40 protein-coding genes are annotated in these 49408 nt (G+C 62.3%); 23 read left to right on the plus strand and 17 right to left on the minus strand.

Features of this window, described 5'->3' with window-relative positions:
- The first annotated feature begins 130 nt into the window (after window positions 1-130).
- The 11 genes from CYD26_RS19980 to CYD26_RS20030 all read left to right on the plus strand — a co-directional run bounded on the left by CYD26_RS19980 (window position 131) and on the right by CYD26_RS20030 (window position 14427).
- Entirely contained in the window at window positions 131-1438 is a 1308-nt protein-coding gene (locus CYD26_RS19980; RefSeq protein ID WP_102053420.1) for a nucleotide sugar dehydrogenase, read from the plus strand.
- Window positions 1439-1615: 177 nt separating this feature from the next.
- Window positions 1616-3109 (plus strand): glycosyltransferase, encoded by a 1494-nt coding sequence (locus CYD26_RS19985; RefSeq protein WP_102053444.1) that lies wholly within the window; start codon window positions 1616-1618, stop codon window positions 3107-3109.
- A 15-nt stretch (window positions 3110-3124) separates the two neighbouring features.
- A complete protein-coding gene (locus CYD26_RS19990) occupies window positions 3125-4273 on the plus strand; it encodes a PilZ domain-containing protein (RefSeq protein ID WP_065760790.1) in 1149 nt (382 codons plus the stop codon).
- Window positions 4274-4283: 10 nt separating this feature from the next.
- Window positions 4284-5729: a tetratricopeptide repeat protein gene (locus CYD26_RS19995; protein ID WP_065760789.1), complete on the plus strand. Its 1446-nt coding sequence runs from the start codon at window positions 4284-4286 to the stop codon at window positions 5727-5729.
- Window positions 5726-7183: an alginate export family protein gene (locus CYD26_RS20000; RefSeq protein ID WP_102053421.1), complete on the plus strand. Its 1458-nt coding sequence runs from the start codon at window positions 5726-5728 to the stop codon at window positions 7181-7183. Before CYD26_RS19995 ends, CYD26_RS20000 begins: the two co-directional genes overlap by 4 nt.
- 14 nt (window positions 7184-7197) lie before the next feature.
- Window positions 7198-8625, plus strand: coding sequence for an MBOAT family protein (locus tag CYD26_RS20005; RefSeq protein ID WP_102053422.1), 1428 nt, complete (start codon window positions 7198-7200; stop codon window positions 8623-8625).
- A gap of 9 nt (window positions 8626-8634) precedes the next feature.
- Entirely contained in the window at window positions 8635-9729 is a 1095-nt protein-coding gene (locus tag CYD26_RS20010; protein WP_102053423.1) for an alginate O-acetyltransferase, read from the plus strand.
- 12 nt (window positions 9730-9741) lie between these two features.
- Window positions 9742-10395 (plus strand): alginate O-acetyltransferase AlgF, encoded by a 654-nt coding sequence (locus tag CYD26_RS20015; RefSeq protein ID WP_102053424.1) that lies wholly within the window; start codon window positions 9742-9744, stop codon window positions 10393-10395.
- A 41-nt stretch (window positions 10396-10436) separates the two neighbouring features.
- On the plus strand, window positions 10437-11840 hold the full coding sequence (locus tag CYD26_RS20020) for an alginate biosynthesis protein AlgX (RefSeq protein ID WP_065760784.1): 1404 nt from the start codon (window positions 10437-10439) through the stop codon (window positions 11838-11840).
- Window positions 11831-12946: a polysaccharide lyase gene (locus tag CYD26_RS20025; RefSeq protein ID WP_102053425.1), complete on the plus strand. Its 1116-nt coding sequence runs from the start codon at window positions 11831-11833 to the stop codon at window positions 12944-12946. The genes CYD26_RS20020 and CYD26_RS20025 overlap by 10 nt, the downstream gene beginning before the upstream one ends.
- 17 nt (window positions 12947-12963) lie before the next feature.
- Window positions 12964-14427 carry a right-handed parallel beta-helix repeat-containing protein gene (locus CYD26_RS20030; protein ID WP_102053426.1) on the plus strand — a complete coding sequence of 488 codons (1464 nt, stop codon included), beginning with the start codon at window positions 12964-12966 and terminating at the stop codon, window positions 14425-14427.
- Here the strand turns inward: CYD26_RS20030 and CYD26_RS20035 are convergent.
- Entirely contained in the window at window positions 14402-14848 is a 447-nt protein-coding gene (locus CYD26_RS20035; protein ID WP_102053427.1) for an N-acetyltransferase, read from the minus strand. The two genes, CYD26_RS20030 and CYD26_RS20035, sit on opposite strands and share 26 nt — an antisense overlap.
- A gap of 213 nt (window positions 14849-15061) precedes the next feature.
- Between CYD26_RS20035 and CYD26_RS20040 the strand changes: the two genes are divergently transcribed.
- The 9 genes from CYD26_RS20040 to CYD26_RS20080 all read left to right on the plus strand — a co-directional run bounded on the left by CYD26_RS20040 (window position 15062) and on the right by CYD26_RS20080 (window position 25845).
- Window positions 15062-16660, plus strand: coding sequence for an inorganic phosphate transporter (locus tag CYD26_RS20040; protein WP_102053428.1), 1599 nt, complete (start codon window positions 15062-15064; stop codon window positions 16658-16660).
- Between the two features lie 48 nt (window positions 16661-16708).
- Window positions 16709-17053: a hypothetical protein gene (locus CYD26_RS20045; RefSeq protein WP_099774250.1), complete on the plus strand. Its 345-nt coding sequence runs from the start codon at window positions 16709-16711 to the stop codon at window positions 17051-17053.
- Window positions 17054-17216: 163 nt separating this feature from the next.
- Complete coding sequence (locus CYD26_RS20050) at window positions 17217-17636, plus strand: hypothetical protein (RefSeq protein ID WP_102053429.1); 420 nt, start codon at window positions 17217-17219, stop codon at window positions 17634-17636.
- 29 nt (window positions 17637-17665) lie between these two features.
- Window positions 17666-18055, plus strand: a complete 390-nt coding sequence (locus tag CYD26_RS20055; protein WP_102053430.1) for a tautomerase family protein — start codon at window positions 17666-17668, stop codon at window positions 18053-18055.
- Window positions 18056-18146: 91 nt separating this feature from the next.
- Window positions 18147-20252, plus strand: coding sequence for an elongation factor G (gene fusA / locus CYD26_RS20060; protein ID WP_065760776.1), 2106 nt, complete (start codon window positions 18147-18149; stop codon window positions 20250-20252).
- 143 nt (window positions 20253-20395) lie between these two features.
- Window positions 20396-21847, plus strand: a complete 1452-nt coding sequence (locus CYD26_RS20065) for a SulP family inorganic anion transporter (RefSeq protein WP_065760775.1) — start codon at window positions 20396-20398, stop codon at window positions 21845-21847.
- A 102-nt stretch (window positions 21848-21949) separates the two neighbouring features.
- Entirely contained in the window at window positions 21950-23230 is a 1281-nt protein-coding gene (locus CYD26_RS20070; RefSeq protein ID WP_102053431.1) for a bifunctional O-acetylhomoserine aminocarboxypropyltransferase/cysteine synthase, read from the plus strand.
- A gap of 221 nt (window positions 23231-23451) precedes the next feature.
- Window positions 23452-25407: a DNA topoisomerase III gene (locus CYD26_RS20075; protein WP_102053432.1), complete on the plus strand. Its 1956-nt coding sequence runs from the start codon at window positions 23452-23454 to the stop codon at window positions 25405-25407.
- Window positions 25408-25455: 48 nt separating this feature from the next.
- A complete protein-coding gene (locus tag CYD26_RS20080; RefSeq protein ID WP_099774243.1) occupies window positions 25456-25845 on the plus strand; it encodes a VOC family protein in 390 nt (129 codons plus the stop codon).
- A 79-nt stretch (window positions 25846-25924) separates the two neighbouring features.
- Here the strand turns inward: CYD26_RS20080 and CYD26_RS20085 are convergent, their stop codons facing one another.
- The 10 genes from CYD26_RS20085 to CYD26_RS20130 form a co-directional block, all read right to left on the minus strand.
- Window positions 25925-27307, minus strand: a complete 1383-nt coding sequence (locus tag CYD26_RS20085; RefSeq protein ID WP_256588052.1) for a DUF1329 domain-containing protein — start codon at window positions 27305-27307, stop codon at window positions 25925-25927.
- Window positions 27308-27388: 81 nt separating this feature from the next.
- Complete coding sequence (locus CYD26_RS20090) at window positions 27389-29083, minus strand: class I adenylate-forming enzyme family protein (RefSeq protein WP_102053434.1); 1695 nt, start codon at window positions 29081-29083, stop codon at window positions 27389-27391.
- 35 nt (window positions 29084-29118) lie between these two features.
- Window positions 29119-30273 (minus strand): acyl-CoA dehydrogenase family protein, encoded by a 1155-nt coding sequence (locus CYD26_RS20095; protein ID WP_102053435.1) that lies wholly within the window; start codon window positions 30271-30273, stop codon window positions 29119-29121.
- Window positions 30270-31475, minus strand: coding sequence for an acyl-CoA dehydrogenase family protein (locus tag CYD26_RS20100; protein WP_102053436.1), 1206 nt, complete (start codon window positions 31473-31475; stop codon window positions 30270-30272). The genes CYD26_RS20095 and CYD26_RS20100 overlap by 4 nt, the downstream gene beginning before the upstream one ends.
- A gap of 83 nt (window positions 31476-31558) precedes the next feature.
- Window positions 31559-32728 carry an acyl-CoA dehydrogenase family protein gene (locus tag CYD26_RS20105; protein WP_102053437.1) on the minus strand — a complete coding sequence of 390 codons (1170 nt, stop codon included), beginning with the start codon at window positions 32726-32728 and terminating at the stop codon, window positions 31559-31561.
- An 11-nt stretch (window positions 32729-32739) separates the two neighbouring features.
- Window positions 32740-33918, minus strand: a complete 1179-nt coding sequence (locus tag CYD26_RS20110) for a lipid-transfer protein (RefSeq protein WP_065760544.1) — start codon at window positions 33916-33918, stop codon at window positions 32740-32742.
- Window positions 33919-33935: 17 nt separating this feature from the next.
- Window positions 33936-34355: a MaoC family dehydratase gene (locus CYD26_RS20115; RefSeq protein ID WP_065760545.1), complete on the minus strand. Its 420-nt coding sequence runs from the start codon at window positions 34353-34355 to the stop codon at window positions 33936-33938.
- Entirely contained in the window at window positions 34327-35460 is a 1134-nt protein-coding gene (locus CYD26_RS20120; RefSeq protein ID WP_102053438.1) for an acyl-CoA dehydrogenase family protein, read from the minus strand. The genes CYD26_RS20115 and CYD26_RS20120 overlap by 29 nt, the downstream gene beginning before the upstream one ends.
- 11 nt (window positions 35461-35471) lie before the next feature.
- A complete protein-coding gene (locus tag CYD26_RS20125) occupies window positions 35472-36449 on the minus strand; it encodes a bifunctional MaoC family dehydratase N-terminal/OB-fold nucleic acid binding domain-containing protein (RefSeq protein ID WP_102053439.1) in 978 nt (325 codons plus the stop codon).
- 56 nt (window positions 36450-36505) lie between these two features.
- Window positions 36506-37291 carry an SDR family oxidoreductase gene (locus CYD26_RS20130; RefSeq protein ID WP_065760547.1) on the minus strand — a complete coding sequence of 262 codons (786 nt, stop codon included), beginning with the start codon at window positions 37289-37291 and terminating at the stop codon, window positions 36506-36508.
- A gap of 142 nt (window positions 37292-37433) precedes the next feature.
- On the opposite strand from CYD26_RS20130, the gene CYD26_RS20135 reads away from it, so the two are divergent.
- Window positions 37434-38219 carry an enoyl-CoA hydratase gene (locus CYD26_RS20135; RefSeq protein WP_065760548.1) on the plus strand — a complete coding sequence of 262 codons (786 nt, stop codon included), beginning with the start codon at window positions 37434-37436 and terminating at the stop codon, window positions 38217-38219.
- A gap of 102 nt (window positions 38220-38321) precedes the next feature.
- Here CYD26_RS20135 and CYD26_RS20140 read toward each other — a convergent pair whose 3' ends face one another.
- The 5 genes from CYD26_RS20140 to CYD26_RS20160 form a co-directional block, all read right to left on the minus strand.
- Window positions 38322-39080, minus strand: a complete 759-nt coding sequence (locus tag CYD26_RS20140; RefSeq protein ID WP_102053445.1) for an SDR family oxidoreductase — start codon at window positions 39078-39080, stop codon at window positions 38322-38324.
- A 20-nt stretch (window positions 39081-39100) separates the two neighbouring features.
- Window positions 39101-40798 carry an FAD-binding protein gene (locus CYD26_RS20145; protein WP_102053440.1) on the minus strand — a complete coding sequence of 566 codons (1698 nt, stop codon included), beginning with the start codon at window positions 40796-40798 and terminating at the stop codon, window positions 39101-39103.
- Between the two features lie 8 nt (window positions 40799-40806).
- Window positions 40807-42516 carry an FAD-binding protein gene (locus CYD26_RS20150; protein WP_065760550.1) on the minus strand — a complete coding sequence of 570 codons (1710 nt, stop codon included), beginning with the start codon at window positions 42514-42516 and terminating at the stop codon, window positions 40807-40809.
- Between the two features lie 123 nt (window positions 42517-42639).
- Window positions 42640-44331: a methyl-accepting chemotaxis protein gene (locus CYD26_RS20155; protein WP_256588053.1), complete on the minus strand. Its 1692-nt coding sequence runs from the start codon at window positions 44329-44331 to the stop codon at window positions 42640-42642.
- Between the two features lie 23 nt (window positions 44332-44354).
- A complete protein-coding gene (locus CYD26_RS20160) occupies window positions 44355-45791 on the minus strand; it encodes a coniferyl aldehyde dehydrogenase (RefSeq protein ID WP_102053442.1) in 1437 nt (478 codons plus the stop codon).
- A gap of 199 nt (window positions 45792-45990) precedes the next feature.
- On the opposite strand from CYD26_RS20160, the gene CYD26_RS20165 reads away from it, so the two are divergent.
- Together CYD26_RS20165 and CYD26_RS20170 are read left to right on the plus strand one after the other, a co-directional pair.
- On the plus strand, window positions 45991-46974 hold the full coding sequence (locus CYD26_RS20165; RefSeq protein WP_102053443.1) for a flavin reductase family protein: 984 nt from the start codon (window positions 45991-45993) through the stop codon (window positions 46972-46974).
- A gap of 17 nt (window positions 46975-46991) precedes the next feature.
- Window positions 46992-48302, plus strand: a complete 1311-nt coding sequence (locus tag CYD26_RS20170) for an MFS transporter (protein WP_102053446.1) — start codon at window positions 46992-46994, stop codon at window positions 48300-48302.
- A 64-nt stretch (window positions 48303-48366) separates the two neighbouring features.
- Here CYD26_RS20170 and CYD26_RS20175 read toward each other — a convergent pair whose 3' ends face one another.
- Entirely contained in the window at window positions 48367-49131 is a 765-nt protein-coding gene (locus CYD26_RS20175; protein WP_099774231.1) for an enoyl-CoA hydratase, read from the minus strand.
- Between the last annotated feature and the right edge of the window lie 277 nt (window positions 49132-49408).

A 49408-nucleotide genomic window follows, 5' to 3' on the forward strand; every position in this document is an offset into this window, starting at 1 on the left:
CAGGCCGGATATAAGACTGCTCCTACCTACGCGCCAGCATGGCTACCTATTGAGCTCCGGGAGGCGTCCATATAAGAATTTCCCTAACTAACGATCCCGGATCAGTCGATGAACCGGGAGAGAGGGAACTATGCATATCAGTATTTTTGGATTGGGTTATGTTGGGGCTGTCTGTGCCGGTTGCCTTTCGGCACGCGGACATCAGGTGATCGGTGTCGATATCTCCGAGGCCAAGATCGAGATGATCAACCAAGGCCAGTCACCCATCGTTGAGCCTGGCCTTGAGGCATTGCTGCAAGAGGGCCTGCGCAAAGGGCTGCTGCGTGGCACGACCGATGTTCAGGCCGCAGTTCTGGAAACCGACCTGTCACTGCTCTGCGTTGGTACCCCGAGCAAGAAGAACGGCGACCTGGACCTGGTCTACATGGAGGCCGTGTGTCGCCAGATCGGTGAAGCGCTGCGTGACAAGCCCTCGCGGCACACCGTCGTGGTACGCAGCACCGTGCTGCCCGGAACAGTGAAGAATGTGGTGATCCCGCTGCTTGAAGCCACGTCAGGCAAACGTGCCGGTGTCGACTTCGGCGTCGCGGTGAACCCGGAGTTCCTCCGCGAAAGTACGGCGATCAACGACTACGACTTCCCGGCGATGACCGTCATCGGAGAGCTCGACAGCCAGTCTGGCGAGCTGCTGCAATCGCTCTACGAGGGCCTGGACGCACCGGTGATTCGCAAGTCGATCGAAGTCGCCGAAATGATCAAGTACACCTGCAACGTCTGGCATGCGACCAAGGTCAGCTTCGCCAATGAGATCGGTAACATTGCCAAGGCCTCGGGCGTCGACGGCCGTGAAGTGATGGATGTGGTCTGCCAGGACCACAAACTCAATCTGTCACGCTATTACCTGCGCCCCGGCTTTGCCTTCGGTGGCTCGTGCCTGCCCAAGGATGTTCGCGCCCTCACCTACCGCGCCGGCCAGTTGGACGTCGAACACCCACTGCTTGCCTCGATCATGGCCAGTAACCGCAGCCAGGTGCAGAACGCATTCGACCTGGTGACCGGTTTCGACAAACGTCGTATCGGTCTGCTCGGCTTGAGCTTCAAGGCTGGCAGTGACGACCTGCGCGAGAGCCCGCTGGTAGAGCTGGCCGAAATGCTGATCGGCAAAGGTTATGACCTGCGCATCTACGACGCCAACGTGGAGTACGCGCGGGTATTCGGCGCCAACCGCGATTACATCGAAGGGAAAATCCCGCACGTCTCCTCACTGCTCTGCAACGACTTGCAACAGGTCATCGACGACTCGGATGTGATCGTGCTCGGTAACAACGACAACCGTTTCGCCCTGGCGCTGGAGCGCAACGACAACAAGCAGATCGTCGATCTGGTCGGCTTCATGCCGCATACCAGTGACGCTTCCCGTGAAGGGATCTGCTGGTAAGCCTGAACGCTCCGCCAAGAGAGCAGCCGGCACCCGCCATCAACTGACACGACCTGCCATCGTCCGCCCGCCTCGCGGGACGGCGACGTGCAGCCGTGTCGCCGGCAGGCGCCGCCACCATCAAGGAGAGACGAACACATGGAACGACAGTCAGGCCAACCTGCGGGTCACTCAGGCATGCTCAGGGCAAGCGCACGCTTCTGCGCCTGGGCCTGCCTGTTCGGCTTGGTCGCGCTGGTCTCGGAAATGGTTGCACCGCAATACCTGGACCCCAATCACCACCTGTTCATTTTCATCATCGGCACTCTGGGCATGTGGCGCTATGGCAACGCCATTGTCCATTACCTGCGCGGCATGTACTTCCTGCACTGGAAGTTTCCACGTATTCGCAAGGCCGTCGAGCGCATGGGCGATGCAGCACTGCCAGCCCACATGTTCATGGTGGTCACCAGTTTCCGTATCCCGACCCATACCACCTTCAAGGTCTACCAGTCGGTATTCCAGGAAGTGCAGCGGCTCAAGGTACCGTGCACGGTCATCGCCTCGATCGTCGAGAAAGGCGACGAGCACTTCATCAAGGACATCATGCGTAACGAGGTCAAGGGCCGCGACGACATCAAGCTGGTTATCGTCCGCGCCCGCGGCACCGGAAAGCGTGATGGCCTGGCGCATGCCTTTCGCGCACTGTCGCGGCAGATGCCCATGGAAGACTCGGTGGTCGGCGTGGTCGATGGCGACACCATGATGCTGCCCGGCTGTGTCGAACGTGCGGTCAAGCTGTTTGCCTACCTGCCCAATGTCGGCGGCCTGACCACCAACGAGTTCTGCGAGGTCGAAGGCAGCCGCCTGATGCGCGAATGGCACTCGATGCGTTTTGTTCAACGGCACATCAACATGTGCTCGATGGCCCTGTCGCACCGCGTGCTGACCCTGACCGGGCGGCTGTCGTTCTTCCGTGCCAGTGTGATGACCGACCCCGAGTTCATCAGGGATGTCGAAGCCGACTTCCTCGAACACTGGCGCCTGGGCCGCTTCCAGTTCCTCACCGGTGACGACAAGTCATCCTGGTTGAGCCTGATGCGTGCGGGTTGGGACACCTTCTATGTGCCCGACAGCAACACCCTGACCGTGGAGCATCCGCCAGACAACAGCTTCTGGCGTGCAACCCGGCAGTTGATGTTCCGCTGGTACGGCAACTCGCTGCGGCAGAACTTCCGCGCCACCCACCTGCTCGGGCGAGCGCGACTGGGGCTGTTCACCCTGTATGTGCTGCTGGATCAGCGGGTATCGATGTGGACATGCCTGATGGGCCTGACTGCATCGGTGGTGGCCGGCCTGGTGTTCGGCATCCAGTACCTGCTGGTGTACCTGTTCTGGGTGCTGCTGTCGCGCACCCTGGTCACGGTGATGTTCCTGTTTGCCGGGCACCCGGTCAGCCCGGTGTACCCGTTCGTTCTTTATTACAACCAGATCGTCGGCTCGGTGATGAAGGTTTACGCAATGTTCCACATGGACCAACAGCGCTGGACCCGACAAAAAACCACATTAAGCAACGGCAGCGTCAACTTCGATGCAGCCCTGAACCGCTGGTCCTCCAAAGCGATGCTGTGTTCCTCCATCGCGATCTTCTTCGGGGTCATCTCGGTTCTTCTCGAACTCACGCAACGTTAAGGAAAGGCGCCTGTCATGAGTAGCTCCAGCACCCCAACAGTACCGGCCAATGTGGTCCATGAAGCGATCGACGAACGTCAGTACGTGCGCACCAAACTCAATGCCCGGGTCCTGCTCAGCGCAACGGGCCAACCCTCATTCGAGAGCACGCTGCAGGACATTTCCCTGGGCGGTATCGGCCTGGTTCATGCAGACCCGCTGAAGATCGGCAGCCTGTACAACGCCTCGATCAAGCTGCGACTGAATCAGATCGACCTGAATATCGACAGCAAGGTCAAGATCGTGTCCCAGCGCGGCCAGGAGGTCGGCGCACAGTTCGTCGACCTCGATACCCAGAAGCGCGACATCCTGCGCTACATCATCACCGCCTACATGTCCGGCGAAATCGCCGACATCAATGGCCTGTTCAACGTGATGCAACGCGAGAACTACATCAAGGAACGCAAGCACACCTATGCCAGCGCGCGTTCGGCCGGCGACCGCCTCAAGGCCATGACCGGCACCCTGCTTTACACCGCCGCCGGGATCGCCGCGCTGAGCTTTGTTGCCTACAAGAGCTACCTGCTGCTGTTTCGCATCCCGGCGCTGCAAGCCCAGGTGTCGGCCAATGCCCAGGTCATCAGCATGCCCGACAACGGCTATGTGAAGTTCCTGCTGCAACCGGGGCAGACCGAGGTCAAGGCCGGCGAGCCGGTGGCGAGCATTTCAACGCAACTGGCGACCAGCTTTACCAGCCCGGCCGACATGAAGGCAGTCGCCGACCTGTCGCCCGGCGACCTGCAAACCCTGCTCGGTCGCGCCACCATCGAAACCGTGATCAACAGCCCGTGCGACTGCCAGGTGTACTTCCCAAGCAAGCCATTGGACGGCTTCGGCTACAAGCAGGCGCCACTCATGCACCTGCTGCCGAAAAACGAAGACCTGTTCGTCACCGCCAACGTGCCGTTCGACAAGCTCGCCGACATCTCCCGGGTGACCTCGGTCGACCTGCAGGTGTTCGGCCTCGACGAGCGCTTCACCGGCACGGTGGTGGACTCGCGGGTGGATGAGCTGAACAAGAACCTGGCCCTGACGATCCGTCCGGACACGCGCTTGCCAGCCCAGGCCTATCTGAAACCGGTGTCAGTAGACCTGTTCCTCGGTCTGCCGTCGCTGTCGCGCTAAGGGCCGAGCGATGAAACCGATGACGCCCACCTGGTTGCTGCTCGGCGCCCTGGCCTGCACTGCCCCGGCGTTGGCCGGGCAGAGCCTGGAGCAAATCCGCTATGCGCTGTACAAAGACCCCAGCGCCGAGGTCACGGCTGATCTGCGCGTGCTGGCCGAGCGTGGTGACCTGGCGTCCAAGCTGTTGCTGGGCGACCTGTTGTCGAGCAGTGAAGGTGCCAGCCGCCAGGAAGTGATTCGTCTGTACCGCGAAGCCTTTGCCGACGGGCGCGGGCTGGTCCCGGCGCTGGCTTCACTGGCGCGCCTGCTCGACCGCAGCCCGAGCCTGCGCCAGGGCCAGCGCGCCTGGGTTGAACAGGCGCTGACGCGCTACCCGAGCAACCTCGACCCGCGTAACGCCAGCACAACCCTGGAAGTGTTCCTGGTGTACCCGGAACTGGTGCCAACCCATGAAGCGGCGCAGGTGCTTGGCCTGTATGAGCAGTCGTGCCTGCTCAACTGCCGCCCGGCGTTGTACCGCGCTGTTCTGGCCGAGCGCCAGGGCGATCGTGCCGCGGCCGAGCGAGGCTATCAACAGGCGGTGCGGACCGACATACGGGCCATCGACCGCTATTACCGCTTCCTTGGCGAGGATCAGGACACGGCCTTCCCGGCCTTCGCCCGAACCCTGGAGGCCGAGCGGCCGCAACTGCCGGTGGACATCGTTCACCGTATCGGTTCGCTGCTCGACAGCATCACCAGCGTGCGCCGCGCCGAACAGGACGCCGACCGCTACGAGCGCCAGGCCAACGGCATGGGCCCGGACAAAGCCCAACCGAGCCCACAGCAACTGGCCCAGGAAAAGGCCGAGGCCGAAGCCCTTGATCTTGCCACCGCGGAAGCTCACCGCTGGCGTGACAACGCGGTGGAGCGCGGTTTCGTCCCGGCAATGGTGTCCAAGGCCAACTACATGATTTCCAACCCGACCGAGCACAACGCCGAGGAAACCCAAAGCCTGATCGACCAGGTAAAGACCCGGGAGCCAACCCGGGCCAAGGCACTGCAAGCCTCGTTCTACATGGTCAACAACTGGCTCACCCTCGACCCGGACAAAGCCCGTGCACTGATCGATGAACTGATCGCCAGCCACTACCCCGATGCCCAACTGCTGCTTGGCGAGTACTACAGCAAGGGCGTCGAGGACGAGCCCGACCAGGAAAAAGCCCTGGCGATTTTCCAGCAACAGGCACAAGACGGCTCCACCGCGGCCTGGTACCGCATGGCGACCCTGCATGCGTATGGCCGGGCGATCTGTCATGACCCGGTCAAGGCCTACACCTATGCACGGGTCGCTCTGGACCTGGGCGAAAACGGCGCCCGCAGCCTGCTCAAACGCCTGGAAAAAACCCTGAAAAAGGATGACATCGAACGCGCCCTGGTGGCCCGTAACGATCTGTTGAAGGAGGCTACCCTGTGAAAGCGCACCATTCCCTGTTCGGCGCCCTGCTCGCCCTGACCCCTGTTTACGCAGCCTTGGCCGCCGAAGAAATCACCGGCCCGGAAGCCGACAGCAGTGAACCGGTACGGGTTGCCGCCAGCGATGGCAGCGAGCCGGTGATTACCTCCGAGTTCTTCAACAAGCTCACCGTGCAAACCGGCTACGGCCCGGAAAACTCCCAGGTCGGCCGCAGTCGCGAGATGTTCTACAGCCTGCGCTACGAGCCCTCGTTCGCCTGGTACTCACCGGAAAAGCGCTGGGCCAAGTGGCAGGTCTACGGCCGCCTGTGGCTGGACTATGACTCCAGCCAGGCAATCAGCGTGCAGAATGAAAACGCCAACAGCTTCGGCCGCGAGCAGCCCGAAGGCTGGTACGCCGAGCTGCGCGAGCTCTACGTCAAACGCAACCTGCTGGGTGACGACCCGCGTTTTTCACTGTCGGCAGGCCGCCAGCGCTACTTTGACGACTACGGGATCTGGTGGGATGACAGCCTTGAGTCGTTGCGTTTCAACTACAACGACACCTTTTCCCATGGCTTCCTCGCCGTGGCGCAGAAGTTCTACAACTACAACAGTGACGTCAACACCCTGGCCGACAGCGAAGAGCGCACCACCTACCTGATGGGTGAGTATGCCTACCGCTGGAGCGAGCGTAACTGGGCGGGCGTGCGCCTGATGCATGAGGACGACCACAGCGGCCACGACCCTGAAGACCGCTACGACTTCAAGGGCATGCGCTACGGGCTATTCTTCAAGGCCGATGACTTGCAGGTCAGCCCGCTGTTCAGCGACTACCACCTGGAGCTGGCCGGGCTTGATGGCAAGATCGACAACACCGACGGCAATGGTATTACCAGCACCGGCAACAGTACCCGTGGCTGGGCGGCGCTGGGCGAGATTGGCAAGCGCTTCCACGACCTGCCCTGGACCCCGCGCCTGGCATTGCGCGGTGGCCTGACCGACAAGCCCTGCGATGATAACGACGGCTTTCGCCTGAACACCATCCAGTCTGACCGTATCACCCGCCAAGGCTCCTATAGCACCCGTCTGACCAGTTCGTTCGTCAGCCTGGACCTGCGCAACCTCAGTTACTACGGCTTTGCCCTGGAAACCCAGCCAACCCCACGCAGCGCCCTGGACCTGAGGCTCACCGAGCTCAAGCTGCGCGACGCCGAAGGCACCCTGCCGATCCGCATCGACGGTGATCAGCGCAGTGCGCGTAATCAGGCCATCACCCAAGGCACCCATACCGGTGGCAAGACCGTCGGGCAGATGCTCGACCTGAACTACTACTGGAAAATGTTTCCCGTGGCCATCGACGGCAAACACCTGGACGTCAACACCCTGGTCAGCGCCAGCTACCTGAATGCAGGTAACGCGCTGGACACCGGCGATGACTATCAGCTGACGCTCGGCGTCGTGATCAGCTACTAAGGACGGGCCCCGAGATGATCTTCGCCTCCAACGTCTTTCTGTTCCTTTACCTGCCGCTGTTCCTGGCCGTGTACTTCCTTGCCCGGCCGCAGTGGCGTTCAACGGTGATCGTGGCCGCCAGCTACATCTTCTACGCCTGGTGGCGCCCGGACTTTCTGCTGTTGTTCGTCGCCATTACCTACTGGAACTACTGGTTCGGCCTGCGCATCAAGGCGCGCCTGGATGCCGGCGACAAACGCTGGGCGTTTCGTCTGTTGTGGATCGGCATCATCGGCAACCTGTCGACCCTGGGCTACTTCAAGTACGCCAACTTCGGCGCCGAAGTGCTGGCCGCCCTGCTCGCACCGCTGGGCATCAATACCTTTACCCTGGAGACGATTTTCCTGCCGCTGGGCATCTCCTTCTATGTGTTCCATGCCCTGAGCTACATCGTCGACATTTACCGCAAGGACGCCACGCCGACCAACAACTTCATCGACTTTGCTGCGTTCGTTGCACTGTTCCCTCACCTGGTTGCCGGGCCGATCCTGCGCTACAGCCAATTGGCCCCACAACTGCGCCAGCGGACCCATTCGCTGGAGCTGTTCTCGCTGGGCGTGTGCCGGTTCATGCTCGGTTTCATCATGAAAGTACTGATCGCCGACCAACTGGCGCCGATCAACGTGCTGTTCGTCAGCGAAGGCACCCTGCAATTGAGCGATGCCTGGTTCGGCCTGGTGATCTCGACCCTGCAGCTGTACTTCGACTTCGCTGGCTACAGCCATATGGCCCTGGGCCTGGCCCTGATGATGGGCTTTCGTTTTCCGGAGAACTTCAACCAGCCCTACGTCTCGCAGAGCATCACCGAGTTCTGGGCCCGCTGGCACATGACCCTGGCGCACTTCCTGCGTGACTACGTGTACATGCCGCTGGTACGCAAACGCATTGCCGGAGCCCTGCCCGCACTGGTCTACACCATGCTGCTGTCGGGCCTTTGGCACGGTGCCAGCTTCGCGTTCATCTGCTGGGGGCTGTTCTTCGGTTTCGGCATGGTGATCGAGCGCAAATTCGACCTGGCGACCAAGATCACCACGCCCTACCACCTGGGCCGCAACCTGCGCACGGCGTTGTTGATCATCCTCAGCATGCCGCTGTTTTTCACCAACGACCTGCGCCATAGCCTGGCCATCTACCAGGCACTGTTCGGCTTCAACGGCCTCGGCTCACTGGAGCTGTACGTCCTCGGCGCGTCGAAGATGGCCATGTCCTTCGCCGCCGTGGCGCTGTGCTGGCTGATCCTGGCCGGGAGCAACAACGTGCGCTACTACGCCGGCAACAAGGAGCACTACTTCATGCGCCACGTCGGCGGCCTCAAGGCCGTGCTGCTGTGGTGCGGGTTCGGCCTGGCGCTGAGCAGCCTGGCGGCGCATTCCTTCTCGCCCTTCCTGTACTTCCAGTTCTAGGAGACTGCCATGTACCCGGTGTTCAACTCGGCAAGCAAGGTCAACGGCATTCTGTTCTGCCTGGTGTTGGCGGGCATGTTCATCTACTCGCTACCGCCCGTTTTCAGTTTCGCAAAAAACCAGAGCGACGCCTGGACGCTGTTCGTCGACGGCAAGTTGCTGCGCAAGTTCGAGCAGGCCTACGACAAGCGTTTCTTCCTGCGCGAACCCTCGGTAGCACTGTGGGCCAACGCCCAGTACCAACTGTTTGGCGAAGGCACCAAAGGTGTGGTGCTGGGCAAGGATGGCTGGCTCTACACCAACCAGGAGTACCGCGTACCCAACGACCTGGACGCCAACATTGAGGGGCAACTGGCACAGATTGCCGCGGTCGAGCAGCAACTCAAACAGCACAACAAGCAGCTGATCGTACTGCCGTTGCCCATGAAGCTGGACATCTATGCGGCCCACACCCAACACCCCTTCGACCCTCGGGTAGTGAGCCTGTATGACCGTTTCGTCGGCCAGCTCCAGGCACGACAAATCGCCGTCACCCCGGTGCGTTCAAGCTTTCTGCAGCACCTGGAAGGGCCAGAACTGTTCCTCAAGTCCGACACCCACTGGAGCCCGGAAGGCGCCCGCCTGGCCGCTTATGAACTGGCCCGCCAACGGCCTGAGTTGCTCGGTGACGAACGTTACGTGTCGAACAAGGTGGCGGAAAAAATCGTCAAGGGCGATTTGATGAACTACATCCAGTTCGGGCAAAGCCCCCTGGCTCCGCAGTTCGGTGCCAATTCGATCGCTGTCTACGAAACCCTCAAGGCCAGTCAGAACGCCGATGAGCTGTTCGCCGAGGAGCACCAGAGCCTGCTGCTGGTCGGCACCAGCTACAGCAAGATCGATGACTGGAACTTCGTCGGTTTCCTCAAGGAAGCACTGAACCGCGACCTGCTCAGTGTCGCCGTCGAGGCCCGCGGGCCATTCGAGGCCATGAGCCAATTCCTGCAGAGCGACCAACTGGCCAATCCCCAGATCGACACCGTGGTCTGGGAGTTCCCGCTGCGCACCCTGCTTGCCCACCGGATCGGTTCACTGAGCCGCCCCGCCCAGCCCCAACACTTTTAAAGGAAGATCCCCATGACCCGTACCTTGCAGCAGTTCCTGGCCGCCAGCGCTCTGGCCCTTGGCGTACTCAACGCGCCGATTGTTATCGCCGCCGAAGGCAACGCCGACCTGTATGACGCCGTGGCCCCGGCCGACTCGGCCTTTGTTCGGGTATTGAACCTGAGCAACAGCAACATCGAGGTGACCCTGAGCGGCAAGGTAACCCCGCAAAAGGTCGCCCCCGGGCAACTCAGCGGCTACCGTTTCACCCCTGCCGGTACACACAAGATCGCGGTCGGCAGCAAGTCGATCGAACCGCAATTGATCAAGAACGCCGCCAGTACCGTGGTCTATGACGGCAAAAGCCTCACCCTGATTGCCGACAAATACGTCAACGAACCGAAGAAGGCCCAGGTCGCCTTCTACAACCTGACGCCGGCCAAGGCGGCGTTGAAAACCGTCGACGGCAAGCACGTGATCATCGACCCGCTGGGCAAGGACCAGACCGGCAGCCGCATGGTCAACGAAATCAAGATCGGCTTCGCCGCCTATGTCGAGGAACAGAACGTGGCCAGGTTCGAGGAACTGTTCCTGAAGAAAGGTCGCTCCTACAGCTACGTGCTGCTGCCTCAAGGCAGCGGCTACCGCAGCCTGAGCCTGGCCAACAGCATTGACCCCAGCGAGTGAATGACCACTGCCCTTGTTCAACAGGATGATGAATCGCGCACATGAAGACTTTACTCCCCCTGGGCCTTGTCGCCGCCCTTGCCTGCTTCAGCCTGCCCGCCACGGCAACTGAAACCGGCAAACGTGCTGCCTGCGAGAGCCTTGAGTGCATGACCTGCCCCGCCCTGAGCGACCCGCAGAAGTACGCCGAAGGGCGCATGAAGCTGATGCGTGAAATTGTCCCGGGCAAAAACCGCTGGCTGTTCCGCTCGATGGTCGACCTGACCAACGATTTCGGTATCCCGGCGCCGATGCGTCCAGAGTTTGCCCGGCTGATGGCTGCGTTCCGCCAACAAGGTATCCATGTCGCCATGGCGATCCAGCCCACCCGTGGGCTGATGCACCGCGACAAGCTCTATCCCGACCAACTGCATGGCTTCGACTTCGCCCGGGCCAGCGGCAACCTGAGCAGCTACCTGCAACAGTTGCGCAGTGCCGGCGCAGTGGTACCCGACATGATGCAACTGGTGCACACCCCGCCCAAGGGCGAGTACTTCTTTCGTCGTGACCACCACTGGACCCCCAGTGGTGCCGAGGCAACTGCACGCTTGCTGGCCGACGAGGTGCGCCGGCAACCGTTCTATGCCGAACTGAGCAAAAAGCAGTACCGCACTGAACCTGGCGTCATGGTGCCCAAGGACGGCACCCTGAACCTGGCGATGAGCTATATCTGCGGCAACAACTATGGCTTCCAGTACGTGCGTGGCTACCAGACCATCCCCATGGCCGACGACGCCAACGCACTGTTCGACGAAGCACCGGACCCAGAGGTGATTCTGGTCGGTGACAGTAACTCGGCCGCCCGTGAGGACGAGAGCAAGCAGTTCAACTTCGACGGCTACCTCAAGCAGTACCTGGAAGTGGACATCCTCAACTACGCCCTGCCAGGCGTTGGCCAGGATGGCTCGCTGCTGGAATACCTGCTCTCGGACAACTACAAGCCCAAGGCGCCGCCCAAGCTGATCATCTGGGAGTTGCCCGCCAACTATCAGCTAGAATCCGAACCCATGTATCGGCAACTGATTCCGGCGATCAAAGGCGGTTGCTCGACCTCTACCGCAGTGCTCGGCAACCACGTGCAGCGCCCGGCCTTGAAGGTCAGTGACCGCATCGAGTTGCTCAGCAATGCCGGTGAGGCACGCAAGAACCTCAGCAGTGGCCAGGGCTTTCTGGACATCAAGATCAGCGACAAGAACGTCAAGGATTTCTACGTCATCGTCTATTACGACAACGGCGCCCGCGACAAGGTCTGGTTCCGCCGCGAAGCAGCCGTCACCGGCGGGCAGTACTACCTGGAACTGAGCAAGGCCAAGGAATTCGCCGGCGCCAACCTGCTCTCGGTGTTTCTTGAACCCACCAAACCCGGCACTGCTGCCACTGAAGTGGAAACCCGACTATGCCTGTAAAACGCTGGAGCGTCGCCGGGCTTGGCCTGTGCGCCGCGCTGCACCTGGGCAGTAGCCTGGCCGCCAGCTCGATCTGGCCGGCTCAGGCCACCGCGCAGTCGGCGATGATTGCCGACTACCGCAGCCTGGCCTGCAGTAAAGAGCCGCCACCGCCCTACACCGGCAACCTGCAACTGCAGAGCAAGTACGACCAGAGCGACGCCAGCAAATCGACCTTGCGCAGCGACCCGGACGCTGGCACGGAAAAGGTCGGCAAGCAGGTCAAAGCGTTCATCGGTGGGCTGATTTACGCCAACAAACGCTTCCTGCGGGCCAAAACCCCACAAGAAGCCAACATGGCCCTGGCCTGCCAGGACCAGTGGCTGGAGCGCTGGGCCCAGGCGGGCGCGCTGCTCAACCCCGACGCCAGCAGCACCGGCATGGCCGCACGTAAATGGGCGGTCGCCGCCATGGCCTCGAACCTGCTGCTGACCCAGGCGGCGAGCAATGGCAAGGTTAAGCTCTCGCCCGCCCAAAACGCCTGGTTCGAGCGCCTTGGCGAGCTGGTCATCCGTGAGTACCAGCCGCGCCAGACGCCGGACTTCACCTGGTTCAACAACCATGACCATTGGGCCGCCTGGGCAGTCGCCGCGACCGGCATGCTGGTGCAGCGCGACGACTTCATCCACTGGGCCGACGGCAACCTGCGCCGAGGCCTGCAGCAGGCCGTGCGTAGCAGCGACGGCAGCTATGCCTACCTGCCGCTGGAAGTAGCGCGCAGCAAACTGGCCGCGACCTACAGCCAGTATGCCCTGGTGCCGTTGGTGCTGCTGGCCGAGTCGGCGCGGGCCAACCACCTGCCCTGGAGCAGCGAGGATCAGCAAACCCTGGAACTGCTGGCCAACTTTGCCGCGCGCAGCATCCTTGACCCCGACAACCTGCCGGAACTCAAGGGCCAGTCACAGACCGATGTCGCGCCGTACAAGCTGGCCTGGTTGATCCCGTTCCTGCAACGCGCCCCGGACAACCGCCTGGCGCGTCAGCTGTATGACAGCGAAGACGGCGACGTCGACAACTACAGCCAGCTCGGCGGCCCGCTCAAGCCGTTATACCCCAAACTGCCGTAACCCAAGGACGAACCGCCATGGCCTTGTTTGCCCGTCACCTCTACCTTCCCTGCCTGGCGCTGTTGCTGGCTGGCAGCGCTCACGCCGCCAGCCAGAGCCTGCCGCTGCAGCAGTCACTCAGCACCGTTGCCACTGCAGAGCACCAAGCACACCTGCAACAGCTGCAGGCCCAGGCCCGTGAGGCTGTGCAGATGCACATGCCTGAACGCCCGCGCCCTGCCGGACGCGGCAGTGTCAGCCTGCAACCAATGTTCTCTTCCCAGGGCGGTAGCTGGCCGTTCGAGCCGTTCGTCAACAACGGCCTGTTCCGTGCCATTGCCGGCTATCAGGCGCACCACCCCAACGCAGTCCTGATTCGCAGTGGCAGCGTTACCCTTGCGCAACTGCATGACGCCCTCAAGGACGAGCGCATCCTCAAGCGCTACAAGGACGGCTACCTGCTCAGCTACCCACTGATGATCGCCAGCGACGGTGGCCTGGTGCTCGAAGGCACCAGCCTGTACCTGTACAGCTACTCCGGTACTGCGCTGATCAACCAGGGCTGGCTGGGCCTGAACCAGTCTCGCCTGGAGAGCGTCGCGGGCGACAAACCAGGCAGCACTGACCGGGCCTGGCGGCCATTTGTGGTGGCCTGGGCTGGCAGCCACACCCAGGTGCTGAACTCGACCCTCAACCGCCTGGGCTACAACGCCAACCTGTCGCGTGGCCTGAGTACCGCCCTGAGCGTGCAGCAACCCGCCAACAGCCGACCGGCGACGCTGCTGGTGCGTAACAGCCAGTTCAACGAACTCAGTGCAGTAGAGCTGCAACATACCCTGGCTCAGTTCGACAGCAATCGCTTTGAACAATCACAGCAATACGCCCTGGACATCCGCGACAGTCAGGCGCTGATCAGCCAGAACCAGATCCGCGGCGTCGACAACAACAGCGCCATCCGCCTGCGTGGCAACACCCGGGCGCTGGTCGAGGGCAACCTGATCCTTGGCGCCAACAAGGCTGCCATCGAGGTCAGCGAACAACACGGTGCGCTCGTACTGAGCCGCAACCGCATCGGCGCCAGCCGGGGCAACGGTATCCTGCTGCGCAGCCTGCAACCCACGGGCACTGCACCGTTGCTGATTGACGACAACCTGATCGGCAGCAGCCAGGGTAGCGCGATAGATGCCAGTGAAGTCGCCGCGGCAACGCTGATCAACAACCGTATTGGCAACACCCCGGAATATGCCGTCAGCCTGCGCAATGCCAGCGCCCTGCCCGGCCCGTTGATCCTTAGCGGCAACACCCTGGGCCAGGTCGGCAAGGCGGTGGTGCGGGTCGAAGGCTTGAACCAGGTGGACCTGGGGCCTAACCGCTTCAACGGTACACCCCTGCTACAGAACCTGTTGATCGGCGATTTGCTGCCCGTACAGAGCCTGCTGCTCGACGCCACCCTGCGTCAGCACCAGGTGATTCGCGTCAGCCAGGTGGCTGCCGTGCAATAACGCGCTGCATGCGCACAAAGCAATCGTCCTCACCCACCGCTTCAAAGCCCCGGCGCCGGTACAACCCCTGCGCCGGGTTGCTCTTGAATACGGTCAGGCGCAACAACGGCAGGCGCCGCGCTGCCGCCCAGACCGCCAACTGCTCCAACGCCCAGGAGCCGACGCCCTGCCCCCGGGCGCTTGCAATCACCTGCAGCTCGCGAATGAACAGCGCCCGGGCATCCTGGCTCAGGCTGCAAAAACCCAGTATCTGCTCGCCCTCGACGATCAGCCATTGCTCACGCCAGGTCCAGGCTTGATCAAAGGCTTCATCCATCCACAGGAGGTCGTACTCCCGGTAATACGGCAGCATGTTGTCGCACGTCAGCGCGCGAGCAAAAGGCAAGTGCTGGTCAGTAGCGCGAATCAGTTGCAGGGTCATTAAACGATCAACCAAAAATGCCGGCCTTGCCGACGAAGGGATCAACAGCGTATCAGCGCCTGTACGGACGCTGTGGACGATACAACGCTTGTCAGTAAAACGTACGCACTTACAGGTTTACTTGATCAAGATCAGATCGCCATCACTGTTTGTTTCTATGCTGGTCACGCACGGCTCGTTACTTCATGGCAAACGCTACCTGGACCCCTTCTCATGACCACCCCGACACTGGCGACACGCTCTGCACTTTCAAGCGTTAGCCAAACTCCCAGCCGCGCCACGCTGACCCTGTTTTTCTCCTTGTTGCTGGCCGGGTTGGTGTACACCGCCTGGAGCCTGTTTCGCGATGTCAGTGCCAGTGGCACGGTGATTACCACCTGGACACCCTTTGTCCTGCTGGGCGTAGCCCTGGTAATCGCTCTGGGGTTCGAATTCGTCAACGGTTTCCACGATACCGCCAACGCGGTGGCCACGGTCATCTATACCCATTCGCTCCCGGCCTCGTTCGCCGTGATCTGGTCGGGCTGCTGGAATTTTCTCGGCGTACTGTTCTCAAGTGGCGCAGTAGCCTTCGGTATCGTCGCGTTGCTGCCGGTGGAACTGATCCTGCAAGTCGGCTCGTCGGCCGGCTTCTCGATGGTCTTCGCCCTGCTACTGTCGGCGATTGTCTGGAACCTGGGAACCTGGTGGCTGGGGCTGCCGGCTTCATCGTCACACACCTTGATCGGCTCAATCATCGGCGTTGGCGTGACCAATGCCCTGATGCACGGTCGCAACGGCACCAGCGGCATAGACTGGACCCAGGCCAGCAAGGTCGGCTACTCGTTGCTGTTGTCACCGGTGGTCGGTTTTGTCTGCGCCGCCTTGTTGCTGCTGACCTTGCGCCTGTTGGTCAAGCGCAAGGCGCTGTACCAGGCGCCCGTCGGCAACGCACCACCGCCCTGGTGGATTCGCGGGATGCTGATCCTGACCTGTACCGGTGTGTCCTTCGCCCATGGCTCCAACGACGGGCAAAAAGGCATGGGGCTGATCATGCTGATTCTGGTCGGAACCCTGCCGATGGCCTATGCACTGAACCGCACCATGCCCGCTGAACAATCCGTGCAATTCGCCTTCGTGGCCGAGGCCACCCAACAGGCGCTGGTGCGCACGGCACCACAGCCGGCACCCGACGATCCGCGACAGACCCTGACCACCTTCATTCGCAGCCAGCAGGCAAATGCCGATCTGCTACCCGCCCTGGCCGCGCTCGCCGGCCTGATTGGCCAAGAGGTCAAGGGATATGGCTCCTTTGCCGGCGTACCGGCCGAGGCCATGGCCAATGTGCGCAACGACATGTACCTGACCAGCGAAGCCATTCGCCTGATGGACAAGCAGAAGCTGATCCACTTTGATCCGGCGACCCAGGCCACCCTGCAAGACTTCAAACGGCAGATCGACGATGCCACGCACTACATTCCCCTCTGGGTGAAGGTTGCCGTGGCCATCGCCCTCGGGCTGGGCACCATGGTCGGTTGGCGGCGGATCGTGGTGACCGTCGGCGAGAAAATCGGCAAGACCCACCTGACCTACGCCCAGGGCGCCAGCGCCGAACTGGTCGCGATGTTCACCATTGGTGCGGCAGACCTGTACGGCTTGCCCGTTTCGACCACCCATGTGCTGTCCTCTGGCGTGGCCGGCACCATGACCGCCAATGGCTCGGGCCTGCAGCTACGGACCATCGCCAACCTGCTGATGGCCTGGGTGCTGACCCTGCCGGCGGCGATTGTGTTGTCGGGTAGCCTGTACTGGTTACTGCGCCAGGTGTTCTGAAACAGCAGCCATACTCAAGGCACCCTCGCCACCTCGCGGAGCCTTGCCATGGCTGAACTGCTGCGCCACATCTGCCGTCTGCTGGACAATGGGCTGAACAAGGACGTCTTCGACAACCTGCGCAACTTTCTCATGTGCTCGCTGCTGCTGGCGGCTGGCAGCAGCACGCTCACCGGTGATGGCCAAGTGTATTTCGGCCTGTTCGCAGCGCACATGGCCGGCGTCGGGCTGATAGCGCTGGCCGTTTTTCTGATGCTGCTGAACATGGCCGACGGCCTGCGCAAGCTGTCCAAGGCCCGCCATCCGCTGCTCCTGCAGGTCATTCTGTGCCTGGTCTACATGCTGTTGGCGGTGCGTGTGGTAGAGATTGTCTGGGAGTTTCGTGCCACCTGAACCCGCAGCTCGCGGACCCGCGTCCAGGCATCCGCCTGCAAGCACTGCGCCTGCCCACCCCTACTCGTCATAGTGATACATGGGGCCTTGGCTGCGAGCAGGCAGCGTTGTGGTGTAGGCTAACTGCCCTGGAAGAATAATGATTCAAAAAAGGATGAGCCCCATGACGTACGATGACGCCTCCTTGCGAGCCCTTGCCACACTGCCCCACACCGCCCTGTTCGTCGCCTGGGCCGTGCAACGGTCCCTGACCAGCCGTAACTTTCAGGCAGACTTCGACTACGAGATCAATTCGCTGGTTGAACGTACCCTCACGCCCGGCCTGTTCTTTCGCCAGTGCTGCGACAGCAGGCTCAACGCTGAAGACCTCAACCGCCAGGGCAATGCCTTCGTCGCCCACTACCTGGCCATCGAGAACGGCCAGTTTGCCGCCGACTGCCAGGACCTGCTGGCGACAAAGGGTGATCGCCCCAGCAGTGTGGCCGACACCTGGGACAACTTCGACAGGCTGAAACCACGCCTGGATGAACGCTTTGCGCAGTGGCAAAAGGACCTTTACCTCGCAACCAGCACCACAATCTGACCCTGCACATTTCCAAGGATGGACTACCCATGGCACAAATAAAGGTCTATGGCCTGCGCTCGACACTGGAGCGCCACCGCACAGGACTGTCGGAGGCGATTCATGCCGCAGTGATGGCTGCACTGGCGTATCCGGTCGAGAAACGTTTCCAACGTTTCATTGCGCTGGACCCGGCGGATTTCCTCTACCCCGACGACCGCTCACACCAGTACACCATCATTGAGATCAGCCTGTTCGAGGGCCGTTCGGTACAGGCGAAGAAAGCACTCATTCGCCTGTTGTTCCTGTACATCGGCGAACGCACCGGTATCAGCGCCCAGGATGTGGAAATTACCCTGTCTGAAACCCCGCGGGAGAACTGGGGTATTCGCGGCCTACCGGGAGATGAGCTGGGGTTGAACTACAAGGTTGAGGTCTGACAGGCGCCGTATGTCCGGGTGGCGCCCGCCGAGTGTCGATTGTTCTGCTACTTTGGGAATACCCAGCACGCACACGTACAGGTGACCCATCATGGCGCGCACCACTCCCATCGAGCTCTACCGCAACATTGGCATCGTTGCGCACGTAGACGCCGGCAAGACCACAACCACCGAACGCATCCTGTTCTACACCGGGGTCAACTATAAAATGGGCGAGGTGCATGACGGCGCCGCGACCATGGACTGGATGGCCCAGGAGCAGGAGCGCGGCATCACCATCACCTCGGCAGCCACCACGGCTTTCTGGCAAGGCTCGACCAAGCAGTTCCCGAACAAGTACCGCTTCAACATCATCGACACCCCCGGCCACGTTGACTTCACCATTGAAGTCGAACGCTCGCTGCGCGTGCTCGACGGTGCGGTGGTGGTCTTCAGCGGCGCCGACGGCGTCGAGCCGCAGTCTGAAACCGTCTGGCGCCAGGCCAACAAATACAAGGTGCCTCGCCTGGCCTACATCAACAAGATGGACCGCCAGGGCGCCGACTTTCTGCGGGTGGTGAGACAGATCGACAAGCGCCTGGGGCACCACCCGGTGCCGATTCAACTGGCCATCGGCGCCGAGGAGCACTTTGTCGGGCAGATCGACCTGGTGAAGATGAAAGCGATCTACTGGAACGACGATGACCAGGGCACCAGCTACCGCGAGGAGGAAATCCCCGACGCGCTGCGGCCACTGGCAGAAGAATGGCGTGCCCACATGATCGAAGCCGCCGCCGAAGCCAACGACGAGTTGATGAGCCTGTACCTGGACGGTGTCGAACTGAGTACGGCGCAAATCAAGGCAGGATTGCGTCAGCGTACCCTGGACAACCAGATCGTGCCGACGATCCTCGGTTCGTCGTTCAAGAACAAGGGGGTGCCGCTGATGCTCGACGCGGTGATCGACTACCTGCCGGCCCCTTCGGAAATCCCGGCCATCAACGGCACCGACCCGCAACACGAAGACAAACACCTGGAGCGTCACGCCGACGACAACGAGCCCTTCTCGGCCCTGGCCTTCAAGATCGCCACCGACCCGTTCGTGGGTACCTTGACCTTTGTCCGGGTCTACTCCGGGGTATTGTCCTCAGGTGATGCGGTACTCAACTCGGTCAAGGGCAAGAAGGAACGGGTCGGGCGTATGGTGCAGATGCACGCCAACCAGCGTGCCGAGATCAAGGCCGTGTGCGCAGGCGACATCGCCGCACTGATCGGCATGAAGGATGTCACCACCGGCGATACCCTGTGCGACATCAACAAGCCCATTATCCTTGAGCGCATGGACTTCCCCGACCCGGTGATCTCGGTGGCCGTGGAGCCCAAGACCAAAGCCGATCAGGAAAAAATGGGCATCGCCTTGAGCAAACTCGCCCAGGAAGACCCGTCGTTCCGGGTCAAGACCGACGAGGAAACCGCACAGACCATCATTTCCGGCATGGGTGAGTTGCACCTGGACATCATCGTCGACCGAATGAAACGCGAGTTCGGCGTCGATGCCAACATCGGCAAACCCCAGGTGGCCTACCGCGAGAAAATCCGCAATACCTGCGAGATCGAAGGCAAGTTTGTCCGCCAGTCGGGCGGTCGCGGCCAGTTCGGTCATTGCTGGATTCGCTTTTCGCCAAGCGATGAAGGCAAGGAAGGCCTGGAATTCACCAGTGAAGTGGTCGGTGGAGTCATCCCCCGTGAGTACATCCCGGCCATCCAGAAAGGCATCGAAGAACAGATGCAGAACGGCGTACTGGCCGGCTACCCGCTGATTGGCCTGAAAGCGGCGGTGTTCGACGGCTCGTACCACGACGTCGACTCCAACGAGATGGCCTTCAAGATCGCCGCGTCGATGGCCACCAAGCAACTTTCGCAAAAAGGCGGTGCAGTGCTGCTGGAGCCGGTGATGAAAGTCGAAGTGGTCACGCCGGAAGAATACATGGGTGATGTGATGGGCGACCTCAACCGTCGGCGTGGCGTGATCCAGGGCATGGACGACAGCCCGGCGGGCAAGGTGGTGCGTGCCGAAGTGCCACTGGGAGAAATGTTCGGCTACTCCACCGACATGCGCTCAATGTCCCAGGGCCGGGCCAGTTACTCGATGGAGTTCATTCGCTATTCAGAAGCGCCAGCCAGCATAACCGACGTGATTATCAAGAAACAGGGCTAGCCGCCACGGTACGCGGCACTCAAGACAACACGGCCAACCAGCGGGCTGGCCGTGACATTTCCAATTGCGTAAGATCCGCTCCCCTTTTTGCCAACACCGTTGACCGCGACCGCTTTCGCCGGTCGGTTTTTTTCAGGTACCCCATGAAACCCATTCGCCTACGCGCCGAGGCCCTGGCCGGCCTTACCACGTCCTTCGCCCTGCTGCCCGAATGCATCGCCTTCGCGCTGGTCGCGCACCTCAACCCGCTGATGGGGTTGTACGGTGCGTTCATTATCTGCACCTTGACCGCCCTGTTCGGTGGGCGACCAGGCATGATTTCCGGCGCTGCCGGATCGATGGCGGTGGTGATCGTGGCGCTGGTGGTGCAACACGGCGTGCAGTACCTGCTCGCCACGGTACTGCTGGGTGGGCTGATCATGGTCGCCTTCGGCCTGCTGCGGCTGGGCAAACTGGTGCGCATGGTGCCGCACTCGGTAATGCTGGGGTTCGTCAATGGCCTGGCCATCATCATTGCCCTTGCCCAACTGGAGCATTTCAAAAGCGCAGAGGCCTGGCTCAGTGGTGCCCCGCTCTACCTGATGATCGGGCTGGTTACGCTGACGATGGCCATCGTCTACCTGCTGCCGCGCCTCACCCGCGCAGTGCCACCGGCGCTGGTTGCAATTCTGGGTGTCGGCCTTGCGGTGTACCTGCTTGACCTGCCGACCCGCACCTTGGGCGACATGGCCCATATTGCCGGCGGCCTGCCAGTATTTGCGCTGCCCCAGCTACCCTGGAACCTTGAAACCCTCGGCATCGTCGCCCCTTATGCGATTTTGATGGCCTTGATCGGCCTGCTGGAAACCCTGCTGACACTGAACCTCACCGATGAAATCACCGAAACCCGTGGCTACCCGGATCGCGAGTGCGTCGCACTGGGTGCAGCCAACATGGTTTCAGGGCTGTTCGGCGGCATGGGTGGATGCGCGATGATCGGCCAAACGGTGATCAACCTAAGCTCCGGTGGCCGTGGTCGCCTCTCGGGCGTGATCGCTGGGGTGATGATCCTGCTGTTCGTGCTGTTTCTCTCGCCGCTGATCGAGCGCATCCCGCTGGCCGCGCTGGTCGGGGTGATGTTCGTGGTCTCGCAACAGACCTTCGCCTGGGCCTCGCTGCGGGTGTTCAACAAAGTGCCCTTGAACGACGTACTGGTGATCATCTCGGTGACCGTCATCACGGTGTTCACCGACCTGGCCACCGCCGTGCTGTGCGGGATCATCATTGCCGCCCTGAACTTTGCCTGGCAGCAAGCCCGCGAGCTTTACGCAGACGGCCATCTGGAAGCCGATGGCAGCAAGCGCTATCAATTGCATGGCACGCTGTTCTTCGCCTCGACCACCCAGTTCCTGAACCAGTTCGACCCGGCCAACGACCCGGCCCAGGTGACGCTCGATTGCCGCCACCTGAGCTTTGTCGACTACTCGGCAATCGCCGCGCTGAAAACACTGCGCGAACGCTATGCCAATGCCGGCAAGCACCTGCGCGTGCTGCACTTGTCTGAGCGCTGCAGGCAACTGCTCAGACGCGCGGGCATGCACACACCAGGCGAGTGAGTCGCAGGAGGAGCGTTTCAGCAGGCCTGGCGGCTCTTGACCGACGCAGACACTGCGGCCCATGCTCACGTTCCTCCAACCGAACGCTCAGGGAACGACTGTATGAAGCTGGAAACCTTAGCCATTCACGCGGGCTTCAGCCCCGATCCAACCACGAAGGCTGTTGCCGTACCGATCTACCAGACCACCTCCTTCGCCTTTGACGACACCCAGCACGGTGCCGACCTGTTCGACCTGAAGGTGGCTGGCAATATCTACTCGCGGATCATGAACCCCACCAACGACGTCCTGGAAAAACGCATGGCCGCGCTTGAAGGTGGCGTCGGCGCACTGGCCGTGGCTTCGGGCATGGCTGCCATCACCTACGCCATCCAGACCGTGGCCGAGGCCGGCGACAACATCGTCTCGGTGGCCAAACTGTACGGCGGCACCTACAACCTGCTGGCCCACACCCTGCCGCGCTTCGGCATCCAGACCCGCTTCGCCGCCCATGACGACATTGCCGCGCTCGAGGCACTGATCGACGACAAGACCAAGGCGGTGTTCTGCGAGTCCATCGGCAACCCGGCGGGCAACATCGTCGACCTCCAGGCACTGGCCGACGCCGCGCACCGCCATGGCGTACCGCTGATCGTCGACAACACCGTCGCCACCCCGATCCTGTGCCGCCCGTTCGAGCACGGTGCCGACATCGTCGTGCACTCGCTGACCAAGTACATCGGTGGCCACGGCACCAGCATCGGCGGCATCGTGATCGACTCTGGCAACTTCCCCTGGGCTGAACACAAGCAGCGTTTTGCCCTGCTCAACACACCTGACCCGTCCTACCACGGCGTCACCTACACCGAAGCCTTCGGCCCGGCAGCCTTTATCGGCCGCTGCCGCGTGGTACCCCTGCGCAACACCGGCGCGGCATTGTCGCCGTTCAACGCCTTCCTGATCCTGCAAGGCCTGGAAACACTGGCCCTGCGCATGGAGCGCCATACCGAGAACGCCCTGAAAGTGGCGAACTACCTGCGTGAGCATGAACAGGTCGCTTGGGTGAAATACGCCGGCCTGCCGGACCATCCCGAGCATGAGCTGGCCGTGCGCTACACCGGTGGCAAGCCGGCGTCGATCCTCTCGTTCGGCATCAAGGGCGGCCAGGAAGCCGGGGCGCGCTTCATCGATGCGCTGAAACTGGTGGTACGCCTGGTGAACATTGGCGACGCCAAATCGCTGGCCTGCCACCCGGCCTCCACGACCCACCGCCAGTTGAACGACGAAGAACTGGAGAAGGCCGGAGTGCCACGTGACATGGTGCGCCTGTCCATTGGCATCGAGCACAGCGACGACATCCTGGCCGACCTGGCGCAGGCGCTGAAGGCCTCTGCACAAGGCTGAGTCGGTTTTTTTAGCGTTAGCAGGGTTGCTACTGGTGGGCAAGGCTCACTCCCACAACCTGCGAGGATCAGGCAGCTGGCAAGACCGCACCCGCGGATTGCCCAGCCCCTGGCAAACCCGCAGACACAATTGACTGTACATCCATACAGATAATGCTTGCCTCTCGCCGCCACCCTGCGCATGCTATGCAACTTCTATAGCCGCCAGACTCATCATCGGCCATGCGCCTCTTTCTCTGCGAAAAACCCTCCCAGGCCAAGGACATCGCCAAAGTCCTCGGCGCCAACCGGCGCGGTGATGGCTGCTGGGTCGGCAACGACCTCTGCGTAACCTGGTGCATCGGTCACCTGCTGGAAACCGCACCACCTGACGCCTACGATGCCCGCTATAAACGCTGGGTACTGGAAGACCTGCCCATCGTGCCGCAGCAGTGGAAGATGCTGGTCAAACCGAAAACCGCCAGCCAGTTCAAGGCGGTGAAACGCCTGCTGGGCGAAGCCCGTGAACTGGTCATCGCTACCGACGCCGACCGCGAAGGTGAAATGATCGCCCGTGAACTGGTCGAGCACTGCCGCTACCGTGGGCCGATTCAGCGCCTGTGGTTATCGGCACTCGACGATGCCTCGATCCGCAAGGCGCTGGCAGCGCTCAAGCCCGGTGCCGCTACGTTCAGCCTCTACCACTCGGCCCTGGGTCGCTCACGGGCCGACTGGCTGATCGGCATGAACATGAGTCGCCTGTTCACCCTGCTCGGCCGCCGTTCCGGGTACCAGGGGGTGTTGCCGGTTGGCCGGGTGCAAACCCCTACCCTGCGCCTTGTGGTCGACCGCGACCGCAGCATCGCCGACTTCGTGCCGGTACCGTTCTGGGCCATCGAGGTGACGCTAAGCAGCGCCAATGCGAGCTTTACCGCGCAGTGGCGCGCCCCGGAAGACGCCTGTGACGATCAGGGCCGCTGCCTCAATCCGGTACTGGCACAGCAAGCCGCCGAGGCCATTGGCGGCGCTGCCAGCGCTGAGGTGGTGAACGTGAGCACGGAGCGGGTACGCGAGGCTGCCCCGTTGCCCTTCGACCTCGGCACCCTGCAGGAGCTCTGCTCGAAAAAGCTGGGCCTGGGCGCCCAGGAAACCCTCGACATCGCCCAGGCGCTGTATGAAACCTACAAGGTCATCACCTACCCACGCAGTGACTGTGGCTACCTGCCGCTGAGCCAGCACAGCGAGGCCCCGGCCATTCTCGCCGCACTGGGCCGGGCCGACGCCAGCCTGGCCGCACTGCAACCCTATCTGGAGCCGCAACGCCGCTCACGCGCCTGGAACGATGCCAAGGTCAGCGCCCACCACGGCATCATCCCTACCGCTGCGGCCATCGACCTGGGGCGCCTGCCGAGCAAGCACAAGGCGGTGTTCAGCCTGATCCGCGCACGCTACCTGGCGCAGTTTCTGCCCAATCACGAATACGACCGCACCGAGGCCGACTTCGACTGTGCCGGTCAGGCACTGCGCGCCGTTGGCAAGCGTATCGTCGAACCCGGCTGGCGCCGCGCCCTACCCGAAGCCCTGACCCCAGGCAAAGGTCGCGAAGCGCCGGCAGCGCAGGTGTTGCCGGCACTGAGCAAAGGCCAGCACTGCGCCGTGGCCGGGGTCAATCTCAAGGACCTCTGGACCCAGCCGCCCAAACCGTTCACCGAGGGCGACCTGATCAAGGCCATGAAGAACGTCGCCAAACTGGTCGACGATCCACGGCTCAAGCAAAAGCTCAAGGACACCACTGGTATTGGTACCGAGGCAACCCGTGCCGGAATCATCCAGGGCTTGCTCGACCGAGGCTACCTGGTAAAGAACGGCAAGGCGTTGTCGGCCACCCCGGCTGCCTGCAGCCTGATCGACGCCGTACCTCGGGCCATTGCCGACCCAGGCACTACGGCTATCTGGGAGCAGGCACTGGACATGGTGCAAACCGGCGAGATGAGCCTGGAGGCGTTCGTTGCCAAGCAATCGGCATGGATGAGCAAGCAGGTCGAGCGATGTGCCGGGCTCAGCCTGAACATCAGCGGCCCGGCAGTTCCAGCCGGGGGTAGCAGCGCCCCCTGGAAAAAGAAACGCAAGGCCGCAGCGCGTAAACCATCGAGCAGCGCCAAACGTCCGAAGAAAACCGCGGCGCCAAAGGCCCGCTGAAAACGTGTACACACATCAACTGGATCAACTCAAGGTCAGGGACTGCCCATGAAATTTGCCTACACCATTCTTTACGTACCCGATGTCGCCTCATCGCTGGCGTTCTTTGAACAGGCCTTTGGCATTAACCGGCGCTTTTTGCATGAGTCTGGCGACTATGGCGAACTGGACACCGGTGCCACCACCCTGGCTTTCGCTTCACGGGCGCTGGGCCAGGCCAACCTGCCAGAGGGGCTGGTAGTGGCAGCTGAATCAGCCCGGCCGCTGGGCATGGAAATCGCACTCGCCACCGATACTGTCGAGGTCGCCCACGCCCAGGCACTGGCCTGCGGAGCAACCGAGCTCAAGGCCCCCGAGCAAAAGCCCTGGGGGCAAACCGTGTCGTACCTGCGCTGTCCCGATGGCTTGCTTGTGGAGTTGTGTACGCCGATGGCGTAACGCTGGCGTCTGCGCCGACAGAAAAAAGCCCTGCCGGAGACCGGCAGGGCTTCAAGGTGCAGCCACTACAGTGTAACGATCAGCGACCGATAGCCCGCGCCGCGTCGGACGTGTACATGTCCGGCGTGAACTTGCTCTCGTTGAGGATCGGCCCCTTCTTCGCCTCGTTGGTCATCCCGTAGCCGGTGTACTGGCCCGAGTTCAAGTCCATGAAAAACTGTGAACCTGCCTGCCAGCCGCTCATGTCCGGATGGTAGTAGTAGTTGATCATTGCATGCTTCCACAGCTGCCCACGGGCATCGTAGTTATCGGCCATGACCGCGTTCCAGGTGTCTTCGTCAATGAACAGCACCCGCTTGCCATAGACGTGGCGATAGCCTTCCTTCAGGTCAGCCTCCACCACCCAGACACGCCGCAGCTCATAACGCATGAACTCAGGATTGGGGTGGTTGGGCGTGAGCATGTCAGCGTACTTGATGTTCCCCGCATTCGGTTTGAACGCGTTGGCCGGGCTGTAGATTTCACGCTTGCCAATCAGTTTCCAGGTGTAGCGTTCCGGCGCGCCGTTGAACAAGCGGTCCTCATCGACCGTCATGGTCCCGTTGGTGCCGATCATCGGTTGGTCATAGCCGTAGCCCGGCATTTGCCGGACGCGTCGGGTCGACGGGCTATAGCTCCAGGCCTGGCGGGATTCAGTGGCGAAGTTGTAGGGTTCATGGGCAATGCTGATCACGCCGTTATCACGGGCCGGTTTCAGCGTAGTGTTGTAACTCATCGCCTGAACTTTGTTTTCGGTCTTGGGTTCGACCGTTGGCGAGTTGGCCTGCGACAGGTTGCGCGCATGGGCACGGCCCCAACCGATACTGCCGTTGGGCAATACGGACGCCAGGTCGCTGATCTTTTCCTCGGTGTAGGCGCGCGCCGGCAACTGATGGTTCCAAAGCACTTCCATGCCATTTTTCGGAATCGGGAACGGTATCTGGCCGAGCCCTTCAATGCCAAGGCCGTCATTGACCAGCTTGGCAGTCAGCGCATTCTGCATCGCCCGCCGGCACACATAATCGGGGTAACGGAAATCCCGATGCCCAGGGTAGACGTTCATCTTGTAGGTGGTCGGGTACTTCTTCAGCAGGGCTTTCTGGCCTTCGGTCAGGTGCGCCTCGTACTGGCTCATGTTCTGTGCGGTGATCACCAGGATCGGCTTCTCCGACGCGTAAGGGTCCACAGGTTGGTCACCCGAGAACTTCACGTGATTCCAGCCGGGGACCTCACCCAGGTATTTGCCGGTGTACGGGGGAATGGTTCCTGCAGCATTACCGGCCTGCTCGGCACCGACGCAGGTCAGTTCCTTGCCCAGCTTGGCGGCTTCCTGAGGCGACACCTCGGCGTATGCGCTACCGATAGTCCCGGCATTGGCGGTTAATGCGGCTGCGAGCATGACACCTGTTCTTGTTATTTTCATGTATTGCCTCCTTCGCTGATAAGGCTTGCGGGTATGGGCCTATTGTTCGTGTTCTGACGGCGCCAACATCGTCCGGAAAGACTAAAAATCAAGGTGCTTCCACCTTTCTTTCAGCGCGCTCTTGAGCACTTTGCCGGTGGCGTTGCGTGGCAGTGGCTCAGCCTGCGAGTACACCCGCGCCGGGACCTTGTAGCCCGCCAGCCGCTGGGCAATGAATGCACAGACGTGCTCTTGGTCGGGCATCTGCCCGGTATTGCCGTGAATGACCAACGCCACGGCTTCACCCAGTACCGGATCGGGGATGGCAAATGCCGCCGCCTCGTCAACACCGGGCATTTCACTGACACAGGCTTCAATTTCGGCCGCCGAGATTTTCTCGCCACCGCGGTTGATCAGGTCCTTGAGCCGCCCGGTAATGCAAAGAAACCCCTCCTCGTCCAGGTAGCCGATATCCCCCGTGTCGAGCCACCCGTCGCGCAAGGCCTCAGTGCTGGCCTGCGGCAGGTTCCAATAGCCGCTCATCAGGGTTGGCGAACGCAGCCAGATCAAACCACTGGAACCGTTGGGCAACGGCTGCTGCGGGTCGTCGCCAATGCGCACATCGACAATCGGCAATGGCCAACCGGCCGTTGCCGGTTTGTAGACGAACTGATCGCCCCCAATAGCCGCGCCGATGCCGTTGCTTTCCGTCAGGCCGTAACCGCTGCCACAAATGGCCTCGGGCTTGCGTGCGATCATCTCGGCCAGTAAACCACTGGAGGACGCACCACCCCCAAGGCCCAGCCCGAACAGGCTGGCGGTCTGCTCGGAGCCAAAGCGTGGCGATGCGAGCAATTGCTGCATCATGACCGGTGCGCCGCTGAACTGGGTACAGTGCTCCTCACTGATCAGATCGAGGGCGCGTTCGACGTCCCACTTGTACATCAGCAGCAAGCGCCGGCCACTGCGCATTGCCGAAAGGAACTGCGCATGCAACCCGCTGACATGGAACAATGGAACCGCCATCAGGGTGGTGGGTGGGTAGCCGCTCTGGATCACCCCACTGATGAGCTCAGGTGAGCTCAGCGCGCAGAATGCGCTCTGGAACTCCAGTGCGGCCAGGGCCTGGCAGATCGCTCGGTGGCTGGACACCACGCCCTTGGCCCGGCTGGTAGTACCGGAGGTGTAGAGGATCAGTGCCGGTGCATCAGGGTCAATATTCACCACTGGAACAGGCAAGCGCGCGTCGGCCAACAGGTCTTCATAGCGAAGACAGTACTCGGGCAGCTGTACCTGACGTTCCGTTCCCACAACGATCGTTGGCAACTGGTCGCCGGCCAGGTCGTCTTGCAGCACGCTCAGCCGCGGTTCATCGCACAGCAGCACGCGGGCACCGCTGTCTTGCATGCCATGCAGCAACTCGTCACGCAGCCCCCAGCTATTGAGCGGTACACACACCGCGCCGCATCGCTGGATCGCGGCGAATGCCACCAGCCAGGCCGGCTGATTGCGCATGGCAATGGCAACCCGCTCGCCGGGGCGCAGGTCAAAACAGGCGACCATTTGCCCCGCCAGCCGGTCAACCTGATCGAAGTACTCGGCAAAGGTCAGCCGCTGTGCTTGCCACACCAGGAACTCGCGCTCACCGTGCACACGACCGGCATCAATTGCTTCCACCAGGTTGTGTGCGGTGTGCCGAAAAAAACGTGCACCACCCTCCGCCGGGCTTACCACTTCAAAAGGCGAGCCCGGTGCAATCAATTGCTGCCAGGCGGTTTGCCATCGTTCAATGCTCATGTGTCGTTCTCCAGGGCAACCGAGACGTCGCGCCTTCAGGCGCAGGCCTCGTCGAGGGCCGAATAGCGTTCGCAATGAAAATCCCGGTCGCCCAAACAGGCCTGGGCAACGCGCACACGCTTGAGGTAAAGGCCGACATCCAGTTCATCGGTGACCCCGATGCCACCGTGCATCTGTACGGCTTCATTGCTGACCTTGATTGCCGTATCACCGGCCTTCCACTTCGCCAGGCTGACCAGTCGGCCACGTTCGGCGACACTGAGGCTGGCGTCGTCCAGGGCCGCCAGCCCGGCCATGACTGCGCTGCGGGCCAGGGCCAGATCGACGTACAATTGGGCGGCACGGTGTTGCAGGGCCTGGAACGAGCCAATCGGCGTGTCGAATTGCACGCGGGTCTTGAGGTAGTCGAGGGTGGTCTGGAACAGTTGCTCGGCCATGCCCAACAGTTCTGCGGCCAGGCACGCACGACCGCGGTCCAGCGCGGTGTCCAGCGCGGCCCAGCCATCACCGAGCGTGCCCAACAGTGCGTCACTGCCCAGTTGCACACCGTCCAGCCGTAACCGCGCACAGTTACGCGAGTCGATCAACGGCAAGGCGCTGCAATTCAGGCCAGGGGTATCGGCAGGTACCAGGAACAGGCTGATCCCCTGTGCCTCCCCCGCATGCCCCGAGGTACGCGCAGCCAGCAGGTACGCATCGGCGCCAACCCCGTCGACCACCCAGTACTTGTCACCCCGCAAACGGAAACCGTCACCCTCGACCACCGCCTCAAGGGCCGTACCCAACGGGTTATGACGTGACTGTTCATCCAGCGCCAGGGCCAGGCGTTTCTCGCCGCTGATCAGGGCATTCAGCCAGCGGTCCTGCTGTTGCGGGTTGCCCGCCAGGTGCAATAGCGAACCACCCAGCACCACGCTCGACAGCAAGGGCGTGGCCGCCAGGTTGTGACCGATAGACTCGAACACCGGCCCAAGCCCCATGCAGCCAAAGTCCAGGCCCCCGTAATTTTCCGGAAATGGAATCGCACTCCAGCCCAGGTCCACGGCGGCTTGCCACAGCTGCGGATCAAAACCGAGCACCGAGCCCTCGTCGCGCAGCCGACGCTGGGCTGCGACCGGGCTGCGCGCCGCGAGAAAATCCCGGGCACTGTCGGCGAGCAAGCGCTGCTCTTCGCTGTAGCGCAGGTTCATGGCGTCACTCCTTTCTTTGCATCGGGCAGACCAAGCACGCGCTTGGCGATGACATTGAGCTGGATCTCCGAGGCACCACCGGAAATCGTCAGGGCATAGCTGTTCAACCAGGCCCGGGTAATCGCCTGTTGCTGGGCACTGAAGGCCTCGCTTTGCCAGCCGAAGGCATGCCCGCCCATGGCATCGAGCAGGACTTCGAACTTGTCGCGCTCCTGCTCGGTGTGCACCAGTTTCATGATCGACATCAGGCCACTGACGTCGTCACCGAACCTGGCTTCTTCGGTCATGCGCTGAACCGTCAGGCCATAGGCGTGTTCATTCATTGAGCAGGCTACGGCACGGGCATGCAGCGCCTGTTCGCCTTGGCTTTGAGGGCGCGGCAGGTATTCACGCAGCAGCGAAAGCAAATGGAAATGCGAGGGCAGGCTGATCTCGCCAAACTTCGACATGGCCTTGCGTTCGTGCTGCAGCAGGTACTTGCCCAGGTTCCAGCCGCCATCCAAGGGGCCGATCAGTTGCTGCTTGGGCACCTTCACCCCATCGAAGAACACCTGGCAGAACGCCGATTTGCCGCTGATCAGGTCAATCGGTACCGCCTTGACCCCAGGGCTGCGCATATCCAGCACGATCAGGCTGATACCTTCATGCTTGGGCACCGTGGGGTTGGTTCGTACCAGAGCGTACATCCAATCGGATTTATCGCCGTAGGACGTCCAGATCTTGCTGCCATCAACGACAAAGTGGTCGCCAGCATCACGGGCCGCCATTTTCAGGCTGGCAAGGTCGGAACCCGCGTTAGGCTCAGAAAAGCCCTGACACCAGCGCACTTCACCCCGGGCCATGGGCGGCAATAACGTCCGCTTCTGCTCCTCACTGCCAAATGCCAGCAGCACCGGCCCAAGCATCCAGATGCCCAGGTTGATCTGGGGCGGACGACACTTGAGCCTGCGCATTTCGCTCTCAAGGACCGCCAGTTGCTCTTCGCTCAAGCCCGCACCGCCGTACTCCTCGGGCCATTCCGGGCAGAACCAGCGCTTGTCGCGCATGCGCTCAAACCACAACCGGGCGTCTTCGCTGGGGAACTGTGGCTGGCTGGCTCCCCACACCACTTCGCCCTCCGCCATGGCGGTTCGCATGGACAAGGGGCAGTTGGCCTCCAGCCAGGCACGGGTCTCGTGCCTGAATTGCTCAATCGTGCTCATGAAATTCACCCTCGACCCGGCCCCGGACTCAGTCCGGAGCGGGTACTGTTCTTGTTGTATTGGCTGAGCGGCGCGGGGCGCTGTCAGCGTTGGGTACGTGGCATGCCCAGGCCGAACTGGGCGATCAGTTCACGCTGAATTTCGTTGGTGCCACCGCCAAACGTCAGGGTGACCGAAGAGCGCAGTTCGTACTCCAGCTCGCCCTGCAACAACGCCGCTGAGGAGCCGCTGCGCAACGAACCGTTGGCGCCGAGAATGGCGGCGAGCTTGCGCAGTATCTCGATGGCCGACTCGGAGCCATATACCTTGGTGGTCGAACTCAGGGCCACATCCATGCGCTGCTGCTCAAGGTCGGCGGCGATACGCAAGTTGATCAGGCGCATCGCTTCCAGGCGGGCATAACACTCTGCCAACGAACTGCGCACCCAGCCCTTGTCCATGGCCCGTCGGCCCTGTTCATCACGGCAACGCGCCCACAGGTAGACCCGGCGGAATAATGCGACGACCTTGTCCGACCAGGAGCCAAGCCCAAGCCGCTCATGGTTGAGTTGCTCGGTGATCAGCTTCCAGCCACCGTGCAGATCCCCTACCAGCATGTCCTTGGGCACCCGCACGTTGTCGTAATAGGTGGCGGTGGTGGCAATGCTGGTGGTCGGGATCAGTGTCGTGGAGAACCCGGGCGCCTGGGTATCGAGGATCAGGATCGAAATCCCCTTGTGACGCGCTTGCGTGGGGTCAGTACGCGCCGCCAGCCAGATGTAGTCCGCCGCATCGGCACCGGACGTCCACAATTTGTTGCCATTGACCACGAACTCATCGCCTTGCAGGCGTGCGCTGGTCTTGAGAACCGCCAGGTCACTGCCAGCGTCCGGCTCGGAGTAGCCGATGGCAAACATGATCTCGCCCGCAGCGATGCCCGGCAGGAAGCGCTCCTTTTGCAGCGCGCTGCCATGGGTCATCAGGGCCGGGCCGACAGTGCTGATGGTCACGAACGGCAATGGCGCACCGGCAATGTTGGCCTCTTCAAAGAAAATCAACTGCTCAGTGGCCGCGTAGCCTTGGCCACCATGCTCTTTGGGCCAGCCAACAGCCAGCCAACCGTCGCGACCCATTTGCCGAATGGTTTGCCGGTACAGCTCGCCGCCTTCCTGGCCCCGCAACTGCTCACGCAGCTGCGGGGTCATCAGCGCCTGGAAGTAGTCCCGCACCTTGTGGCGCAGGGCGTGTTGTTCAGGAGTCAGATCAACGAACATATAACGCCTCCTTATGCCGCGCCGAGAATCAGGCCGCTGGTCGGCACGCCGGTACCGGCAGTGACCAGCACGTTTTCTACCGCCGGCACCTGGTTGACTGCGGTGCCGCGCACCTGCCGTACCGCTTCGGCGACGCCGTTCATGCCATGAATGTAGGCTTCGCCCAGTTGTCCGCCGTGGGGGTTGATCGGCAACTTGCCGCCACGGGCATGATGGCCCGCGCGGATGAACTCCTTGGCCTCGCCACGCTTGGCGAAACCGAACTCTTCCAGTTGCGGCAGCACGAACGGGGTGAAATGGTCATAGATCACCGCGGTCTGAAACGCTTCCGGCCCCAGCCCTGACTGGCGATAAAGCTCACGGGCCACCACGCCCATTTCCGGCAGCCCGGTAATGTCGTCACGGTAGAACGAGGTCATGATCTGCTGACCGTCAGTAATGCCCTGGGAACCGGCCTTGATCATCACCGGCTTCTGGCGCAGATCGCGGGCACGTTCCGCCGAAGTGATCACCATGGCCACGGCGCCATCGGACTCCTGGCAGCAGTCGAGCAGGTGCAGCGGTTCGCAGATCCAGCGCGAGGCCTGGTGCTCCTCGAGGGTAATCGGCTTGCCGTAGAAAAACGCCTGGGGGTTGGTCGCGGCAAAATCACGCACGGCCACTGCGACCCGACCGAAATCCTCGGACGTGGCTCCATAGGTGTGCATGTAGCGTTGAGCAAACATGCCCACCCAGGCCGCCGGCGTATGGAAGCCGTGAGGCATGTACCAGCCGTAGTTGACGTTCTCGAAGATCGGCGTCGAAGCGAAACCGTACGTGCCGGTGCCGAAGCGATACCAGGACCGCTCATTCATGGCCCGGTAGACCACCACCACTTTTGCCACACCGGTGGCCACCGCCATGGCCGCGTGCATGATCGGCGCACACGCCGCACCACCGCCGTGGGGCACTTGCGAAAAGAACTTCACGTCCTTGCAACCCAACAGGCGGGCAATTTCGTATTCCGGAACCTTGTCCACCGAGTAAGAGCTGAAGCCCTCGACCTCGGAGGGGTCAATGCCCGCATCCTTCAGCGCGCTCAGCGTGGCTTCAAGGGCCAGGCGCAGTTCCGTGCGCCCGGAGTTCTTGGAAAACTCGGTCGCGCCCAAACCAACTATCGCGGCGCGTCCGGATATCGACGAAGTCGTCATGTCTGTGTCTCCGGCTGTCAGGGCAGGACCAGCGCGACCGTACCGGTCACGTGGTTGCCCATGGAATTTTTGCCGCTGAGGGTGACTTCCACCGTGCGGGTGTCGGCATCCTGGCGGGTCACGCTGCCGCTGAAGGTCATGCAGTCACCGGGGTAGTTCGGTGCACCCAGCTTGATTTTCAGTGAGGTGAACGTGGCCAACGGCCCCGCCCAGCCTTCGACATAACGTTGCACCAGCCCGTTGGTGGTCAGGATGTTCATGAAGATATGCGGTGAGCCCAGTGCGCGGGCGGCCTCCAGGTCATGGTGCCCCGGAAAATAATCCCGGGTGGCAATCGCGCCACCGGTGATCAGGCCGACCGTGATTGGAACCGCCAGTTCAGGCAGCACTTCGCCGGGGCGCACGTCTTCAAAGCGCTTGGTGTTCTTCGAGGTCATATTTCCATCCCAGCTTGTCGTTATCGCTCAGCCAATCGCCGAGACGTTCCAGGCTTGCCGCCGAACCACCCAGGGCGAGGCCCAGGGCGCGGCTCCAATAGAGAAAACGGTGGATCGGGTACGTCAGGTCGACGCCGATACCGCCATGCACGTGCTGTGCGATGTGGCCGATGCGATGTCCCGCTTCACACGCCAGATAAGCGGTAGCCAGCGCTTCCGACGGCGACGGCAAACCGGCGTCGAGGCGATAGCAGAGTTGCCAAAGCACACTGCGCAGGGCCTCAAGGGCGATATGCGCATCGGCCATGCTCATTTGCACCGCCTGGAAGCTGCCAATACGCCGCTCGAACTGCTGACGCTCACTGACATAGGCCACGGTGCGGCGGATCTGCTCCTCGCTGACACCCAACTGCAACGCAGCCAAGGCCGCCACGCTGCGCGGCTCCAGCCAGGCCAGGGCGGCACTGGGCAGCAACTGCGGGGCCGCAACGCGCAGGCCCTCGACATGCACATCTGCCACGGCTTCACCGTGGGTAAGCACCGCTGGCACACGGGTTACCTGTGCGACCGAAAGGTCAAGCAGCAACAACCGCGGCTGGCCGTCTACGTCTGCCAGCACCAGTGCCGCCTGTGCCTGTTCACCCAGGGCCACGGCCGCAACCCGACCATTGATTTCCCAGCCCTCGGCACACGGACGGGCCTGAAGCTCGATGCCGCAGGCACTGCCAAGGGCATCGATGGCCAGTGTCAGCATGGTTTCACCCGACGCGGCTTTTTCGGCCCAGGTCGCGAGCTCGGGCAATGCGAACTCGGCAAGGGTCGCTGCGGCCAGTTGATGCCGCCACAGCGGCACCTGTGCCAAGCCCTTGCCCTGAGCCTGCAACACCAGCATCAGCTCGGTCATGCCCAGGCCACTGCCACCGTGGGATTCAGGAATCGCCAAGGCGTGCAGCCCGGTTTCAATGCAGAGCGCCCAGAGTGGAGCCATCAGCGGCTCACCACTGGTATCCCAGCGACGCAGGTAGTCGTCGTGACAGTGGTCGACAAACAGGCTGTCAGCCATCTGCGCAATCGCGCGCTGGTCTTCGGTCAAATCAAAATTCATGGGGTCAACTCCTACGCGCCGACGGGCCGAAACAGAGGCAAGGTCAACGCGTCATCGAAGGTCTGGAACTCGACCTGCAGACGCTGGCCGATCTGCAACTGCTCACGCTCAATGCCGACCAACCCGGCGATCAGGCGTACGCCCTCCTCCAGCTCGATCAGACCGATGGGGTTCGGGTGATCGAACGGCGCGACCTCCGGGTAGTGCATGACCACAAACGAGTAGAGGCTGGCGCGACCACTGGCCTGGACGGTGTCCCAGTCGAAGCTGTGGCACTGGATGCAGACCGGCGCGGGTGGATGGCGCAAGGTGGCGCAGGCCGTGCAACGCTGGATCAACAGTTGGCCCTGCGCGCAGCCCTCCCAGAAGAACCGGGTGTCGTCACTGATGCCCGGTTGCGGGCGCTTGGCCTTGGCAGGTGCAGCGGCCACGGCCGGCGCAGGCGTGGCTGGCTGAGCATTGGCCGGGCGAAACTTGAACACGCGGAACAGCAACTCGCCTACCGGTTCGTCGCCACCGGCCTTTTCGACGAAGTGGCTCATCACCAGGGTGACAAAGAAGCCCGTGCCCAAGGCGGTGGTTTTTTCATCGCCCACCGCATCCAGGCGGGTGGTGTAGTAGAGCTTTTCACCCAAGCGCAAGGGGCGCGTGAAGCTCAACTCGGAGTTCACTGCCACGACCGAGTTATAGCCGTACTGCTCGAACAGCTTGAGCACTTCATAGGGGTTTTCGTCGGTGGAACCTGGCGGATAGTGGTTGGCATGGAAGCCTTCCATGGTCCACACCTGCAACATCGCCGGCGGCGCAATCAAGCCCTCATGGGGCGTGCCGAGGGCAAACGCAGGATCGGTGTAGAGCGGGTTTTCGACACCCATGATCTCGCACCACTGACGAATCATCGGTGCATTGACCTCATCCCAGGCATACACACGACCGTATTGGCGCCCCACTAGGGCGCGCACATTGGATAGCAATTGTGGATCAGCCAAAGTCGTCTCCTGCAAATTGAGGGCGGCAACCGGACCCGGCCGCCACCATGGGTCGATCAGGTGGGCAGAACCTGCGCCGCACCGAGAAACGCCGGACGTTCGCCACCGCCATGCAGCAGCAGGTTGCAGCCGCTGGCGTAGCTGGCCAGCGGCGAAGCGATGTACAGGCAGGCATTGGCGACATCCGCCGCCACGGCCATGCGACCGGCCGGGATACCGGCGCTGACGGCGGCGATACCGGCGTCGTTGCCGTAATGCAGGTGGGCCTGTTCCGTCAGCACCAGGCCCGGGCTGACCGCGACCACACGAACCTTCGGCCCCCACTCCACCGCCAGCGACTGCACCAACGACAGGACGCCGGCCTTGGCAGCGCCATAGGCCGCAGTCCCGGGTGAGGCGCGCAAGGCGCTGATGCTGCCGATAAACACGATGCAACCGCCCTGCACTTGCGCCTGCATCAGGCGGTTGGCGTGCTGGGCGACATTCAGAGGCGCGATCAGGTTGAGACGAATGATGCTGTCGTGAAAACGTGGCGATGCGCTGGCGGCCTCGGCTGCCGGGCTACCGCCTGCGTTGTTGATGACCACGTCAAGGCGGCCAAAATCGCGACTGATGGTGTCGAACAGCGCCTGTAGCGAGTCCGGGTCGCGCACGTCCGCCGGGATGAAGATGGCGCGCTTCCCCTCCAGCGTCGGCACCTGCTCAGGCGCTGAGCGGGCGCAGACGATCACCTGCGCATCGGCCGCCAGAAACTCACGCGCAATGCCCGCGCCAATGCCCTTGGTACCGCCGGTGACGAGCACCACCTTGCCACTGTAATCAAGCCCCGAATGCAGCCCCATGTCGCACTCCTTAATTCTGCTGACAGGGTTCACTCTAGGGACAAAGCCAGGCCCATTCTTCGTCTGAACGGACGATGAATCATCACCGTCCGGCCGTGACACTGGCAGGCATTCACCTGACGCCTGGCTCACGAGGACGCTCATGCCTGATTCATCCGCTCCACCGGTTCTGCTCGAACGCCCGCTGCCTGGCGTAGCCCTGCTGCGGCTCAACCGTCCGCACGCGACCAATGCCCTGAGCCTGGAGTTGCAAGCCTTGCTGTCGCGTTACTTCAGTGAACTGAGCGCCGACCCACAGGTGCGTTGCATCCTGCTGACGGGCGGCGACAAGGTGTTTGCCGCAGGCGGCGACATCAACAGCATGGCCGGCGTCGGCCCTATCGATATCTACCGGCGCCACACCGAACGGGTCTGGGCGCCGATTCAGCACTGCCCGAAACCGGTGATCGCGGCGATCTGCGGGTACGCCTATGGCGGTGGCTGCGAGTTGGCGATGCTTGCCGACCTGATCGTCGCCGGGCGCAGCGCACGCTTCTGCCAACCGGAAATTCGTATCGGCATCATGCCGGGCATTGGCGGTACCCAGCGATTGGTCCGCGCCGTGGGCAAGGTAAAGGCCATGCGCATGGCCCTGACCGGGCAACCGATCAGCGCCGAAGAAGCCTGGGTGGCCGGCCTGGTCAGTGACCTGGTGGACGATGACCAGGTCCAGGCTCACGCCCTGGAGCTGGCTCGCGTCATCGCAGCGATGCCGGCATTGGCCGCAGAACAGATCAAGGAAGTGATTCTCGCCGGCATGGATGCGCCACTGGAGGCCGGCCTGGCACTGGAACGCAAGGCCAATGCCCTGCTGTTCGCCTCCCGGGACCAGAAAGAAGGCATGCAAGCCTTTATCGAAAAACGCCCGGCGCAATTCGAGGGACATTGAACGGCATCGACCCGCCAGAACGCAGCACTGCAACACAGCACAAGGCCGCTTGCCCGTTTCAACAGGCAAGCGGCCTTGTGCAATCAAGCACTAACGTGATGATCAGATGCTCATCACCATCTGCCCACTGTCGATGCGCAGTTCGACGCCGTTGATGGCCCGGGACTCATCGCTGGCAAGAAACAGCACACTGGCCGCCACATCCTCGGGCAAGCACATGCGGTTCATCGGGTCACTGTCGATGGTCAGGCGGACCGGGTCGACACCCTGCGGGAAGCCGCCACTGGTCATGTCGGTGAGTACGCCGTCCGGATGCAGGGTATTGCAGCGGATCCGGTACTTGCGTCGTCGGCAGAGCACCGCCACTGAACGCGACAAGGCCGCCACAGCGCCTTTCGAAGCACTGTAGGCCATGAAATCATCACGCCCGGCCAGTGCCGCAATCGACGACAGGTTGATGATCGAACCACCGCCCTCCTTCATCAGCGCAATCCCCTCTCGACAGCCGAGAAACACACTGTCAGCATTGACCCGCATGACCTTCTGCCAGTCCTGCACCGAGGTTTCTTCGATTGAACCGCTCAGCAGTATGCCGGCATTGTTGAGCAGGATATCCAGGCGGCCATAGCGCTCACGCAAGTGCGCCATGACCTGCTTCCACTCTGCCTCGCTGCTGGCGTCATGGCGGATAAACGCCGCAGCCGGGCCGATCTCGGCAGCCAATGCCTCACCGGCAACGACGTCGATATCGCTGATCAGCACCTGTGCGCCTTCAGCCGCCAACAACCGTGCACTGGCACGGCCAATACCCTTGGCACCGCCAGTCACCAGCGCCACCTTGCCATGAACCCGTCCGGGCATGTTGTTCTCCTTGATCGTCATCAGCTCATCTCGTGTGCGCGGTTATGTTGCAGTGGCTGTGCAAGGTTGATTGCGGCTGCCGTCCCGGCGCGACGCCCGGAGAACACGCAATCGGCCAGTGATAGACCACTGATGTACAGGTGTGAGGGAATACCCAGGGCGGTGCGACCGGCAGCGTAAAGGCCCGCGATGGGCTGCCCTTGGGGATCCAGCACGGCCCCGTTGCCTTCATCCACCCGCAAACCGCCCAAGGTCAACGCCCCTAGCGGGAAGACCGGGTTGGTCACGGAAATGTCGCAGGCGTAGAACGGGCCCTGCTCAAGCACCTGGCGACCGCCTGGCGACTTGCCGAATGGATCGGGCGCCTCACCACGCGCAGCCGCATTGTTGGCCTGCAGCGACTGGCGCAACGCGCTGGCCTTCATGCCAGTGACCGTAGCCAGTTGTTCCAGGCACTTGCCCTTGCTCACCTTGAGCAGCATCAACGCCAGCGCCGGCACGCTCTGGAACCACCAGTACCCACCGAACAGTGCCTCCCGGATCGCCTTCTTGCGCAGCGGGGCATCGAGCACCAGCCAGGCCTTGCCGCCCTGCTCCTCCATCAACGGCTGACCCAGCGTCGCGCCATAGACCTCTTCGTTGCAGAAACGCTGGCCTTGGCTGTTGACCACGATGCCCTTGTGCCAACTGTAGGGCGGATTGATGAACCGCCAGGCCGACACCCGATTCAGCGCAGCGCCTTCACCACCGGCACTCACGCCCAGGCGCAGGCCGCTGCCGTCACAGCCGGTGGCGCCCACCTTGAAGTTGCGGCGAAATTTCGGCGCGTGCTGCTTGATCAGTTCGCGGTTGAAGATGAACCCGCCCGTACTGAGGATCACCCCGTTCCGGGCCCTGACCAGCCGTGGCCGGGCGAACTCGCGCTCCAGTTGGCTGACCCGCAGGCGTAACCTGTCACAGTAGGCCGGGGAAAAGTTCTGCAAGCGCTCGGCACGGGCAGCCCAACGGGCGTGCAGCTTCGCCTGCTTGCTGCCCGGCGGCAGGCACCACAGCTCGGCACCGATCACCCGGCCCTCCTGGTCAAGCACCAGGCGCTTGGCGGCTGATTGCAGCAGTGGCCGCACCCCGGCGCGCAGGCAAGCCGCCTTGAGGTGAGCATACAGCACCGCACCACACTGGCCTTTGCCGACCGTACGGTGGCCGCGTGGCGCCGGAGGCAACGGGCCGCTGTGCTGCGGTACCAGCTCATTGCCGGAGTAGTAGAGGAAGTAGCCGTCGGGTGGATAGGAGGTCTTGCCACCTGGGGGCATCTGGTGCCCGTAAGGCGCACCGTGGCTTTCCAGCCAATCTAGGTTGGCCACGCTGTCCGCACAAAAGCGCCGCAGGGTCTCGTCGCTGACCACGCCCTGGGTTTCGTGCTTGAGGTAGTCGAACATGGCCTCGGGGGTATCACTGAAGCCTGCGGCGTACTGATACCGGGTCCCCCCACCGGCATACACGACGCCACCGCTCTTGGCACTGGCGCCGCCACCTGTGAAACGGTCGGCGATCAGCACATCGACGCCATTGGCGCGGGCCTCCAGTGCCGCACAGGCCCCGGCCGCGCCCCAACCGATGATCAGCACATCGCACTGCTCATCCCATGTCACGCTACTGCTGTCGGCAACGCGCAATGGTGCCTGAATCGCCGTACAGGTGCTGTTATCAGACATGTCCATGACGGCTCCTAACGCTGGCTGGCGAGGTGGTTGGCAGCGACATAGGCGAAGGTCATCGCCGGCCCGAGGGTGCCGCCCGCCCCCGGATAACTGGTACCCATTACCGACGCGGAGCAGTTGCCGATCGCGTACAGGCCGTCAATGGGCGTACCGTTGTCGCGCACCACTTGTGCATGTTCGTTGGTCAGCAAGCCGCCCTTGGTGCCAATATCACCGGCATCCAGGCGCATGGCGTAGTACGGCCCCTTGCGCAGGGGCGCCAGGCACGGGTTGGGCTTGATATTGCTATCGCCGTAGTAACGGTCGAACACATTGCCGCCACGGTCGAAGTCCAGGTCCTGGCCGGTGCGCGCATAGTCGTTGACCTTGTCCACTGTGCGCTCAAGGCCCACTGCATCGACGCCGATCTGTTCGGCCAGTTGCGCCAGGGTGTCGGCCTTCCAGTACAAGGTGTTCAACCATTCCTTGCGCAGACGGCTGTCAGGCATGACCTGGGCCGGCATCAACGGGCCCATGGCGTAGTGGAAGCGGAAATGCCCGTCAAAAATCACCCAGGCCGGCACGGACTTTCCGCCTGTACGCTGATTGTCGCGGAGCATGGCATCGACGAACTCCAGGTACGGAGCCGCTTCGTTGACGAAGCGTTGCCCCTCGCCGTTGACCACAATTGCCCCGGGGAATGCCCGCTCGGCAAAGATACCGCGCGGCTTTTCCTCTCCCGGCACGGCAATGGTCGGCGCCCACCAGGCCCAGTCCATCAACGCGGTCGCCGCGCCCTGGGCGATCCCCGCTTCCAACGCGGCACCGGTGTTGTTGCCCGGTGGCGTCGCACTCCAGGCCATGCGAGTCGGCTTGGGCAGGTATTGCTCGCGCAATGCCTGGTTCTGCTCGAAGCCACCGGAGCCCAGAATCACCCCGTAACGCGCATGCAGCTGCTTTTCCTGACCCTCACGCTGTACCGTGACCCCGGTGACCCGGCCCTGCTCCGTGAGCAACCCACGAAAATCGGTGTTCAGCCACAACGGCACGTTACGGTCCATCAGAGAACGACGCAGTGACGCAACCAACGCGCTGCCAAGGGCTGCGCGGCGGTCGAATTTACTTTTGCGCCGCCATTTGAAGTCCAGTTTGTAACGCAGCATCAGGCCCATGATCAGCCAGCGCCAGCCAAAGCTGCGGGCCATGGCCTTGTGCGCATGCCGGGCAGTCCAGGCAATACGCCCCATCAGCAAGGTCGAGGGTGACGGCTTGCGCAGGTTGTCCAGTTCCTCGCCGAGCAGGCTGGTGTCGAACAATTCGGGGTCGAGGGTGCGCCCTCCGGGCAGCGAACCAGGCAAATGCGGGTAGTAGTCCGGGTACTTGGCAGCCACCGCATAACGTACCCGACTGGTACGGGTGAGCGCCTCGATCATCTTTGGCGCATTGTCCAGGTAGGCCTGCAGGCGCGCATCATCGACGTGCTCGCCAGCCGCGGCCTTGAGGTAGCGCATCGCCAACTCGAAGCTGTCGTTACCGCCCTGGCGAGCAAAGTAGTGATTGTTCGGGATCCAGATCCCACCGCCGGAAATAGCCGAAGTACCACCGTACTTGTCGCTTTTTTCCACGATCAGCACGCTGAAACCCTGGTCGGCGAGGAAGACCGCCGACGTCATCGCACCTGCACCCGAACCAACGACGATCACGTCGTAGTGGGTTTGAGACTGAACTTGAGCCGTCATTGTTGTTATGCCATTAGCTGAGGTCAGGAAAGACCGCCGACGACGATACGGGGACGCTGGCGGTGTGCATCCCATGATCACGGCTGACCGGGGCGCTCTCATCGTCAAAGCGGACTAGACCCGTCAGACGACATTGAACCTGGCAGACAACTGGTCCAGTGCCCGCGCCAACTGCTCCAGGTCAGACGCCGCCGCGGCACTGCGGCCGGCATTGGCCGAGAGCACGCCGGTGCCGGCCGAAACGCTCTCGACGCGCGCGACCATTTCCTGGGTAACCCGTACCTGTTCGGCGATCACCACAGCAATGGTGTCGACGCTTCGAATCACATCGTCAGTACCACTGCGGATCTGCGCCACCGAGTCGCCGGCCTCCTCTGCCAGCCCGACCCCATCACGTACCCGGCTGATTACCCGATCCATCCCGCCAACCACCGCCTGGGTCCCCTCCTGGATGTGTTGTACCGTGAGGTCGATTTCACCGATTGAACGGGCCGTACGTTGCGCCAACAGCCTGACCTCATCGGCCACCACGGCAAAGCCACGGCCCTGCTCTCCTGCCCTTGCGGCCTCGATGGCGGCGTTCAGCGCCAGTAAATTGGTTTGTTCGGCAATGCTGCGAATCACATTCAGCACCGTACTGATCTCGCCGGAGAAGACTTCCAGCTCACGGATATGCACGGCGGTGTCGCTGATCACGTCGCTGATACGGTTCATTCCATGGGCCATATCGCGGATAAAACCTTCGCTTTTGCCCGAGCGCCCCGCCGAGTGCTGCGTGATGTTGCGCGAAACCCCGACCTGGGTGTCGACTTCGCTGATTGAACCCGACAGTTGCTCAACTGCAGAAGAAATGCCGCGCACGGCGTCAGCCTGCTGCTGCGCAGCCAACGAGGCCAGCTCTGCCGATTCGGCCATGTGCGCCGCCTCGTGACTGACACGCTGCACCAACGAGCGCATCTGCGAGATCAACCCGTGCAGGCTGTCGCGCATTGTCGCGATATCACCCAGCATCCGGGCAAACTCATCGCGCCCCTTGACCTCGATGGGCTGCGACAGGTCGCCACTGGCAATCGCGCGCACACTGGCGCCCGCCTGGGCAAAAGCCCGTTTCAGGCGACGCAAGGTCGAGAACGCGGTAACGCTGCCAGCCAACACCCCCACCACCGCCAGCACCAGATACGCCAGCAGGGTCGAGCGATAGCGTTGCTGGGCGAGGTCGTATGCCCGCGCAGCCGCTTCCTTCTGCAACGTCTGCAGCTTGCCCAGTTCAATACCCGCCGCATCGCCAGCAGGTTCGGCCATGCGCAGGAACGAAATGATGCCGGACAGGCGATAGTCACCCGCGCGCAAGGACTCTAGCAAAAGCTCCAACTCACCCAGCCAGGCCTGGTAATGGCCATCAAAGGCCTCGGCCACCTGCTGTTCATGGCTGGACAAGGGGCGTTGGCGGTAGCTGGCCCACACCTGCGCGAGCGCGTAATTGTTGGCTTCGATGGCCGCTAGCGTCACATCGATCGAGCGGTCGAACGCCGCCACCAGAGGGCCTTCCGGGTCATGCTGAATAGCAAGCAACACCAGCCGCCGACTTTCATCGAGACGGTGCTGAACCTCACCGACAGTGAGCAGCGTCGCCAGATTGTCTTCATTGATGGTACGCAGACTGTCACGGGCCTGTTGCAGGCCATAGCCACCAAAACCGACCGCAACGATAAACAACAGTGTGGCCAACAACGCCCAGAACCACAGGCGCTGGGCAATAGTGATCGCGTTGAACATAAGCAACGGTAAACCCCGTAGAGGCGACAAGGCGCTCATCCGAGCGCCCCATGCACAATGAGTCAGTCAGCGGTGACCATGGCCATCATGGCCGCGAGGTAATGCTCGCCATACGGCGGCAGCAGGCCCCATTCACGCCGCGGGTCATGCGCAGGCGCCTTGAACACGGTGCGCAGGTGACTGAACTCAAGAAACCCTTCACGGCCGTGGTAATGCCCCATGCCAGAGGCGCCCACGCCGCCGAACGGCGCATCGTGCATCGCCGCATGCATCATCACGTCATTGACGGTGACGCCGCCCGACAGGGTGTGCTCCAGTACCCGCTGCTGCTCCTGTTGATCCTCGCCGAAGTAGTACAGCGCCAGCGGACGTGGCCGGGCGTTGATGTCGGCGATCACCCCATCAAGGTCTTCATACGTGAGCACCACCATGGCCGGGCCAAAGATTTCTTCGCGCATGATCTGGCTGTCACGCGGCGGATTGACCACCACACGCAGGGGCCGGCGACGGTCCTCGGCATCAACCGCCAACGCCTCCGGCAGGCTTTCGATGCGAGCCCCCAGGGCCCGGGCCTCGTCCACATAGCCTTCGACACGGGCCAGATGCCGCTGATTGACCACTGCCACCACATCCGGGTTGCAGGCAACCGAGGGGTTGAGCTCGCAATAGGCACTGCGCAAGGCGCTGAGGAAAGTTTCAAGGTGCGCCTGCGGTACATACACCAGGTCGGGACTGATGCAGATCTGGCCGCCATTACAGGCTTTGGCTGCGGCGATGCTGAACGCCGCCTTGTTCAGGTCGGCACTGCGCGCAATGATCACTGGCGACTTACCGCCCAACTCCAACGTCACCGGTACCAGGTTCTGCGCAGCATTACGCATCACAGCGCGACCAATCGCAGTACTGCCGGTAAACACCATGTGGTCGAACGGCTGGGCAGTGAAGCCTTCCGCCAGCTCAGCGCCCCCCGTGACCACGGCGATCTCCAGCGGGTCAAGGTGCTCAGCACACAACTGCGCTACCAACTCAGCGGTACGCGGAACCACCTCCGACGGTTTGAGAATCGCCCGGTTGCCCGCAGCCAGTGCGCAAGCCAGCGGGCTGAACAAGGTAAACAGCGGGGCGTTCCAGGTACCAATGATGCCCACCGCCCCTTTGGGCTGATACATGACCCAGGCCTTGGCGCCCAGTTGGTCGTAGGGCGCGAATGCCGGGCGTGGCTCGTCCTGCATCCATAGGTGCAGGTTGTCCCGCGCATGCTTGAGCGACGAGAGAGAACCCAGCAGGTCGTTCATCAGGGAAAAGCCTGCAGGCCTGCCGCCGAAATCCTGATCCATCGCTTCGGTCAACACACCGTGGTGACGCACGAGCAGGTCGATCACCTGCTGAACCCGCCGACGACGTGTGTCGGCACTGACCGCGCCGGCGCTGTTGAAGGCTTGTTTCTGCCGGGATAACAGGCTCGAAAGCGCTTGTACGGATGACGTGGCTGAACTCATTCGTGTCCCCTCGCTGATGCTGGCCCCAAGGCCCGGAAGCGCCGGATGCGCATGGGGCCACACTAGTCGCGGGGCGACGCCCGGCGCCTCGTCCGATCGGACGAGAATCGAACAAAAGCGTTAGTCCGTTGAGACGATGTACAGCGCCCTGCGGCGACCAATACTGGCCACACGAAAACTCCACTCCATGAGGTCTATCATGGCTATGCAAAACGCCAGCTTCGATCCCCAGGCCTTCCGCGCCGCGCTCGGTACCTTCACTACCGGGGTCACGATCATCACGACCCAGGCCGAAGACGGCTCACCGGTGGGGATCACCGCCAACAGCTTCAACTCGGTATCGCTCAACCCGCCACTGGTGCTCTGGAGCCTGTCGAAGAACGCCCGCAGCCTGCCGGTTTTCAGTAACGGCAAGCACTGGAATGTGCATGTCCTGTCCACCGAACAGGAAAAACTCTCGGGGCGCTTCGCCACCCAGGGCGAAGACAAGTTTGCCGAAGTCCAACTCGATAATGGCGTCAGCGAGGCGCCCTTGCTGCAAGACTGCACCGCACGCTTTCAATGCCGTACTGCCTTCCAGTATGAGGGCGGCGACCATGTGATCTTTGTCGGGGAAGTACTGGCCTTCGATCATAGCGACCGGGCGCCGCTGGCGTTCCAGAGCGGCCAGTATGCGCTGGCCACCCGCAAGCCGCGCAGCGAGCTGCGCCTGGCAACCACACCGCCGCCACCGGAATGCAGCTACACCGAAGACCTGCTCGGCTACTTGCTCGGGCGCGGGCACTACCAGGTGCTCAATGCCCTGCGGCGCATGGTGAGCAACCAGCAGTTGGACGAACAGGCCTTTTTCATTCTCTCGGTGCTGTGTATCCGCGATAACCTGACCCTTGAGGAAATCAACACCTTTGTCAGCTACACCGGCCATGAGGTCACACTGGCCGGCATGCGCTTTCTCGAGCGCCAGCACCTGGTGGCCATCGAGGGCGATGCCGATCAGTTGCGTTTCGTGCTCACGGCAAACGGCCGCGAGGTGTCGCTGCAACAGTTGGCGCTGGCCAAGGTGGTGGAGGAAGAACTGTCGGCCAAGCTCGGCAGTGCCGACGCGCAAGCCCTCAAGGTCTTGCTCAAGCGCCTGATTGTAGTGAGCGACCCCGGCTTGCCCGATCTCTGGGCGCCGCGATGACGACCGGCGCAACCGTCATGCCGGCCACCTCGGTCGGCTGGCGCAGCCACGGCCTGTTGTTGCTGCTGGCACTGGTGTTCGCCGACAACTTTGTCGGGCGCCAGATACTTGCGGTGATGATTGAGCCGATCAAGTCGGAGTTCGGGGTCGGCGACACGGCCATGGGCCTGATCTCCGGGCTGGCCTTCGCGGCGGTGTATGCGCTCATGGGCTTGCCGGCGGGACGTCTGGTGGATCGTCTGCCGCGTACGCGCCTGCTCGCACTGTCGTGCCTGCTCTGGGCGTTGGCAACGATGGCCTGCGGGCTGGCCGGCAGCTTTCTGGTACTGGCCATTGCCCGGATGCTGGTCGCGGTCAGCGAATCACCAACGACCTCGGCATCCCTGTCCTTGATCGCCGACCTGTATCCACCGCATCGACGTTCACTCGCCATCAGTTGCTTCACCGCCGCGCCAACGTTTTCCTCGATCATCGGCTTGAGTATCGGTGCCTGGGTGGTCGAAGTGTATGGCTGGCGTACAGCATTCATTGCCCTTGGCCTGCCCGCCCTATTGTTTGCCGCCATCATGGCCATCGTGGTGCGCGACCCGGTACGGGGGCGCTGGGACCTGAGCCCTGCTCCCGCCCATACCCACGCGCCACTGCTCGGCATGGGCGCTGAAGCCCGCAAGCTATGGGCGCTGCCTGCCTATCGCTGCCTGATACTGGCGGGCGGCCTGACCACGCTCAGCTCCTACGCCATTGGCATGTGGAACACCAGCTTCCTGGTACGCTCCCACGGCCTCTCGCTGCAACATGCCGGCCTGTTGGCTGGGGTCATCTGCGGCACCGCCGCCGGTGTCGGGGGCCTGTTCAGCGGCTGGTTGAGCGACCGCCTGAGCCGACGCAACCCGCACTGGCAGCTCTCGATTCCGGTGCTGGGTCACTTGACCGCCATCGCCACCCTGAGCACCTACCTGCTCTGGCCCGACACCGTGCTGGTCACGCTCGGCAGCGTACCGATTCCAACGGCCATGGTGTGGTGTGCGCTCTACAGCTTCTTCGCCGTTTGGTGGGTAGCGCCGTCCTACAACCTTGTCACCCAATTGGTACCGTCCAACCGGCGCGGTACGGCCATGGCCCTGCAAACCATCGTCAGCACACTGCTCGGTGTCGGCATCGGGCCGCTGGTGACCGGCCTGTTCAGCGACATGCTGCAACCCCTGCTTGGCCAGCAGTCCTTGCGTTATGCGCTACTGCTGGTAAGCCTGCCGGTCATTGGCTCCGTACTGTTGCTGATCCGGACCTCGACCCACGCCTCCAGAACGGCCTATAGCCACGCGCTGTAAGCCTTGAACCACGCGTGTTTTCTTCGATGGGCAGCCTGTTCAAACACGGCTGCCCATCCCTCGATCAGAACCGGCTGAAATCCGGTTTACGTTTCTCGGTGAAGGCTGCGATCGCTTCTCGGGCGGCCTCTGCGTCAAGCATTTGAGCAAAGCGCTTCGCTTCTTCATTGATGCGTGCCAGCACGTCACTGGCATCTGCCAGTTTCAGCAGGCGCTTGGTCTCCATGACAGCACTCGACGGTTGCTGGGCAATCTTGCGTGCCTGGGACAACGCGAAGTCGAGGACCGCTTCCGGTGGCAGCACACGATTGACCAGTTTCGACTGCAGCGCAAACTCGGCATCGAACGGCTCGCCGGTCAGCAACGCCTCGGCAGCGCCTTGATGACCAAACAGCTTGGGCAAGAGCAAACTGGACGCAGCTTCCGGGCAAAGGCCGAGACTGACGAAAGGCACGCTGAAACGGGCGTTGGTGCCCGCATAGACCAGGTCGCAGTGCAGCAACAGCGTCGTGCCGACACCGACCGCCACGCCACAGACGGCCGCGACAATCGGTTTGGGAAATGCGCTCAAGGTGCGCAAGAAACGCCAGACCGGGGCATCCTCGGTCGCGGGCGGATGCGCGATGAAGTCACCAAGATCATTGCCGGCAGAGAAGACCTGCTCACTGCCGCGAATCAGCACCACGCGAACCTCACGGTCAGCCGCTGCACTGACCAGCACCTCGCTGAGCGCGTCATACATGGTCGCGGTAATGGCGTTTTTCTTTGCTTCACGGTTAAAAGCAATCGTGAGGACGCCGGCCTCCTGAGTGGTGAAAATATCGCTCATCCTTGCCTCATTGGTTAAGTAAGCCACATGCCACCCGAGTATGCCTTGCCAGCTTTCGCGGGTGTTGAAAACCAATAGGACAAAGACGTCGCCTGCCGGCGTGATCGCGGGCAAGCCCGGCTCCTACAGCTGGCGCGTGCTCTGTTGGAGCTGGCTTGCCTGCGATGGCGTCGGTGGGGTCTCAGCGAGTGCGCGGCGTCTGCATCGCGGGCAAGCCCGGCTCCTACAGCTGGCGCGGACTCTGTTGGAGCTGGCTTGCCTGCGATGGCGTCGGTGG

The organism is Pseudomonas sp. FFUP_PS_473, assembly GCF_002858665.1.
Classification (GTDB): Bacteria; Pseudomonadota; Gammaproteobacteria; order Pseudomonadales; family Pseudomonadaceae; genus Aquipseudomonas; species Aquipseudomonas defluvii.

Coding starts and splice junctions, on each gene's coding strand:
- CYD26_RS20105 (WP_102053437.1), bottom strand. CDS start 32,728: ATGTTCGTTGATCTGACTCCTGAACAACACGCCCTGCGCCACAAGGTG.
- CYD26_RS20115 (WP_065760545.1), bottom strand. CDS start 34,355: ATGACCTCGAAGAACACCAAGCGCTTTGAAGACGTGCGCCCCGGCGAA.
- CYD26_RS20035 (WP_102053427.1), bottom strand. CDS start 14,848: ATGACCCTGCAACTGATTCGCGCTACTGACCAGCACTTGCCTTTTGCT.
- CYD26_RS20090 (WP_102053434.1), bottom strand. CDS start 29,083: ATGAGCATTGAACGATGGCAAACCGCCTGGCAGCAATTGATTGCACCG.
- CYD26_RS20080 (WP_099774243.1), top strand. CDS start 25,456: ATGAAATTTGCCTACACCATTCTTTACGTACCCGATGTCGCCTCATCG.
- CYD26_RS20005 (WP_102053422.1), top strand. CDS start 7,198: ATGATCTTCGCCTCCAACGTCTTTCTGTTCCTTTACCTGCCGCTGTTC.
- CYD26_RS20050 (WP_102053429.1), top strand. CDS start 17,217: ATGACGTACGATGACGCCTCCTTGCGAGCCCTTGCCACACTGCCCCAC.
- CYD26_RS19980 (WP_102053420.1), top strand. CDS start 131: ATGCATATCAGTATTTTTGGATTGGGTTATGTTGGGGCTGTCTGTGCC.
- CYD26_RS20145 (WP_102053440.1), bottom strand. CDS start 40,798: ATGGACATGTCTGATAACAGCACCTGTACGGCGATTCAGGCACCATTG.
- CYD26_RS20100 (WP_102053436.1), bottom strand. CDS start 31,475: ATGAGCACGATTGAGCAATTCAGGCACGAGACCCGTGCCTGGCTGGAG.
- CYD26_RS20170 (WP_102053446.1), top strand. CDS start 46,992: ATGCCGGCCACCTCGGTCGGCTGGCGCAGCCACGGCCTGTTGTTGCTG.
- CYD26_RS19985 (WP_102053444.1), top strand. CDS start 1,616: ATGCTCAGGGCAAGCGCACGCTTCTGCGCCTGGGCCTGCCTGTTCGGC.
- CYD26_RS20085 (WP_256588052.1), bottom strand. CDS start 27,307: ATGAAAATAACAAGAACAGGTGTCATGCTCGCAGCCGCATTAACCGCC.
- CYD26_RS20140 (WP_102053445.1), bottom strand. CDS start 39,080: ATGCCCGGACGGGTTCATGGCAAGGTGGCGCTGGTGACTGGCGGTGCC.
- CYD26_RS20095 (WP_102053435.1), bottom strand. CDS start 30,273: ATGAACCTGCGCTACAGCGAAGAGCAGCGCTTGCTCGCCGACAGTGCC.
- CYD26_RS20175 (WP_099774231.1), bottom strand. CDS start 49,131: ATGAGCGATATTTTCACCACTCAGGAGGCCGGCGTCCTCACGATTGCT.
- CYD26_RS20070 (WP_102053431.1), top strand. CDS start 21,950: ATGAAGCTGGAAACCTTAGCCATTCACGCGGGCTTCAGCCCCGATCCA.
- CYD26_RS20160 (WP_102053442.1), bottom strand. CDS start 45,791: ATGAGTTCAGCCACGTCATCCGTACAAGCGCTTTCGAGCCTGTTATCC.
- CYD26_RS20150 (WP_065760550.1), bottom strand. CDS start 42,516: ATGACGGCTCAAGTTCAGTCTCAAACCCACTACGACGTGATCGTCGTT.
- CYD26_RS20120 (WP_102053438.1), bottom strand. CDS start 35,460: ATGAATTTTGATTTGACCGAAGACCAGCGCGCGATTGCGCAGATGGCT.
- CYD26_RS20165 (WP_102053443.1), top strand. CDS start 45,991: ATGGCTATGCAAAACGCCAGCTTCGATCCCCAGGCCTTCCGCGCCGCG.
- CYD26_RS20040 (WP_102053428.1), top strand. CDS start 15,062: ATGACCACCCCGACACTGGCGACACGCTCTGCACTTTCAAGCGTTAGC.
- CYD26_RS20030 (WP_102053426.1), top strand. CDS start 12,964: ATGGCCTTGTTTGCCCGTCACCTCTACCTTCCCTGCCTGGCGCTGTTG.
- CYD26_RS20155 (WP_256588053.1), bottom strand. CDS start 44,331: ATGAGCGCCTTGTCGCCTCTACGGGGTTTACCGTTGCTTATGTTCAAC.
- CYD26_RS20110 (WP_065760544.1), bottom strand. CDS start 33,918: ATGACGACTTCGTCGATATCCGGACGCGCCGCGATAGTTGGTTTGGGC.
- CYD26_RS19990 (WP_065760790.1), top strand. CDS start 3,125: ATGAGTAGCTCCAGCACCCCAACAGTACCGGCCAATGTGGTCCATGAA.
- CYD26_RS20020 (WP_065760784.1), top strand. CDS start 10,437: ATGAAGACTTTACTCCCCCTGGGCCTTGTCGCCGCCCTTGCCTGCTTC.
- CYD26_RS20015 (WP_102053424.1), top strand. CDS start 9,742: ATGACCCGTACCTTGCAGCAGTTCCTGGCCGCCAGCGCTCTGGCCCTT.
- fusA (WP_065760776.1), top strand. CDS start 18,147: ATGGCGCGCACCACTCCCATCGAGCTCTACCGCAACATTGGCATCGTT.
- CYD26_RS20025 (WP_102053425.1), top strand. CDS start 11,831: ATGCCTGTAAAACGCTGGAGCGTCGCCGGGCTTGGCCTGTGCGCCGCG.
- CYD26_RS20075 (WP_102053432.1), top strand. CDS start 23,452: ATGCGCCTCTTTCTCTGCGAAAAACCCTCCCAGGCCAAGGACATCGCC.
- CYD26_RS19995 (WP_065760789.1), top strand. CDS start 4,284: ATGAAACCGATGACGCCCACCTGGTTGCTGCTCGGCGCCCTGGCCTGC.
- CYD26_RS20055 (WP_102053430.1), top strand. CDS start 17,666: ATGGCACAAATAAAGGTCTATGGCCTGCGCTCGACACTGGAGCGCCAC.
- CYD26_RS20130 (WP_065760547.1), bottom strand. CDS start 37,291: ATGGGGCTGCATTCGGGGCTTGATTACAGTGGCAAGGTGGTGCTCGTC.
- CYD26_RS20045 (WP_099774250.1), top strand. CDS start 16,709: ATGGCTGAACTGCTGCGCCACATCTGCCGTCTGCTGGACAATGGGCTG.
- CYD26_RS20135 (WP_065760548.1), top strand. CDS start 37,434: ATGCCTGATTCATCCGCTCCACCGGTTCTGCTCGAACGCCCGCTGCCT.
- CYD26_RS20065 (WP_065760775.1), top strand. CDS start 20,396: ATGAAACCCATTCGCCTACGCGCCGAGGCCCTGGCCGGCCTTACCACG.
- CYD26_RS20010 (WP_102053423.1), top strand. CDS start 8,635: ATGTACCCGGTGTTCAACTCGGCAAGCAAGGTCAACGGCATTCTGTTC.